55 protein-coding genes and 1 tRNA gene (2 of these 56 only partly in view) are annotated in these 57,334 nt (G+C 53.4%); 21 read left to right on the top strand and 35 right to left on the bottom strand.

Translation table 11 applies throughout. The features are described 5' to 3' along the window. From H8B15_RS15580 to H8B15_RS15565, 4 genes are all read right to left on the bottom strand, one after another. Positions 1-418, bottom strand: partial view of a CHU_0125 family OmpA-like outer membrane integrity protein gene (locus H8B15_RS15580; RefSeq protein WP_187320590.1) — the 5' end (the start) only. 1,520 nt of this gene lie to the left of the window's left edge; 418 of the gene's 1,938 nt are visible here — the first part of the coding sequence; its start codon is at positions 416-418; its stop codon lies beyond the left edge, outside the window. A gap of 128 nt (positions 419-546) precedes the next feature. Then, on the bottom strand, positions 547-1,065 hold the full coding sequence (locus H8B15_RS15575; RefSeq protein ID WP_246455526.1) for a hypothetical protein: 519 nt from the start codon (positions 1,063-1,065) through the stop codon (positions 547-549). A 96-nt stretch (positions 1,066-1,161) separates the two neighbouring features. Next, positions 1,162-2,022, bottom strand: coding sequence for a (Fe-S)-binding protein (locus tag H8B15_RS15570; protein WP_187320589.1), 861 nt, complete (start codon positions 2,020-2,022; stop codon positions 1,162-1,164). Positions 2,023-2,177: 155 nt separating this feature from the next. After that, complete coding sequence (locus H8B15_RS15565; protein ID WP_246455525.1) at positions 2,178-3,446, bottom strand: 4Fe-4S dicluster domain-containing protein; 1,269 nt, start codon at positions 3,444-3,446, stop codon at positions 2,178-2,180. A 15-nt stretch (positions 3,447-3,461) separates the two neighbouring features. Here H8B15_RS15565 and H8B15_RS15560 point away from each other — a divergent pair, with 15 nt between their 5' ends. Next, positions 3,462-3,788, top strand: a complete 327-nt coding sequence (locus H8B15_RS15560) for a hypothetical protein (RefSeq protein ID WP_187320630.1) — start codon at positions 3,462-3,464, stop codon at positions 3,786-3,788. After that, a tRNA-Phe gene (locus H8B15_RS15555) sits at positions 3,779-3,851 on the top strand. Before H8B15_RS15560 ends, H8B15_RS15555 begins: the two co-directional genes overlap by 10 nt. 57 nt (positions 3,852-3,908) lie before the next feature. On the opposite strand, the gene H8B15_RS15550 is transcribed toward H8B15_RS15555, so the two are convergent. Further along, positions 3,909-5,045: a J domain-containing protein gene (locus H8B15_RS15550; protein WP_187320588.1), complete on the bottom strand. Its 1,137-nt coding sequence runs from the start codon at positions 5,043-5,045 to the stop codon at positions 3,909-3,911. 151 nt (positions 5,046-5,196) lie between these two features. Here H8B15_RS15550 and H8B15_RS15545 point away from each other — a divergent pair, with 151 nt between their 5' ends. Genes H8B15_RS15545 through H8B15_RS15535 form a run of 3 tightly spaced genes read left to right on the top strand, consistent with a single transcriptional unit; the run spans position 5,197 to position 7,029 of the window. Further along, positions 5,197-5,571, top strand: a complete 375-nt coding sequence (locus tag H8B15_RS15545; protein WP_187320587.1) for a phage holin family protein — start codon at positions 5,197-5,199, stop codon at positions 5,569-5,571. 5 nt (positions 5,572-5,576) lie between these two features. After that, entirely contained in the window at positions 5,577-6,287 is a 711-nt protein-coding gene (locus tag H8B15_RS15540; RefSeq protein WP_187320586.1) for a hypothetical protein, read from the top strand. Beyond that, positions 6,265-7,029, top strand: a complete 765-nt coding sequence (locus H8B15_RS15535) for a geranylgeranylglyceryl/heptaprenylglyceryl phosphate synthase (protein WP_187320625.1) — start codon at positions 6,265-6,267, stop codon at positions 7,027-7,029. Before H8B15_RS15540 ends, H8B15_RS15535 begins: the two co-directional genes overlap by 23 nt. 120 nt (positions 7,030-7,149) lie before the next feature. Here H8B15_RS15535 and H8B15_RS15530 read toward each other — a convergent pair whose 3' ends face one another. The 7 genes from H8B15_RS15530 to panC all read right to left on the bottom strand — a co-directional run bounded on the left by H8B15_RS15530 (position 7,150) and on the right by panC (position 13,430). Then, positions 7,150-8,073 carry a helix-turn-helix domain-containing protein gene (locus H8B15_RS15530; protein ID WP_185281889.1) on the bottom strand — a complete coding sequence of 308 codons (924 nt, stop codon included), beginning with the start codon at positions 8,071-8,073 and terminating at the stop codon, positions 7,150-7,152. A 157-nt stretch (positions 8,074-8,230) separates the two neighbouring features. Further along, positions 8,231-9,370 (bottom strand): acyl-CoA dehydrogenase, encoded by a 1,140-nt coding sequence (locus H8B15_RS15525; protein ID WP_187320585.1) that lies wholly within the window; start codon positions 9,368-9,370, stop codon positions 8,231-8,233. A gap of 189 nt (positions 9,371-9,559) precedes the next feature. Next, on the bottom strand, positions 9,560-10,255 hold the full coding sequence (locus H8B15_RS15520) for a zinc metallopeptidase (protein ID WP_246455523.1): 696 nt from the start codon (positions 10,253-10,255) through the stop codon (positions 9,560-9,562). A 15-nt stretch (positions 10,256-10,270) separates the two neighbouring features. Further along, positions 10,271-10,759 (bottom strand): D-glycero-beta-D-manno-heptose 1-phosphate adenylyltransferase, encoded by a 489-nt coding sequence (gene rfaE2, locus H8B15_RS15515; RefSeq protein WP_187320584.1) that lies wholly within the window; start codon positions 10,757-10,759, stop codon positions 10,271-10,273. Continuing rightward, positions 10,746-11,798: a lysylphosphatidylglycerol synthase transmembrane domain-containing protein gene (locus H8B15_RS15510; RefSeq protein WP_187320583.1), complete on the bottom strand. Its 1,053-nt coding sequence runs from the start codon at positions 11,796-11,798 to the stop codon at positions 10,746-10,748. Before H8B15_RS15510 ends, rfaE2 begins: the two co-directional genes overlap by 14 nt. A 192-nt stretch (positions 11,799-11,990) precedes the next feature. Continuing rightward, a complete protein-coding gene (panD, locus tag H8B15_RS15505) occupies positions 11,991-12,338 on the bottom strand; it encodes an aspartate 1-decarboxylase (protein WP_185281884.1) in 348 nt (115 codons plus the stop codon). Between the two features lie 240 nt (positions 12,339-12,578). Then, the gene (panC, locus tag H8B15_RS15500) at positions 12,579-13,430 is read right to left on the bottom strand and encodes a pantoate--beta-alanine ligase (RefSeq protein ID WP_187320582.1); all 852 of its coding nucleotides are present in this window, start codon (positions 13,428-13,430) and stop codon (positions 12,579-12,581) included. Between the two features lie 118 nt (positions 13,431-13,548). Between panC and H8B15_RS15495 the strand changes: the two genes are divergently transcribed. From H8B15_RS15495 to H8B15_RS15455, 9 genes are all read left to right on the top strand, one after another. Further along, positions 13,549-14,361, top strand: a complete 813-nt coding sequence (locus H8B15_RS15495; RefSeq protein ID WP_185281882.1) for a glycogen/starch synthase — start codon at positions 13,549-13,551, stop codon at positions 14,359-14,361. Then, a complete protein-coding gene (locus H8B15_RS15490) occupies positions 14,345-15,868 on the top strand; it encodes a DUF4270 family protein (protein WP_187320581.1) in 1,524 nt (507 codons plus the stop codon). The genes H8B15_RS15495 and H8B15_RS15490 overlap by 17 nt, the downstream gene beginning before the upstream one ends. An 85-nt stretch (positions 15,869-15,953) precedes the next feature. After that, positions 15,954-17,789: a glutamine--fructose-6-phosphate transaminase (isomerizing) gene (gene glmS, locus H8B15_RS15485; RefSeq protein WP_187320580.1), complete on the top strand. Its 1,836-nt coding sequence runs from the start codon at positions 15,954-15,956 to the stop codon at positions 17,787-17,789. A gap of 99 nt (positions 17,790-17,888) precedes the next feature. Next, positions 17,889-18,272 carry a RidA family protein gene (locus H8B15_RS15480; protein WP_187320579.1) on the top strand — a complete coding sequence of 128 codons (384 nt, stop codon included), beginning with the start codon at positions 17,889-17,891 and terminating at the stop codon, positions 18,270-18,272. A 546-nt stretch (positions 18,273-18,818) separates the two neighbouring features. Further along, on the top strand, positions 18,819-20,318 hold the full coding sequence (locus H8B15_RS15475; RefSeq protein WP_187320578.1) for a T9SS type A sorting domain-containing protein: 1,500 nt from the start codon (positions 18,819-18,821) through the stop codon (positions 20,316-20,318). Positions 20,319-20,416: 98 nt separating this feature from the next. After that, entirely contained in the window at positions 20,417-20,602 is a 186-nt protein-coding gene (locus H8B15_RS15470; RefSeq protein WP_187320577.1) for a hypothetical protein, read from the top strand. 160 nt (positions 20,603-20,762) lie between these two features. After that, positions 20,763-22,316 (top strand): glutamate--tRNA ligase, encoded by a 1,554-nt coding sequence (gltX, locus tag H8B15_RS15465; protein WP_187320576.1) that lies wholly within the window; start codon positions 20,763-20,765, stop codon positions 22,314-22,316. A 107-nt stretch (positions 22,317-22,423) separates the two neighbouring features. Beyond that, the gene (locus H8B15_RS15460; RefSeq protein ID WP_187320575.1) at positions 22,424-22,801 is read left to right on the top strand and encodes a hypothetical protein; all 378 of its coding nucleotides are present in this window, start codon (positions 22,424-22,426) and stop codon (positions 22,799-22,801) included. Between the two features lie 70 nt (positions 22,802-22,871). Next, positions 22,872-23,642: a TIGR00266 family protein gene (locus H8B15_RS15455; RefSeq protein WP_187320574.1), complete on the top strand. Its 771-nt coding sequence runs from the start codon at positions 22,872-22,874 to the stop codon at positions 23,640-23,642. Positions 23,643-24,011: 369 nt separating this feature from the next. Here the strand turns inward: H8B15_RS15455 and H8B15_RS15450 are convergent, their stop codons facing one another. From H8B15_RS15450 to H8B15_RS15430, 5 genes are all read right to left on the bottom strand, one after another. Then, positions 24,012-24,449, bottom strand: a complete 438-nt coding sequence (locus H8B15_RS15450) for a toxin-antitoxin system YwqK family antitoxin (RefSeq protein WP_187320573.1) — start codon at positions 24,447-24,449, stop codon at positions 24,012-24,014. Positions 24,450-24,545: 96 nt separating this feature from the next. After that, a complete protein-coding gene (locus H8B15_RS15445; RefSeq protein ID WP_484496852.1) occupies positions 24,546-26,087 on the bottom strand; it encodes a GH3 auxin-responsive promoter family protein in 1,542 nt (513 codons plus the stop codon). 142 nt (positions 26,088-26,229) lie between these two features. Further along, complete coding sequence (locus H8B15_RS21080; protein ID WP_343069170.1) at positions 26,230-26,310, bottom strand: GxxExxY protein; 81 nt, start codon at positions 26,308-26,310, stop codon at positions 26,230-26,232. Positions 26,311-26,625: 315 nt separating this feature from the next. Beyond that, positions 26,626-27,357, bottom strand: a complete 732-nt coding sequence (lptB, locus tag H8B15_RS15435; protein WP_187320572.1) for an LPS export ABC transporter ATP-binding protein — start codon at positions 27,355-27,357, stop codon at positions 26,626-26,628. 17 nt (positions 27,358-27,374) lie between these two features. After that, a complete protein-coding gene (locus tag H8B15_RS15430; protein ID WP_187320571.1) occupies positions 27,375-29,222 on the bottom strand; it encodes a M61 family metallopeptidase in 1,848 nt (615 codons plus the stop codon). Positions 29,223-29,260: 38 nt separating this feature from the next. Between H8B15_RS15430 and H8B15_RS15425 the strand changes: the two genes are divergently transcribed. From H8B15_RS15425 to H8B15_RS15415, 3 genes are all read left to right on the top strand, one after another. Then, a complete protein-coding gene (locus H8B15_RS15425) occupies positions 29,261-29,740 on the top strand; it encodes a DoxX family protein (protein WP_343069168.1) in 480 nt (159 codons plus the stop codon). 36 nt (positions 29,741-29,776) lie between these two features. Further along, positions 29,777-30,184 (top strand): DoxX family protein, encoded by a 408-nt coding sequence (locus H8B15_RS15420; protein WP_187320570.1) that lies wholly within the window; start codon positions 29,777-29,779, stop codon positions 30,182-30,184. 77 nt (positions 30,185-30,261) lie between these two features. Then, entirely contained in the window at positions 30,262-30,774 is a 513-nt protein-coding gene (locus H8B15_RS15415) for a hypothetical protein (protein WP_187320569.1), read from the top strand. Between the two features lie 6 nt (positions 30,775-30,780). Here H8B15_RS15415 and recJ read toward each other — a convergent pair whose 3' ends face one another. The 13 genes from recJ to pdhA form a co-directional block, all read right to left on the bottom strand. Next, entirely contained in the window at positions 30,781-32,499 is a 1,719-nt protein-coding gene (recJ, locus tag H8B15_RS15410; protein ID WP_187320568.1) for a single-stranded-DNA-specific exonuclease RecJ, read from the bottom strand. Between the two features lie 261 nt (positions 32,500-32,760). Then, positions 32,761-33,759, bottom strand: a complete 999-nt coding sequence (locus H8B15_RS15405; RefSeq protein ID WP_187320567.1) for a glycosyltransferase family 4 protein — start codon at positions 33,757-33,759, stop codon at positions 32,761-32,763. 58 nt (positions 33,760-33,817) lie between these two features. Further along, entirely contained in the window at positions 33,818-35,635 is a 1,818-nt protein-coding gene (locus tag H8B15_RS15400) for a tetratricopeptide repeat protein (RefSeq protein WP_187320566.1), read from the bottom strand. Positions 35,636-35,849: 214 nt separating this feature from the next. Continuing rightward, positions 35,850-37,979, bottom strand: coding sequence for a peptidylprolyl isomerase (locus H8B15_RS15395; RefSeq protein ID WP_187320565.1), 2,130 nt, complete (start codon positions 37,977-37,979; stop codon positions 35,850-35,852). A gap of 161 nt (positions 37,980-38,140) precedes the next feature. Further along, the gene (locus tag H8B15_RS15390; RefSeq protein WP_187320564.1) at positions 38,141-38,419 is read right to left on the bottom strand and encodes a hypothetical protein; all 279 of its coding nucleotides are present in this window, start codon (positions 38,417-38,419) and stop codon (positions 38,141-38,143) included. 3 nt (positions 38,420-38,422) lie between these two features. Further along, complete coding sequence (lptC, locus tag H8B15_RS15385) at positions 38,423-38,974, bottom strand: LPS export ABC transporter periplasmic protein LptC (RefSeq protein WP_187320563.1); 552 nt, start codon at positions 38,972-38,974, stop codon at positions 38,423-38,425. Between the two features lie 20 nt (positions 38,975-38,994). Further along, positions 38,995-40,338, bottom strand: a complete 1,344-nt coding sequence (bamG, locus tag H8B15_RS15380) for a BamG family beta-barrel-assembly machinery protein (RefSeq protein ID WP_187320562.1) — start codon at positions 40,336-40,338, stop codon at positions 38,995-38,997. Then, positions 40,325-41,068, bottom strand: coding sequence for a type III pantothenate kinase (locus H8B15_RS15375; RefSeq protein WP_187320561.1), 744 nt, complete (start codon positions 41,066-41,068; stop codon positions 40,325-40,327). The genes bamG and H8B15_RS15375 overlap by 14 nt, the downstream gene beginning before the upstream one ends. Before the next feature lie 158 nt (positions 41,069-41,226). Further along, positions 41,227-43,041 (bottom strand): pseudouridine synthase, encoded by a 1,815-nt coding sequence (locus H8B15_RS15370; protein WP_187320560.1) that lies wholly within the window; start codon positions 43,039-43,041, stop codon positions 41,227-41,229. Between the two features lie 170 nt (positions 43,042-43,211). Beyond that, the gene (locus H8B15_RS15365) at positions 43,212-43,595 is read right to left on the bottom strand and encodes a TraR/DksA family transcriptional regulator (protein WP_185281860.1); all 384 of its coding nucleotides are present in this window, start codon (positions 43,593-43,595) and stop codon (positions 43,212-43,214) included. Between the two features lie 248 nt (positions 43,596-43,843). Next, positions 43,844-44,320 (bottom strand): 6,7-dimethyl-8-ribityllumazine synthase, encoded by a 477-nt coding sequence (ribH, locus tag H8B15_RS15360; RefSeq protein WP_187320559.1) that lies wholly within the window; start codon positions 44,318-44,320, stop codon positions 43,844-43,846. Between the two features lie 144 nt (positions 44,321-44,464). Then, complete coding sequence (locus H8B15_RS15355) at positions 44,465-45,244, bottom strand: tetratricopeptide repeat protein (RefSeq protein WP_246455521.1); 780 nt, start codon at positions 45,242-45,244, stop codon at positions 44,465-44,467. Positions 45,245-45,295: 51 nt separating this feature from the next. After that, positions 45,296-46,501: a pyruvate dehydrogenase (acetyl-transferring) E1 component subunit alpha gene (gene pdhA / locus H8B15_RS15350; protein WP_246455519.1), complete on the bottom strand. Its 1,206-nt coding sequence runs from the start codon at positions 46,499-46,501 to the stop codon at positions 45,296-45,298. Between the two features lie 65 nt (positions 46,502-46,566). Between pdhA and recF the strand changes: the two genes are divergently transcribed. Both recF and H8B15_RS15340 read left to right on the top strand, forming a co-directional pair. After that, on the top strand, positions 46,567-47,676 hold the full coding sequence (recF, locus tag H8B15_RS15345; RefSeq protein WP_187320558.1) for a DNA replication/repair protein RecF: 1,110 nt from the start codon (positions 46,567-46,569) through the stop codon (positions 47,674-47,676). A gap of 69 nt (positions 47,677-47,745) precedes the next feature. Further along, complete coding sequence (locus H8B15_RS15340) at positions 47,746-48,063, top strand: DciA family protein (RefSeq protein WP_258048950.1); 318 nt, start codon at positions 47,746-47,748, stop codon at positions 48,061-48,063. A gap of 676 nt (positions 48,064-48,739) precedes the next feature. On the opposite strand, the gene H8B15_RS15335 is transcribed toward H8B15_RS15340, so the two are convergent. Further along, complete coding sequence (locus H8B15_RS15335) at positions 48,740-49,126, bottom strand: helix-turn-helix domain-containing protein (protein ID WP_187320557.1); 387 nt, start codon at positions 49,124-49,126, stop codon at positions 48,740-48,742. Between the two features lie 617 nt (positions 49,127-49,743). Here H8B15_RS15335 and H8B15_RS15330 point away from each other — a divergent pair. Both H8B15_RS15330 and H8B15_RS15325 read left to right on the top strand, forming a co-directional pair. Then, positions 49,744-49,893: a hypothetical protein gene (locus tag H8B15_RS15330; protein WP_187320556.1), complete on the top strand. Its 150-nt coding sequence runs from the start codon at positions 49,744-49,746 to the stop codon at positions 49,891-49,893. A gap of 315 nt (positions 49,894-50,208) precedes the next feature. Continuing rightward, positions 50,209-50,832 (top strand): hypothetical protein, encoded by a 624-nt coding sequence (locus H8B15_RS15325; RefSeq protein ID WP_187320555.1) that lies wholly within the window; start codon positions 50,209-50,211, stop codon positions 50,830-50,832. A gap of 141 nt (positions 50,833-50,973) precedes the next feature. On the opposite strand, the gene H8B15_RS15320 is transcribed toward H8B15_RS15325, so the two are convergent. The 4 genes from H8B15_RS15320 to H8B15_RS15305 all read right to left on the bottom strand — a co-directional run. Further along, positions 50,974-51,597, bottom strand: coding sequence for a rhomboid family intramembrane serine protease (locus H8B15_RS15320; protein ID WP_187320554.1), 624 nt, complete (start codon positions 51,595-51,597; stop codon positions 50,974-50,976). Between the two features lie 29 nt (positions 51,598-51,626). Next, positions 51,627-52,598 carry a polyprenyl synthetase family protein gene (locus H8B15_RS15315; RefSeq protein WP_187320553.1) on the bottom strand — a complete coding sequence of 324 codons (972 nt, stop codon included), beginning with the start codon at positions 52,596-52,598 and terminating at the stop codon, positions 51,627-51,629. Positions 52,599-52,792: 194 nt separating this feature from the next. Further along, positions 52,793-55,408, bottom strand: a complete 2,616-nt coding sequence (gene rnr, locus H8B15_RS15310) for a ribonuclease R (RefSeq protein WP_187320552.1) — start codon at positions 55,406-55,408, stop codon at positions 52,793-52,795. 386 nt (positions 55,409-55,794) lie between these two features. Then, positions 55,795-57,334, bottom strand: the 3' portion of a protein-coding gene (locus H8B15_RS15305; RefSeq protein ID WP_187320551.1) for a dipeptide ABC transporter ATP-binding protein. Its footprint extends 491 nt past the window's final position; the window shows 1,540 of its 2,031 coding nt (coding positions 492-2,031); its start codon lies beyond the right edge, outside the window — the gene reads right to left on this strand; its stop codon occupies positions 55,795-55,797.

The following is a 57,334-nucleotide window of genomic DNA, read 5'->3' as shown; positions in this document are numbered from 1 at the left end:
GGCTCAGCTTACTATTCTTGGCTTCTAGCTCGGCGCGAGCTACCAATGTGCGGTTGCTGCCATTTTCAGCGTAGGCCGCGAAGCGTTGCGCGGCTTCGTCGTAGTTGCCATTGGTTTTCAGGGCCAATGCGTAATAAAATGGCGCATCGGCACTACGCACTTTGGCATCGAGGGCAGCTTTATAGTACGGCTCTGCTTCGCCTATGCGGTTTGAGAGGCGGTACGACTCGGCAATGCGCAGATTGGCATACCCTGCGTTGCGCCCTTTTGCCAAGTCCTTCTTGTATAGCTCAATAGCCGGCTCGTATTCGCCGCGCGTAAAACGCTTATCAGCCTTGCTCCCACCGCCCGCCGTAGCGCAGCCACCCAGTAATCCCGCCGAACCGGCTACAGCACACAAGTAAATAAGTTTTCGCATGGATAGATTGCCGGTAGGCAAGAAATAAGAGAGGAAAGCCGACTGATTAGCGCGGCTTAGACAAGTATACTAGGTTTTGGGAGAAATAGCGCGGACATAACCCAGCACCTGACTGCTTTACTTTCGCATTATTTCTCCGCAAAATACCGCGCTAGCCATGTTTCGGCAGCCGGCGCGGGCCATGCTTGTGCCAGCTGCGCGTGCCGGGCAATGGTATTGTCGAAGTAAGGCGTATCGGGACGGAGCTGGCCTTCAGCCACAGCCGTACGTAGCTCACGCCGATCAAGCAAGCGCACCTCGCCATCGACTAGAAACGCCAGCCGCGACTTTTCCAGCAACTCTACGCCTAAAGCGGCTTCCAGCTCACGCACAAACCGCACGGAGGCATCAATGGAGCACCCGCTGGCATCGGCCACGGCTTCGTCTAGACCAATAACCAGAAACTGGTGGTGCAAAATGGCAGCTGAGGCATGCAAGGTGCGGCCGTGGCTGGTCCAGGCGGTGGCAAACTGCGCCAGAGCGGGCTGCACACGCAGTAGCTCGGCATCAGTCAGAGGTCGGTTGGCCTGGTATATCCAGATGCGCGCCTCGGGCGGCAGTTGGTCGAAGGAAACGTACATAAGCGAAGTAGCAAAAGCGGTGCTCATATAACGTACACCGCTCGTTTTTATTGACAAAGTAACAGCCCCGGCGGGAAGTTCCGTCGGGGCTGTGTAGATGGGGATTTTTAGGCGGTATATAGCCTATGCGTTCAGGCCTTCGGCCGAGGCCACTAGCTCGGCCAGATCAAATACCTGCACGTTGTTTTCGCGCTCTTTGTTTTTCACGCCATCGGCCATCATGGTCATACAAAACGGGCAACCTACGGCAATGATACTACCCTGATTATTCTGTTTGGGTGCAGGGGTAGCGCCTTCGTTCCCGCTTTCTTTGCCTTGGATATGTGCCAGTGCTTCGGCGTTGCCATCGAGGGTCGCAAGTGCCTCCTCCGTCCGCTCAACGTTGACATCTTTTTTGCCGGGCTCTGGTTCTTTCCACATCTGGGCACCACCGGCACCGCAGCATAACCCATTGGCTTTGCTGCGCTTCATTTCTACCAAGTCGGCATCTAGGGCTTCGAGCACAGCGCGGGGTGCTTCGTAGATATTGTTGGCGCGGCCCAGGTAGCAGGAATCGTGGAAGGTGATGCGCCGGCCTTTATATGCCTCGCCGCCTTCCAGCTTCACCCTACCCCCATCAATGAGCTGCTGCAAGAAGGTGCTGTGGTGAATCACCTCGTAGTTGCCGCCCAACGCCGGGTACTCATTTTTGATGGTGTTGAAGCAGTGCGGGCATGCCGTCACAATCTTCTTCACGTTGTAGCCCTCAAACGTGGTGATGTTCTGCATAGCCTGCATCTGAAACAGAAACTCGTTGCCGGCTCGTTTGGCAGGGTCGCCAGTGCAGGTTTCTTCCATGCCCAGCACGGCGTATTTCACGCCCACGTGCTCCAGAATGCGCACAAAGGCACGGGTTACACGCTTGTACCGGTCGTCGAACGCGCCGGCGCAGCCTACCCAGAACAGTACTTCGGGCTCCTCGCCACGGGCGGCGAAGTCAGACATCAAAGGAACAGCTATTTGACGCTTGGCAGTTTGTTCAGCCATTATAGTTGGTTGACAGTTGTCAGTTTTAATTAGTGAGACGTTATGCTGAGCTTGCTGAAGCATCTCTACCGCTTCGTTAGATTACGCTTCGCCAAGCTCAGCATGACGTTCTTTTATGCCTTCTCGGCCACGTACAGTTCGTCGGCCCAGTTGAAGCGGTCGGAGGGCGAGAAGGCCCAGGGGGCGCCATTGTTCTCAATATTCGAGAACATCACGTTCAGCGAGTTGGGCGCCGCCGACTCTTCCAACACCAGAAAGCGGCGCATTTCGATAATGCTTTCCAGCGGATTGATGTTCACTGGGCAGGCCTCTACGCAAGCATTACAGGTAGTGCAGGCCCACAGCTCCTCAGGCGTCACGTAGCCGCGCAGCAGCGTGTGATTTTCCTTATCGAGCTGTTCCTGCGGTTCGTGTTTGGCAGCGGGGCCATAGAGCGCCGGGTCAAAAATTAGAGGAGAGTTGTATTTCTCCTCCATCCGGTCGCGCGTATCCATGATGATTTTACGCGGTGAAAGCAGCTTGCCCGTCAGGTTGGCTGGGCACACCGAAGTGCAGCGGCCACACTCTGTGCAGGAGTAGGCATTCAGAAGGTTAGTCCAAGCTAGGTCGTTCACGTCCTTCGCCCCGAAGGTGGTAGGGGCAGCTTCGGCACCCTCCGAAGCCGGGGGAGTAGGCACTTGGTAGGTAGGGTCCATCATGGCCTTCACCTCGTGCGTGATACTATCCACATTCGAGAACTGCCCCTGCGGCATTAGCCGTGAGAAGTACACGTTCGGGAAAGCCATGATGATGTGGAAGTGCTTGCTGCTCGGCAAGTAATTCAGGAACAATAGTATGCCCACAATATGCGCCCACCAGCCCACGCGCTCCAGCACGTGTAGCGTAGTCGCATTATCCGGTAAGAAGCCAGCTAACCAGCTACCAATCGGGAACGCACCGGGTAAGGTAGCACCCTCTACTTGGTGCAGTTTCAGGTCTGCGGCGTTCATCACAAACAGCGCTACCATCAATACCACCTCAACATACAGAATGATGTTGGCATCGAGTTTGGGCCAGGCGCGCATTTCAGTACCTCGGAAGCGCCGAACCGGCTCAGCCCGATTGCGGCGCCACCAGAATGCAGCTACTGCAACAATAACCAATGCGCCCAGCACCTCATTGGTAGCTGTGAGGGCGCTGTAGAAACCACCGGCAAAACCCAGCACCCGATGTGTTCCAAAAAGTCCGTCAATCAGAATCTCGATTACTTCAATATTGATGACGATAAAGCCTACATATACTACCAAGTGTAATAGTGCCGGCGTGATGCGCTTAAACATCTTCTGTTGCCCGAAGGCCACAAGCAGGGTTTTCTTAAGTCGCTCGCCTACGTCGCCGGACATGTCCCGGTCGCGACCATGAGAGATATTGGCGCGAATCTTTCGTACCTGCCACGCAAACAGCCCAAAGCCGGCGAGGACAACGAGAAGAAAAATAATGTTCTGGATGGTCACGGGATGGAGTGGAATTGGTGGGACCGAAAAATACTCGTTATGCCTAACAAATTTACCCTTTTTGCCGGAAAGATTTTTCGGCCGGATGATGTCAGTGATTTTAGAGTACGCAAACTTGCCCACGAAAAACACCCCAGCATATTTTTTTTATCAGCGCTTGCATTCCTCAATCTCTTTACTACTTTTGTGCCTCCCAAGGCGCTCAGCGCTGCCGGAAAGCTGGTAACATAGCTCAGTTGGTAGAGCACAGCACTGAAAATGCTGGTGTCGTTGGTTCGATTCCAACTGTTACCACACCGAAAAAGGCCTCTTTGCTTAGCAGAGAGGCCTTTTTTTGTTAACGCTGGTTTGTTACTGGCACTCCTGTACTGCCTCCGAAGCATAGAGATACCCCAGACGCACGGCCCGACGAAAAAACTCACAGGCAGCCCCGGTATTGCCTTCCTGTTGCGCCAACCGGCCTAGTAAGAAATGTACTTGTCCATTCTGCGGGGTAAGAAGCAGCACTCGCCGATAGTCGGTGCGGGCAGCAGCGTAATTACCTTGCTTGTAGTAAGCCAATCCGCGATAGGTTAGCGGCTTCACGTCTACTGACCAGCCCGCGGCGGTTCGTTGCCGCAAGCCGGTAGAGAAATCCCGGATGGCGCCTGCAAACTGCCGCTGTTCAAACAGTCGGATTTCGCCCCGTAGCAGGTAAGCATCGCTCAGTAAAGAGTCTTGTTGCAGCGCGCGGGTAAGGCTGGTAGCGGCCACCTGCGAAAGTCCTAGCTGCGCTTCACACTGCCCCAGCCGTAGCCACAAAGCCGCTGCACCTTGCCCTATTGGTTCCTCTGCCAGTGCTACCTGATAGTCGGCCCGAGCGGCGGTGTAGTTGTGGTTGATGTAGTGCTCAATCTCGCCCCGGCGCCGGTGTGCCGCGGCATAGGTAGGGCGGAAGGCAATGGCACTTGAGAAATAGCTGCGCGCCATATTCCATTGCCGATTGGTGTAGGCGCGCAGCCCGTAGCGGTAGTTACGGGTAGCCGACACATAATCCAGCGTTACTTTCACTGACACGCAAAACAGCACGAGCCCTACGATGAAACCAGCCAAGAGCCACCAGTCGCGGCGAGTAAAGCGGCGGCGCTTAGGAATGGGGCGGTAGTACCGCTCAGCGGAGCCAGCGGGTGGACGGGTGCGCAGGGGTGCGGGCGGCGGCATGGGTACGCCGTACACATGCTGGCTGTGTGCCCGGTAGTGCTGGGTACGGCGCTGCTCCTCGGCCCGGCGTACGACCATCCGTAATTGGTGGTCGTAGGTAGCACGGCGGCCGGGGTCCGATAGCACCTGGTAAGCAGCCGCTACAGCCTTAAACTCTTCCTCAAACTGTGCACTCCCGCCGTGCATATCCGGATGGTACCGCACTGCCAGGCGCTTATACGCTGCTTTTATTTCCTGGGGCGTGGCAGTGGCCGCTACACCCAGTACGTGATAGTGATTCTGACTCAAAGTGCGGGAGTTATCAGTAAAAATAACGCAAAATTCAGACGTGATAGTTGCTTTTGCGTATGACAAACCATTTGGCTGATCCGCTTTCCTAACGGCCAAATCAGCGTTCTGCTGCTAGCTTTATCTATCTGCCATCTTTTTTTTCCGCCGTATGGCCTTCAACAACGACGCTAAAACACCCCACAACGATAGCCTTTTCGGCAATCTGAAAGGCTACCTCGATACACGTATCGATATCCTTCGGCTGGAAGCCCAAGAGAAAGCAAAGACGGCCTTTGTGGGGGCGGCACATGGCATCACTATGGCCGTAATCGGTTTGTTTTTCCTCATCTTCGTGAGCGTTTTTGCAGGCCTGGCGCTCAACTCGGCGCTCGATAGTCCGTTTTGGGGTTTCGGCATCGTAGCAGGTTTCTACCTATTGCTGCTCATCATCTTTTTGGTCGGCGTCGATAAAAAAGTGTTTCAGGGAGTAGCCGATAGGCTGCTGGACAACACGATCTATAAATCTGATAAGCGTCAAGCATAACGCGCATGGCTGAGCTACATAATCCGTTGTTTGAGAACGAAAGAGAATTTCTGGAGCGTCAGAAATTGGAATACGAACGCGCCCTGATGGGTGACGTGGAAGAAATCAAAGAGAAAACCCGGAAGGTAGGTAAGATTGCGCTTGTTGGGGCAGGAGTAGCCAGCGGCGTATGGCTGCTGAGCAAGGTATTTGGTAGCAGCAAGTCATCGGCCAAAAAGCTGTCTGCTGGCTCCAAAGGCCGGAAGAAAAAGAAGCGCCTGAAATCCGGCGCTCCGCTAGGGGTAGGCGCCGTAACGGACGACCTGGGCTTTGGTAGCGCACCGCTCACCGCCTCACATAGCCACGGCCGACCGGCCCAACTGGCCCCCGATGTATACCACACCGACGCGCCTGAGGCCGACCCGTTTCCCCCGCTTCCGCCGCAGCCCAATCGCTTCTCCGCACCTCACTACCAGGCAGCGGAGCCAGACGACGAAGGCTCCGGCTTCTCGTCTATCCTCGCCGACGGCGTGCAGGCTTTCCTGAAGTCGGATACGGGTAAGATGCTGATGGCGCAAGCTACGGCCGTAGTGATGGCCTACGCTGCGAAAAAGGTAGGAGAATATTTGCCTCTGGTCAAAAATCCCGACCTTGCCACTCCTCCCGAGCCGGAAACCCGGGATATTGATTTTACTTACCACCACGACGACGCGCATGCGCCTCGACCCGCTGTATGATACGTTTGTAACCCGTCGCTTGCGCGGCCAGAAGGCGCTGGCCGTTCTCCTCGACCCCGACCAGCTAGACCAAGCCGGTTGCGAGCAGTTGCTGACGCTAAGTGAACAACATCCAATAGATTACTTTTTTGTGGGCGGTAGCTTGGTGACAACAACGCACCAGGCTACCCTCATTCGTTTTATAAAACACCGTAGTTCGGTGCCGGTGGTGCTATTTCCAAGCCATAGCCTGCACCTAGATGCGCAGGCCGACGGCATTCTGCTACTGTCTTTGATTTCGGGTCGCAATCCGGAGTTTCTGATCGGGCAACATGTTATTGCAGCACCCGCGCTCCGACAAAGCGGCTTACAAATACTGCCTACTGGCTATATGTTGGTAGATACGGGTAGACAGACCACAGCCAGCTATATGAGCGGCACCACTCCCCTACCCTACGACAAACCCGCTATTGCTGCCTGCACCGCCATGGCTGGCGAACAGCTAGGCCTTCGCCTGATTTTCCTGGATGGCGGCAGTGGCGCTCTTTACCCCATCACACCGGCCATGATTAGCGCCGTGCGAGCCGCCGTGGAGGTTCCACTTATTGTGGGCGGGGGCATCAACACCACTGAGAAAGCCCATGCCGCCTTCAGCGCCGGCGCCGACGTGCTGGTGGTTGGCAATCAGATCGAAAAAGACCCCGGCTTTCTGGCTGAAATGGCGCAACTCGTACATAGCTTTAATGCTACTCTTACGGAATAACGTCAGCCAATTCCTACCCCAGTAACGCAACAACGCCCGGCCTAAGGCCGGGCGTTCTTATTTGCATCATAATCGTCCACAAAATCCGCGGAATCCGAAAAACCCGACCAAATCCGTGATTTAGATGTTCATAGCCGACTCGCGACGGCGCATCTTACCGGCAGGAATACCGAACATCATCTTGAAACGACGGCAGAAATACGCGGTATCCTTGTAGCCTACCTCTTTGCCGATGTCGCGGATGCTCTTCTTAGTAGTACGTAGCAAGAACACAGCACGCTCCATGCGCTGGTATTCGATGTAGTCCTGCGGATTAATGCCGGTCAGCATTTTGAAATATTGCCCCACATAATCTTCGCTCACGTTTGCTACGCCCGACAGTACTTTGTTGGACAGGTCGCCGCCGATGTTCTCCTTGATGTAGTTGAACAGGTCGATGAGGCGCGGGTCCTTGAAGTAGGTGCTGTTGGTAGCGAGCTGCTCTACGAACATCTTGTTTTTCAAGATGTAACGTACAATTTCCACCACAATATTCTCGGTGTAAATCGTAATCAGTCGCTCGCGGCCGGGGAGGTCCTGTAGGCTTTCCTCTACTACCTTAATGACCAGGTTAGCCAGCTTGGAGTTATTGGAGATAACGAAAGCCGGCACATCCAGCGAAGAGAAAAAGTTAACCGAGTCAAACACCTTGGCTTCGAAGCTCACGAAGCTATGGCTTTCCTCAGCGTCACCAATCAGGTCGAGGTCGGAATTGGAGTGAAAGAACTTGTCTTTGTTGGTAATCAGGTCGTCGTTGCTGATGAGCTTACCGCCGCTTTGGCCGTAGCTCACGCGTGTAGCGCGGCCACCTGGGATAAACAACATTTCGCCTTCTTCTATCACTTGTTCCTCATCCCCGAAAGCGATGCGGCCCTTATGTAATAGAATAAGGTTGTTCCCCATATCGTAAGAATTACGAACAGTGAAGGGCTGCTGCAATACCAGATTTTTCGCTTTGATGTAACGAACTCCCAGTGATTCAATCACTTTATTGTAATCTTCCATTTCTTAGGGGAGGTGGTATATTGTGTTAATGCCAGACGTAACTAGGTCTTTTTCTAGACAATGCAAATAAACATATAAAAATTCACAAAAACGAAAACAAAAACTAATTACCACTAAGTTTTGTACAATAAATCCCGAAATTAGACAATATATATTATTATTTTAATAGTTCGCGTGAGATTACAATTTTCTGTATCTCGGAAGTACCCTCGTAAATCTGCGTGATTTTCGCGTCTCGCATCATGCGTTCTACGTGATATTCCTTCACAAAGCCATATCCTCCATGAATTTGCACTGCTTCTACTGCCGTATCCATGGCCGTTTTGGAGGCAAAGAGCTTGGCCATAGCGCCCGATTTGGCGTAATCTAGCCCATTATCCTTATCACTAGCAGCTTGCAAGCAGAGCAGACGAGCCGCATCTATGTTGGTAGCCATATCCGCCAGCTTGAATTGAATGGCTTGGTGCTTGGAGATTTCAACGCCAAATGCTTTTCGCTCCTGCGCGTACTTCAGCGACAGTTCTAGTGCGCCAGATGCAATGCCGAGTGCCTGTGCGGCAATACCAATGCGTCCGCCTGCCAGCACTTGCATAGCAAACTTGAACCCGAAGCCATCCTCGCCAATCCGGTTCTCCTTAGGTACGCGCACGTCCGTGAACATCAGGGAGTGCGTATCGGAACCACGAATACCTAGCTTGTTCTCCTTCAAGCCAATTACAAAACCCGGCGTATCTTTCTCTACAATAAAAGCATTGATGCCTCGGTGCTTCAACTCTGGATTGGTTTGGGCAATAACCAAGTATACAGAGGCCGACGACCCATTAGTAATCCAGTTTTTGGTACCATTTAATAGGTAGTGGTCTCCTTTATCCTCGGCCGTGGTGCGCTGCATAGTAGCGTCGGAACCAGCTTCGGGCTCGGATAGGCAGAAGGCGCCTATCTGCTCGCCGGAGGCCAGCTTGGTGAGGTATTTCTGTTTCTGCTCCTCGGTGCCATACTTCTCCAAGCCCCAGCATACCAGTGAGTTGTTCACTGACATAATGACGGAGCAGGAAGCATCAACTTTCGAGATTTCCTCCATAGCCAGCACATACGACACTGTATCGAGGCCACTGCCACCGTACTCGGGGCTTACCATCATGCCCATAAAGCCCAATTCGCCCATCTTGCGAACCTGCTCCGTGGGAAACTTCTGGTGCTCATCACGCTCAATCACGCCCGACCATAACTCGCTCTGGGCAAAATCGCGGGCGGCAGCTTGTACGGCTAATTGTTCTTCAGTCAGTTGAAAATTCATACTCTAGTAATGTGGGTGGGGTGGAATTCAGAAGTCAAATTTACTCCGCAAACGTTAGCGATACGGTCAATGACCTAATTTTTCTCCTATTTGTGCTTCTTTATAGCAGATCGATGGGTACTAAAAAACCCTCCGCCTATGGCGGAGGGTTCCCTTATCTTATAGTATAGTGCGGAGTTGCGTACTACCTTAACGCCGGTCGCGGCCACCCATGGCAATACTCACATAATAGAGCAGCGTAGCTAGCGAAGCCAGTGCAGCTACTACGTATGTCATGGCGGCCCACCAGAGAGCGTCTTTTGCCATAGCGTGTTCTTGCTGCGTCACAATGCCCCGGCGGTCTATCCACGCCAAGGCACGGCGTGAGGCGTCGAACTCTACGGGTAGGGTTACAAAGCTAAACAGGGTAGTGAGCGAGAACAGCGCAATACCAATCCAGAGTGGTATGGCTGTGGTTTGGAGCATGAAAATGCCCGCTAGCAGAATCCAAGTCATGTACTTGGAAACGGAGCTGAGCACCGGCACCATGGCCGACCGAAATTGCAACGCGGCGTATGCGGTGGCGTGCTGCACGGCGTGGCCGCACTCATGGGCTGCTACGGCAGCAGCGGCGGCGCTACGCTCCTCATACACGGCTTCGCTTAGGTTCACCGTCTTGTCGGTGGGGTTGTAGTGGTCGGAGAGTTTGCCGGGGGTAGAGATAACGCGAACATCAGTAATGCCATGGTCTTGCAGCATCAGCTCGGCAATTTGCCGCCCCGATAAATTAGATTGCAGGCCTACCTGCGCATATTTGGCAAATTTGCTGCGCAAGCGCCACTGAATCAGACCACTCACAATCATGGCCAGAATAATCAGGAAATACATGGGCGTTATGTGGTACATCGTACAGGAGAGTCGTTAGGGTTGAAACTGTTGGCGGATACGCTCGACAATGCGGGTAGTGCTGTAGCCGTCTACCAACGGTACGGTGCGCACCTCGCCACCGTTTTGTAACACCGTTTCGTGGCCCACAATTCCACTGATTGCATAGTCGTCGCCTTTCACCAGAATGTCGGGTTGTAGCTGCTCAATCAGGGTCAGCGGGGTAGGCTCGTCGAATAGCACCACAGCATCCACAAACAAAAGGGAAGCCAGGATACGGGCGCGTGCCATTTCGTCTTGCAGCGGCCGGCCGGGCTTCAGATTGCCCACCGAGCGGTCGGTGTTGAGACCCACCATCAACACATCGCCCAAGTGCCGGGCCTTTTCCAAGTAGTCGACGTGGCCCAGGTGCAGCAAATCGAAGCAGCCATTGGTGAACACTACGCGGCGGTTGCTGGTACGCCACACGGCGCGTTGGGCTACGGCTGCCTCCAGACTCAAAATCTTGTCTTTACTCCACAACATGCGCGGGGGATCTTGCGGCCAGCGGTTTCGCGGATACTTGGCGGCCCGCCCGGCTTGATTGTACCATACTCAGGGCAAAGCTGATGCCGCCCATCAGCACTACTAATAGCGTTTGCGAGCCGTGCACTACCAAGGCGTATACGATGCCATCTTCCTTTGAAATACCGTACACCAGCAATGTGCTCTGCACCAGCACGTGGTATACACCAAAGCCGCCCTGTACCGGAGCCGCCATCCCAAACGTACCAAAGGTGAGCACTGCCAACGCCGCTACTAGCCCCAGGTGCTGAGTGGCCGGAAAGGCAAAAAACGCCAGGTAACCCATCAAAAAATACACCACCCAGGTGAAGATGGTATGCAGCAGAAAGGTGCCTTTATGGGGCATCCGGCGGATGCTGAAAACACCCGCTAGCATTCCTTTCACAAAGCTGAGCACTTTGCCAAACACCCGGTGCTGCCGCAACCGCTCCAGGTTTCGCCACAGCAGGTACACAGATACAACGCCGAGGCCTAAGCCAATAACAGCCAGCGCAATAAGCGTTTGCTTGCTCTGCCCTAGCGTATCGTACTTGTCGGTTACGAGTCCTGTGGCAAAGCTCCAGAACTTGTTGAACGCCAAGAGCAACGTGGCGCCCAGAATCAGCCCTAGCACTATCACATCAATGATACGTTCCGTAATCATAGTGCCTACCCCTACCTGCACCGGCACCCCACTGGTGCGGCGCAGCACCGAGCAGCGCAGCACTTCGCCCAGGCGGGGCAGCACCAGGTTGGCCAGATAGCCAACCATCATGGCGTGGTATACTTCCCAATAGGATGGGTGGTAGCCGGTGGCATCAATCTGCATTTTCCAGCGGTAGGCCCGACTAAAATAGCCCAGCGCCGATAAGAGCAGCGTCAGGCCCAGCCACCAGTAATTGGCTTGCAGAATAGATTCGCCTACCCTACTCAAGTTCAATCCACGCACGGCGTACCACATCATGGCCACCGAAAAAGCCAGCAGCAGCGCGTATTTGAGAACATTGAGTAATTTCTTCATCAAGTCGGGTCCTTTTAGAAGTTGCGAGTTACTAATAATCAGAAAAAAAGAATGTCATCCTGCGTTTACGAGGGACCTTGTTGAAGTAGAGCGAGTCGTTGTTACACTTGTCGTTCTGGCCTCATAAGGTCCTTCGCTGCGCTCAGGATGACAATCATACAGCACCGGCACGGCGGCTTGGCTGGCAACCACTCAGCTCAGCCGGTTATGCTGATCGGGGAAAACGAGGGTAGGCTTGTGGGCGCGGGCTTCTGCGAAATCAATGAGGGCGTAAGAGAAGATAATCACGATGTCGCCCACGGCCACGCGGCGGGCGGCCGGGCCATTTAGGCAGATCATGCCCGAGCCCCGCTCCCCACGAATGGTATAGGTTTCAAAACGCTCCCCGTTGTTCACGTTCACGATGGTCACCTTCTCATTTTCTACCATGTTGGCCGCGTCCAGCAAGTCCTCGTCAATGGTGATGCTACCTACATAATGTAGCTCCGCCTGCGTGACTTTGGCGCGGTGAATTTTCGACTTCAGAACCTCGATATGCATGAGTGAAAAAGCGGGTGGAATATATCCCGCAAAGATACAGAGGGGAAAGCAGTGAGATGGTGCAAGGGTGAAGATGTGCGTTTGTGAAGTTGTGAATGTGACAGCATCTGTCATCCTGAGCGCAGCGTAAGGACCTTATGCTTGCAGAACGAGTCGTTGTGACGCTCGTCGCTCTATCGTGAGAAGGTCCTTCGCTGCGCTCAGGATGACAGACGCTGTCACATTCACAACTTCACAAACTCACAACTTCACCACTATATTATCAATCAGGCGCACGCTACCGAGGTGCGCCGCTAAGCACAGCGCCACAGCGTCCTGCTGTTGCCAGGACCCCGGCAAGGGTTGTAGCGTTTGCGCGTCGGCCACCTCTATATACTCCAGTGAAATAGCAGGGGTAGCAGCCAGATACTCAGCTACTGCGGCCTGCACGGCAGCAGGCGCGGCACCGGCCTGCACCAGATCGGCAGCCTGACGTAGTGCCTCGTACAGGCGCGGCGCTACGGCCCGCTCGTCCGGCGTGAGCCGCCGGTTGCGCGACGACATCGCCAGTCCGTCTTCTTCTCGTACGGTAGGGAACACCACCAATTCCAGCGCAAACGACAAGTCAGCTACCAGCTGCCGGATGATGGCAACCTGTTGTAAGTCCTTCTGCCCGAAGTAAGCGCGGTGCGGTTGGCACAAGTGAAACAGCTTGCTTACCACCGTGGCTACCCCATTGAAGTGGCCTGGCCGGTGGGCGCCTTCCATCACTCGCTCTAGCGACCCAAAATCAAACCGCAACACGGTGGGCGTTGGGTACATCTCCTCCACGGAGGGTAGGAACAGTGCCGTGCAGCCTGCCGGGCCCAGCAGGGCAGCGTCGGCCTCGGGCAGACGGGGGTAGAGCCGGAAGTCGTCGGGGTTGTTGAACTGGGTAGGGTTGACGAAGATGCTCACCACTACCACATCGTTGGCCGCCGCTGCGGCGCGCACCAATTGCAGGTGGCCTTCGTGCAGGGCGCCCATGGTAGGCACCAGCCCAATGCGCTTGCCCGCCTGCCGCCACTGCTCCACATGGGTGAGTAGGGAGGCCGCCGTGTAAAGTATGTTCATGAAACAAAAAGCCCGCTATTTACGATGCCCAGGCCGGATTAGTTGAAATTTTGCTTAAAAATGTTTAATTTTGTGCATCCCAAAGTGTTGCCCTTTCCCAATCACCAACATAACCACTATGTCTAAGTTGAGAATACTCTATGCTGCCACGGAAATCAATCCGTTTCTGCAAACGACCAAGGTAGCGGAGTTTCTGCGCATGTTGCCGCAGGGAATGCAAGAGATGGGGATGGAAATCCGCATTTTTGTACCCCGTTTCGGCATTATCAATGAGCGTAAAAACCGCTTGCATGAGGTGGTTCGGTTGTCCGGCATCAACATCGCCGTGGGAGAAGAGGAAAAGCCGCTGGTAATTAAAGTAGCGTCGATTCCGAACGCGAAGTTGCAGGTATATTTCATCGATAACGAGGATTATTTTCACCGCAAATCGGTATTGGTCGACAAGAACGATAAGTTTCACGCCGATAATGACGAGCGGGCTATCTTCTTCTGCAAAGGCGTGCTGGAAACGGTAAAGAAATTGGGTTGGGCGCCGGATATCGTGCATTGCAACGACTGGATGACGGGCCTTATTCCGATGTACCTGAAAACGACCTATAAGAAGGATCCGATTTTCAAGGATGCCAAATCGGTGTTTACCATCTACAACAATGAGTTCAAGCACAAGTTTGGACAAGACATCATTGAGAAAGCTAAAATGCTGGACATTGATGACGAGATGCTGGCCGCGCTAAAATCGGCTGACTTTGGCGGCTTTATCAAGGTAGGAATGGAGTACGCCGATTCGGTGGTGAAATCGGACGAGGATTTCAGCGACAATCTGAATGCGCTGTTCACCGAATACTCGCAGAAATGCCGCATCGGGCAGATGGGTGCCGACCAGGATTTGCTGACTTCTTACTACGATCTATATAATGAACTGGCCAACTAAGGCCCTGCGCCGCTGGTCGGCGTGCCTGCTTTCCGCACCGGCTCTGTTGATGGCAACTGGCTGCGAAGATCCCAACAACATCAGCGTGGAGCTGCCCGGCAGCGCTAGCACTACTACCGAGTACCGCGACTTGCCCGTGATGGCGTATACCGTACGCCGGGACTCCCTGCCTACCCTCAATGCAAGCCAAATGCTATTGGGTAGGGTGCGCGACAATAATACCGGCATCGTGACGGCGGCGCGAGTGTATACCAATTTGCAAGTCACTACCGATCCGCTGCCCGCTACGTTTGCGGGAGCACAGCTCGACTCGGTTACGCTTATCATGGCGTATACCCGCGCCTACGGCACCACTGCTCAGCCAGGCCGGTTCAATGTGTTTGGTTTACAGCAGAAGTTGGATGAGCGCGTAGCCTATAACTCCAGCACTAGTGCAAGTGTGGGCACGCCATTACTGAGCAACGTGACTATTCCATATAGTCCGGAGCGGCGGGAACGCCAGCCATCCTCCCCATCCAGCACCACCGATACCGTTACGACAGTAGCAACCGTTCCCCAGGCGCTGAACTTCCGGATTGCTAAGTCTGCTTCCTTTAGTACGGGCTTGTTTGCTTTGCTGCAAAAAACGGATTTCACGCAGGCCCAACTCGACGCGTACGTCGCCGGCTTAGCCGTAGCACCAGCAGATGATTATGTAGGTGCTGTTGCCAGTATCAATCCTTCGTATACGATACTGGCATTCTATTACCACGACCCAGCTCGCCCTTCCATCCGGCGTGTGTACCGGATGGCCAGCAATGTGAACAATGATGCCCGTTACTTCACGCAAATCACACCCGATTTCAGTGCAGCTGGCCCTTTAGCAGCAGTAGCAGACAAAAAGCAATCGGTACCTGCTGCCGTCACTAATGAAGTAACTTATATTCAGGATGGTGTTGGATTAGCTACGAAGCTGGTTATTCCTGGTTTAGAGGAACTACGTAAGCAATCCGGTATATCAATCAACCGCGCCGAGCTATTGGTACCTGTTAAGCCATTTAGTAACAGTGTATTTCCCTACCCTGGTTATCAGTCGTTGAATAATCCAACGAGGGACGCAGCTGTTACCAAGACGTATCTCTACGAGGCTAACAACGAAAACAACCGGATACTACAGCGCACGATTCTATCGAATCCCATTAATCGTTTAGTACAGGCAGATCAGGCCAATCAGCAAAGCCAATCGTACCAGGGAGCCTCCAATTCTTCTCCGGCAGCGGGCTCACAGGCTGAAGGTACGTTATACAGCGTAGATGCCTCTACGTTGTATTATAGCATCCTGATGACCAGCTACACGCAGGCCTACCTGCTGAATCAGCTAGGTGGCGAACTGCCTTCTGCCTTTTTGTTTTCACCTACCCTAGCCTTACCGAAAGCCTATCAGCCCACCGTCAACGTATCGCTGAATCGGGCAGTGCTGGACGCTAATAATATCAAGCTACGCGTGTACTTCTCTAATCGGCAGTAGGCAAACTCCACACCCGCTACCGGTTTTCGGCACGCACTTTGCCGGCCGGCTACCCTTTCCATCTATCGGCTTTTTTCTGAACGCTATGTGCGGAATTGTTGCATACATTGGGCACCGTGAGGCTTGTCCTATTATTCTAAAAGGATTGCACCGGCTTGAATACCGGGGGTATGATTCGGCAGGTGTGGCTCTGCTAAATGGCACGCTGAGCGTGTACAAGAAGAAGGGCAAGGTAAATGACCTTGAAAAATTTATTGCGGGTAAAGATTTACACGCCCAGATAGGTATGGGCCATACCCGCTGGGCTACCCACGGTGAGCCCAACGATGTAAACGCCCACCCACACTACTCTACCTCCGAACGCATTGCCATCATCCACAATGGCATCATTGAAAACTACGCGTCGCTAAAAACGCACTTGCAGCAGCAGGGCCACGTATTTCACTCCGATACGGATACAGAGGTTTTCGTTAATCTAATTGAAGAAATCCAGAGCAAAAATAGCTGCTCGCTGGAAGAAGCAGTGCGCCTAGCCCTGCATGAGGTAGTAGGTGCCTACGCCATTGTAGTGCTAAGCAAAGATGCTCCTAACCAACTGATTGCTGCTCGTAAAGGCTCACCACTGGTTATTGGTGTGGGTCAGAACGAGTTTTTCCTGGCTTCGGATGCCACTCCCATCATTGAATATACCAACGAAGTAGTATATGTGAATGACTACGAAATTGTGGTTATTCGAGACGGCAGGCTGGATATTCAATCTAAAGAAGCCGTGCAGCAAACGCCTTATATTCAGAAGCTGGAATTGGCACTGGATAGCATCGAAAAAGGCGGTTACGAGCACTTCATGCTGAAGGAAATTTTCGAGCAGCCTCGTTCTATCCTAGACTCTATGCGCGGGCGCCTGGAGTTGAAATCCGGCCACCTAAACATGGCGGGTGCGCGGGCCTATGAGCAGAAGTTTATTCATGCACAGCGCATTATTATCGTGGCTTGTGGCACCTCCTGGCACGCAGGTTTGGTAGCCGAGTATCTGCTGGAAGACTTGGCACGCATTCCTGTAGAAGTAGAGTACGCCTCTGAGTTCCGCTACCGCAACCCAGTACTTTCCGAACGCGATATTGTAATTGCTATTTCGCAATCGGGTGAGACAGCCGACACGCTGGCAGCCATTGAACTAGCTAAATCGAAAGGCGCTACCATTTTCGGTATCTGCAACGTGGTAGGCAGCAGTATTGCCCGCGCTACAGATGCTGGTGCTTATACCCACGCTGGACCCGAAATTGGGGTAGCTTCTACCAAAGCCTTCACCGCTCAGGTAACGGTGCTCACGCTGCTGGCCATGATTGTGGGGAGCAAGCGCGGCACCCTCACCGACACCAAGCTGCGTGAGCTAATGGTGGAGCTGGATATGATTCCATCTAAGGTAGAAAAGGCGCTTCAGCTAGATACGGAGATCAAGCAGATTTCTGAAATCTTCAAAGATGCCAGCAACTTCCTCTACCTGGGTCGGGGCTACAACTTCCCGGTAGCGCTAGAAGGCGCCCTTAAGCTTAAGGAAATTAGCTACATTCATGCTGAGGGCTACCCTGCGGCGGAGATGAAGCACGGCCCTATTGCTCTGATCGACGAGAACATGCCGGTGGTCGTTATTGCTACCAAAGATCAGTCATACGAGAAGGTGGTTTCCAACATCCAGGAGGTGAAGGCGCGCAAAGGTCGCATTATTGCCGTGGTAACCGAAGGTGACGAGGTAATTCCTAAAATGGCGGAGTTTGTCATTGAAGTACCTGCAACGTCCGACGTGCTGATGCCATTGGTATCGGTAGTGCCGTTGCAACTACTCTCATACTACATTGCCGTGATGCGCGGCTGCAACGTAGATCAGCCCCGCAACCTAGCTAAGTCTGTGACAGTGGAATAATTTCCTCTACCCTTAAAAAGCCGCTCCGGATACCGGAGCGGCTTTTCTGCTTTACATTTAACCCATTGAAACCCGTGTTCCTTAAAATCTCATTTTGCTATGGCTCATTCCGTCATTTTTTCGCCCGATGCTCCTGCGCCTATCGGGCCATATAGTCAAGCCGTGCAGGCTGGCAACACTGTGTACGTTTCGGGGCAAATTCCGCTGGATGCAACAGGCCAAATGATAGGCGACGGCGATGTAGTCGCCGAAACGCACCAGGTAATGCGCAATCTGCAAGCCGTGTTAGGTGCTGCTGGTCTCACGCTGGCCAACGTAGTGAAGTGCAGCATTTTTGTGAAAGACCTGCATAATTTCGGCCGCATCAATGAGGTATATGGCAGCTACTTTGAGGAAGGCTATGCTCCTGCCCGCGAAACGGTGGAGGTAGCACGTTTACCGAAGGATGTGCAGGTAGAGATATCCTGTATTGCTGTTCAGTAAGGGTAGCCATTTCACTAACAAAAGAACTCAGCTTTTACCTCGGTAGCCGCTAAATCCCTACTGAGATACACAAGAACGCCCCTGGTCTTACAAGACCAGGGGCGTTCTTGTTTTAATACCAAAATTTTTTCTTTTATCAACAACATGCTATTAAAATTTTGTACAAATCTTACATCAATTGCTATGGTATTTATAAAGTACAATTATGGCATCAATATTGAAATAAAAAGTACAAATTACTGGTTTGTAGATAGTTTTATTTGCTTTTAAGACTAGCATAGATACATAATTATAAAAGCCAAATTTATTAATACAATACAAAATCAAGACTATAAGACCTAGCAGATTTTAAACAGCTCTTCTTGCTTCAAGACCATTTAATAGCACTGTATGAGACTTCTTTATTGCCTTCTGCTTTGCCTACTATCTTTTCTTAGCGCTTATGCGCAAACTGTACCGGCGGTTACGTACACAGAGCCTATTGTGATAACACGCGGCGGCACGTACACAGGCAACTACCGCAGTCTGGACTCTAAGGTGCCGTGCGTGATTGTATCTACCTCCGAGCCTGTAACCCTCATAGATTGCACGCTGGTAGGTGCCGGTGACCTAATCAAAACTGGGGGCGGCGTAGATTTGACGGTGCGCAACTGCCGCGGCTACGGCCTGACGCCTACCGTTGACAATCGTACGCGTGGACGGTTTCTGGATGCATACCAAGCTAAACAGCTAATTATTGAGCACAATTACATGGAGCACACAGCCGGTATGGTTGTGAACCGTTGGAGCGGTAATGGTTCAGCTCAACAGACCCTGACGGTACGTTACAACCAAGGCCTGAACTGCGACGGCCGCTACCGCAATGGCGGCAAAGAAACCCGCAGCTTTGTGCAGCTCAACACGGTGCAACAGCTGGCAGGCATTGAAATCAGCTACAACGAGTTCCGCAACGAACCCAATGAGAGTGCTGTGGAAGACAATATCAACTTCTACAACTCGTCGGGCACGGCACAAAGTCCTGTTAAAGTGCACGACAACTACGTGCAAGGGGCCTACCCCTACCCTGCTACTGAACCGTCTTTCCATGGCACTGGCCTTACAACTGATGGCGACGGCAGCACTCCTACCACCACGGCTGCTTACATTGAAGCTTATCAGAATCAGTTTGTGAGCACCTGCAACGCGGCCATGAATATTGCCGCTGGCCATCACATTCACTTCTACAACAACCGCATGGTGACGGACGGCTTGCTACCGGACGGCACGAAACTGAAGGCAACGTATGCTGCCACGGCCGTCTTCAATTACTATAAAAAAGACGCCGCTACGTTTAACAACAACACCATCAGCAACAATACTATCGGGTACGTAAAATGGGGCTATAATAGCCCCTACAAAGACCGCCAGGATCTGAGCGCCGGTAACTGTGCTACTTGTAGTGAAACAACGCACCTACCCAATCCCATTACCCCAGCCATGGAGCAAGACGAATGGTCGCTCTGGCAGCAGAAGCTACAGCAGCAGCAGGTGTCTGTAGGCGTGTTGCGTACTGCTGGTAGTGGCGGTGGCACGATATTACCCGTTGCATTGGCCCGATTTGAATCTAAATATGTAGGTGCCCGTCTGCTAGCTACCTGGACTACCGCGCAGGAACTTAATAGCAGCTACTTTGAAGTACAACAAAGCACTACAGGCCTAGAGTTTTCCTTGGCGGGCCGTGTGCAGGCCGCCGGCAACAGCACCAGTGCCCGCACCTACTCATTAGGGTTGCCACCCTTAACGGAGCGGGTGTATCTACGGCTGAAAATGGTAGACACTGATAGCAGTGTTCGGTACAGCGAAGTGATTAGCTGCCAATCTTTCGCTGGGACCACAACGATTCGAGCCTCTGAGCACACACTGTATAGCCTAACAGGCGAGCAACTATGGCGGCAGCCAGCCTCGGAAAACGGCCCCGACTTACGCAACCTACGCCCTGGCATCTACGTGCTTCGAACCCGCCAGACTGATGGCAGCCAGGTAAGCGAAAAAATACTTATTCAATAGGAAAATCTATTCAGCAGCACGCGCTGAGAATCATAATAAATTTGTATAATTATCTATTAATAAACCACATACATATTTACTGCCTTCTCTCTTTTCGTATGAAAGAACTTGGTTTGGGTTTATTTCTGATTGGGCTGGTTTCATTGGTGCTCCCATTGCTGGGCCTGAAACTCGTTTTTCTGACTTGGATTGAGCAATGGGGGCCTACCGTATCCTGGCTTATTCGGGGCGGCCTTACGCTGCTAGGGCTTATCCTCTACCTCAGCACTCGTAACCGGGATTAGAAGGCGAAATGGTGAGATGGTGAAATAGTGAGTCTGACGTTTTATCCTCGCCGCTTGCGCAGGTAGGACGTCAAACTCACTATTTCACTATCTCACCATTTCACCGTTCGTATCTTTGCGTAGTGCTGCTGTCTGGCGGCACTACGAACTGTTGTTTCTTATGGAAAGAGAAGTACGGGTACGCTTTGCCCCTAGCCCTACCGGTCCGCTGCACATCGGCGGCGTGCGCACTGCGCTGTATAATTATTTGCTGGCCCGCAAGCTGGGCGGCAAGATGCTGCTCCGCATCGAGGATACGGACCAGAACCGCTTCGTGCCCGGTGCCGAGCAGTACATTCAGGATTCGCTGGCGTGGTGTGGTATCGAGCTGGACGAAAGCCCCTGGAAAGGTGGCCCGCATGCGCCCTACCGCCAGAGCGAGCGGAAGCCTATGTACATGCAGTACGCCTTGCAGCTCATCGATTCGGGTCACGCCTACTACGCTTTTGATACGCCCGAAGAGCTGGATGCCATGCGCGCCCGCCTGACGGCCGCCAAGGTGCCCAATCCGCAGTATAACGCCATCACGCGTAGCCAGATGCGCAACTCCACTACCCTACCCGAGGATGAGGTGAAGCAGTTGCTGGACGCGGGCACACCCTACGTGATTCGATTGAAAGTGCCACGCAAGGAGGAAATCCGCTTCAACGACCTGATTCGCGGCTGGGTAGTGGTGCACTCCTCGGCTGTGGATGATAAGGTACTGATGAAATCGGATGGCATGCCTACCTACCACTTGGCCAACATCGTGGACGACCACCTGATGGAAATCACGCACGTGATTCGGGGGGAAGAATGGTTGCCCTCGGCCCCGCTACACGTGCTGCTGTACCGCTACCTGGGCTGGGAAAGCACTATGCCGCAGTTTGCCCACCTGCCGCTGCTACTCAAGCCCGACGGCACCGGCAAGCTCAGCAAGCGCGACGGTGACCGGCTGGGTTTCCCAGTATTCCCCTTGGAGTGGCACGGCACGGATGCCGAAACCGGTGCGCCTACCGTGAGCAGCGGCTACCGCGAAAGCGGCTACCTACCCGATGCGTTCATCAACTTCCTGGCCTTTCTGGGCTGGAACCCCGGCACGCAGCAGGAACTGTTTTCGATGGACGAGCTGATTGAGGCGTTTTCCATTGACCGCGTGAGCAAGTCGCCGGCCCGTTTCGACCAGCACAAGGTGCGCTGGTACAACGAGCAGTACCTGCGCGCCAAGCCCAACGCTGAGCTGGCGCAGTACCTGCTCGACGCCCTGCACGAGCACGGCGTGGATTGCACCCGTGAGAAGGCCGAGCAGATTGCCAGCGTGATGAAAGAGCGCGTGACCTTCCCGCAAGATTTCTGGCAGGAAGCGCAATACTTCTTCCAGGCCCCGGAAAGCTACGACGAGCAAGTAATTAGCAAAAAGTGGAACGCCGCTACTGCCAACGCATTGGCCGCTTTTGCCCGAGAGCTACCCACCGCCGCGCCTTCTACTCCCGACGAAATCAAGGCGTTGCTGACGCAGGTGCTAGAGCGTGAGGGCGTGAAGCTAGGCCAGGTGATGCAAGCCTTGCGCGTAGCTATAACGGGCGCCGCTGCTGGCCCCGATCTAATGGAAACCATGCATATTCTGGGCAATGAGGACATCAGCCAACGCATTCTGACGGCAGTAGAGCGTCTAAGCACCCGCGCTACTGCCTAGTCTCGCCATCGTAGGGCATCCTGAACAAGGGCCGCTTCGTACTAGCTACGGGGCGGCCTTTTGCATTGATGTAGCTTGCCCCTACCTCTTTACGAAGCAATACGACAATGGCTAAGAAACCTGTCAATAAGAAAAAAGCAGATCCCGATAAGAAAGCACGGGTGCACAAAGAATTGGAAGGGTTTGAAATCAAAGTGAACCCGCTGGGCGAAATCACTTCCAATTATTCCATCGAGGACATCAACAAGTTCCTGAACCGCCATGTGCGCGACAAGAAGCTGGTGAACCGCGACGGCCAGTTTGGCGGCAACGACGAGGACGACCTCTACCCCGTGGAAGAAGGCAGCCCCGAGGTGGAAGAATCGGAAGAGGATTTTATGGCGCGCACCAGCAAGCCCGCGCCCAAGAAGCCTACTCGTAAGGGCAAGCCTGCCACCGAGGAGGACGATGAGGAGTTCGAAACCGGCCGCGAGGACGACGAATAGCAGCAACAGGATCGGTTGATTTAATCGGCTGATGTACTATACTTGCGCTCGTTCTTTTCTTCCTACCACCATGCATTCACACGACGTCGACTACCGCATTCTTGGCCACGATATTCAGGTTCTGGAAATAGAGCTGGACCCGAATGAAACCGTTATTGCCGAGGCCGGTGCCATGGTGTATATGGAAGAGAGCATTGCTTTCGAAACCAAAATGGGTGATGGGTCGGCCCCCGACCAGAGCGTGCTGGGTAAGCTGTTTTCGGCGGGCACGCGCTTGCTCACGGGCGAGTCGCTGTTTATGACGCACTTCACCCATCGGGGTAGCTATGGCAAAAGCAAAGTTGCCTTCTCAGCACCCTACCCCGGCACCATTATCCCCGTTGATCTTGGTACCCTGCCGCAGGGACTGATTGTGCAGAAAGATGGCTTTCTGGCAGCGGCGCGGGGCACCAAGATCAGCATTCATTTCAATCAGAAACTGGGAGCAGGTTTTTTCGGCGGCGAAGGATTTATTCTGCAAAAGCTAACCGGTGACGGCAAAGCCTTTGTGCATGCTGGTGGCACTATCATCGAAAAACGCCTCAACAACGAACTGCTGCGCGTAGACACAGGCTGCGTGGTGGCTTTTGAACCAGGTATCGATTTCAGCATTACACGGGCTGGTGGCCTGCGCTCCATGATATTTGGAGGCGAAGGGCTGTTGCTGGCCACGCTGCGCGGCACTGGCCGCGTATGGCTGCAATCGATGCCCGTGAAGAAACTGATTCAGGCGCTGGCACCAGCTGGCAGCAATGCCACCAAAGAAAGCGGTGGCCTGTTTGGTAGCTTGCTGGATGAATAGCTTTGCTGGTGGTTTAGCCCAATAAATTCACTACAATAACCAATAAACTTACCACAAAAGCGGCTCCCAGCGCCCCCAAAACGCCCAATATGGCTTTGTTGCCTAACCGTGGCAATAAAGAGAAAGCCCGACGACGCTTGCGGCGGGTATATACACCCCGTTGACGGGAGCGGGACGATGAGGACGCAGAATCAGCGGAACTGAGGGTAGCGGACATGGGCGGGTGAGGTTAGTGCGTAGTACTCCTAATGTGTATTTTATTCTAAAAAGTTTCTTCGTGAAATCGACTAACATACGCTTCCTACCGACGAGTTGGATTGCCTGCACGATATTCACTGTTAAGTAATTATGCAAAAGCGGGGCCACACCTTACTTCTCGGCTGTTGAGTCGCTGCTAATCCGGTTACCGCCTTCGTACGTTTCTATTTTTACCATCTTGCCCTGCACGTTAAAATAGTGCCACGGACCAAACCAATAGAAATGTGGTCCGTCGGGCTCGTTGACGTAGCGCGCCTGCCCCTGCCGTTGGAGCTTACCCGTTAAATCGTAATGGCGGATGGAGATTAAGCCACTGGGCTTGCGGTGATATAGCTCCCATTTTTCCCGTTGCCCATTAAAACTATAATAGCGCCAGCGCCCCCGCTCGTAGTTGTGCCGAAAGCGGCCTTTGGCAGCCAGATGCCGCTCGGTTTCATCATAGTAGATGCGCCAGGGCCCCTGCCGCTCCAGTTTTGCGTTATACTGGTTGCGCGACCAAAAGCCAATGGGTTTGCGTGCCGACGTGCAAGCTGACAAGCTTAGACCCATCAACAAAAGAAGGCTGAAACAAGACGTGTAACGCATGGTGTGTAAGTAAATAGAGTGACTGATAATGACTCTGTTAACTTACAACTAAATTATTAGTTATACTATTTCTTTCGGTAGCAGCCGCAGTATTTCTTCTAGCAGTTCGCGGGAGTTGCTGAGACGCGGTACTTTATGCTGACCACCCAACTTGCCTTTGCCAGCTAGCCACTGCTCAAATGTGCCGGGTGGCGCTACCGTGACCACAGGGCGCACCAAGGCCAAGTCGCGGTGACGCTTGGCATCGTAGTCGGAGTTGAGGTGGCGGAGCGTATCATCCAACACGGCCACAAATCGCTCTGGATTTGTGGGTTGTACGTTGAACTCTACCAGCCACTGGTGGCCACCCCGCGAGGTATCGGTGTTGCTGAAATAAATGGGCGCGGCCGTGAAATCGCGCACAGTGGCGCCCGTAGCCTGGCAGGCGGCCGCAATAGCCGCATCGGCGTTTTCTATTACTACCTCTTCGCCAAAGGCATTGAGGAAGTGCTTGGTGCGGCCCGTAATACGAATACGGTAGGGCGCCAAGCTGGTAAAGCGCACCGTATCGCCAATGTTGTAGCGCCACAGGCCCGCGTTGGTGCTAATAATCAGCGCGTAGCGCGGCCCGATTTCCACCTCGGCCAATGTGCAGGCTTGCGGATGCTGCTGCCCCAACTGATCGAGGGGTAGAAACTCGTAGTAGATACCGTGGTCGAGCAGGAGCAGGAGGTCTTCCGAATTGGGCTCGTCCTGCAACGCCAGGTAGCCTTCGGAGGCATTGTAGATTTCGAGGTAGTGCATCCGTTCCCGCGGAATCAACTGCCGAAACAGCTCGCGGTAAGGCCCAAAGGCCACTGCGCCGTGCAGAAACAAACTCAGGTTGGGCCATACCTCTGTGATGTTAGCTGCGCCGGCCAATTCCACTACCCGGCGCAGCAGCACAATCATCCAAGTAGGTACCCCGGCCAACACGGTTACGTCCTGGGTGAGCACGTGGCGGGCAATACGCTCTATTTTCTCTTCCCATTCGTCCAGCAAGGCCAACTCCAGCGGCGGCGTCCGGATATATTCGGCCCAGGCAGGCAGGTTCTGCATAATCACCGCCGATACGTCGCCAACACGTGAGTCGGGCTCAGCAGGGCGAAACGGATTGGGGGCGTGCGTACCACCCAACGACAGCGTCTTGCCACCTAACACCTTATGCTCGGGGTAGTGGTAGGTAGCCAGTGCCGTCATGTCGCGGCCGGCGCGGTAGTGGCCCTCGTGCAACGACTCCCGGGTGACGGGAATATACTTGCTGCGGGCGTTGGTGGTACCGCTGCTCTTGGCAAACCACTGCACGCGGCCGGGCCACAGTACATCGGCCTCCCCTTGCAACACGCGCTCTAGCGCCGGATAAAGTTCCTCGTAGGTGCTGATAGGCACCCGCTGCGCAAAGTCAGCGGCCGTTAGTCCATCGCCGAAGCCGTATTGCCTACCCCATTCCGTATCGCGGGCCGTGTGCAGGAGCGTACGCAACACCTGCGCCTGGGCCTCGTGCGGGTGGTTCCGGAATTGCGCAATATCGCCCAAACGCCGTTGCACGGCCCACGACAGAATCGCAGATGTTGCAGATTGGATGGATTTCACAGATTCGAAATACGCAATTTTGCTGTACAGAAGCTATGATTACACACAGGTTGAATGTTCAGCAGGACCTGATAAAGCGTTTGAACATGAGGCTGCCAGAACCAAAATTCAAAAGCAAGCCTACTTCTAGTTGCTACGCATTCAGGTAGTTGATAATCTGCGTGTGATGAATTGGTAGAATTTCGGTTACAGCTTTTCGCTCCAAAAGCAACACTTCTTCGACCAAAAAACCAACGCGGCGGCTTCCTACCTACTCATTATGGTAATATAGCGGCAATACCAATTTGCGTTGAAAACCGACGCTTGCCGCTTGCATCTCTAATGCCAAGCTACGCTCCTGCCTCCGGAAACCCAGCCCCTAATGTCTGGGGCACCTGCATCGCATACCCAATGACACGCCCCGTAAGGGTCTGGTATTTATACTCTTCCATAAGAAATAGCACTCAAAAATCAATAATTATCTTACTATAAACGCCTTATAAAAATCAAACGAATTCCTATAATCCTTTTTAATCTGCAAAATCTGCGATTATATTTTACGCTTCAACTCGAAATGCTTGCCCAGGTACACCCGGCGCACCATTTCGTCGGCGGCTAGCTCCTCGGCGGTACCAGCTTTTAGGAGCTTGCCCTCGAAGAGCAGGTAGGCGCGGTCGACGATGCTGAGCGTCTCATTTACGTTGTGGTCGGTGATGAGGATACCAATGTTCTTGTGCTTGAGCTTGGCCACGATGCCTTGGATTTCCTCTACGGCAATGGGGTCGACGCCGGCGAAGGGCTCGTCCAGCAGCACAAATTTGGGGTCGACGGCCAGGGCGCGGGCAATTTCGGTGCGCCGCCGCTCGCCGCCGCTCAGCACGCGGCCCAGGTTTTTGCGCACGTGCGTGAGGCTGAACTCATTCAGCAGTTCCTCTACCTTGTCGCGCTGGGCCTGCTTCGGCTGGCCGGTCATTTCCAGCACCGACAGGATGTTTTCTTCCACCGACAAATCCCGGAACACCGAGGCCTCCTGCGCCAAATAGCCAATGCCCCGGCGGGCGCGCTGATAGATGGGCAGCTTGGTGATATCCTCATCGTCCAGAAACACCTTGCCGGCATTGGGCTTCACCATGCCTACCGTCATGTAGAACGAGGTGGTTTTGCCAGCCCCGTTTGGTCCCAGCAGACCCACAATCTCCCCCTGCTCCACGTGCAACGACATATCGTTGACTACAGTGCGGGCTTTGTATTTCTTGAATAAGTGCTCAGCGCGAAGAATCATACGGCAAAAATGGTGATTTACTGGCTCAGTGGCTTCAGTACTTGCGCGCGCAGGGCCAACTGCACGGGCGTAGCGGCGGGATCTACTCGTAGCACATTGTGCAGCTTTACGTTGAAGGTGCGGGGCGTGGCCGTGCGCTCTTTGGGCTTGGCAGCACCTGATGCCTGAAAACGTACGGTAACGGGCTCGGCGGAGGTAGGCTCCACCAACGGCCGGAGCAGCTGCTCGGCGTTGGCCATGGTCACCGACTGATTGTTCACAGCCACGATGATGTCACCTTCTCCTAAGCCAAAAGGGTTTTCAGTGGCTTTGGTTTGTGCGGCTTTAAATTGCTCCCGGGCGCTGTCGTAGCTGAAGCCGATGTTGCCGAAAGCCAGCATTTTGCCTTCCTCATTGGGCGCGTAGTACCAGCCTATTTTTTGGAAATATTCGACGTAAGGTAGCGGCTCGTTGCCGATGATGTAGCGGTCGAAGAACTCCTGCATCTGCGGGTTGGTGAGAGCCACAAACTCCGGAATTAGGTCCTTGTCCTCGAAGGAGTGGGTAGGGCCATACTTTTGGCGCAGCGTCAGAAGCACGTCGCGCAGGCTCTGGCGACCCTGGCTCAGCTCCTGCAACCGGATATCGAGCAAAAAGCCCATGAGCGCACCCTTCTCGTACACGTTCTGGTACATGTCCTTATAAGGCTTATCCAGAATCTGCCGGCTCATGGTCGTGAACGACACGTTGGGGTACTTCTCCGCGTTGTCGATTTTCTGCTTGATGTGCTGGCGAAATTCATCCGGCGTGTTTAGGCCGCCGCGCACCTGCACCAGCTGGGCAATGTACTCGGTTACGCCCTCGTAGAGCCACAGGTGCTGCGACATTTGCGGGTCTCGGAAATCGAACTCGCCAATTTCACGGCTGTGGATGTTCAGCGGGGCCAGCATGTGCAGAAACTCGTGCGAGGCCACTTCCTGCACCATGCTTTTCACACGGTCTGGGTCAGGAATTTCGGGTAGGAAATAGACGGAGGAGTAGGAATGCTCCATGGCCCCATATCCACCGTTTTTGCTGTTCAGCGGCGAATTCAGGCCTGGAAAATACAGGAGAAATTCGTAGTGCTCTACGGGCATCTGTCCACCAAAATACTGCGCTAGCGCCTCGGCCATAGGCCGCATTATCTCCTGGATTTGCGCGGCCTTCACCACCCCGCTCTCCGATACCACCGACACCCCAATGCGCGCGCCGCCCGCCGCAAAGCTGGTGGTATCGGGCTGGCTATAGAGAATAGGCCCATCGGAAAGCGTGACGTAGCTGGGGGCCGTGTACACATCCTCGGTGGTTGAGGGGCTTTGCTTGGGTAGGGCAGTGGCGCCGTAGAGGTCGGCGGGTTTGCGGACGGTGAGCTGGTAGGGCATCATCTTCTGCCCATCGAAGTAGCCATAGAGGCCGTAGTGGTTGAGCACAAAGTTGCGGCCGGCCTCGAAGTTGGTGCCGCCGGGCTGGAAGATGAAGTTATCGTCCTGGCGAGCATCCCAGGTGTCGTCTACGTAGTATTCGAGGCGGGCCAACGTACGGGCGTTGTCGATGACGAACAGGTTGGGCGAGGGGTGTTTCACCTTCAGCTTGCGCCCCTTCGCATCCAACGCCGTGAAACCGGACACGAAGCGGCCGTAGTCCTTGCGCGAGTACGACCCTGGTATAACCGAGGGCATGATGTACGTAGCCTGGTTTTCGGTGAGGGTAGGCGGCTGCACTACCACCTTTATTCGGTCGTTGGCCACTTGTTGCAAATCGAGGGTAATCTGGTAGCCAGCAGTCTGTTGAGCAAAAGCGGCACCCGTGGTCAGCCCCGTTAACAAGGCCAGAGAAGTAAATTTCATAAAGAAGGAAGAAGATAGAGCACGCGCACAGGCAACGAATGAGCCAAGGTACACATTGCCCTACCCAAAACCTGGCTGGGCTGCCCTGCGTTCCTACCCTACCCTCCTACCTGTTTTGTATGTCGCGCCGTAGTCGTACCCTGAGCTTTTCCCTGATGGCCCTGCTCTACGTGGGGGCCGGCGTGATGCACTTTGTGAAGCCCAAAGTATACGCGAAGATTGTTCCGCCTTACCTGCCCGCGCCGCTCACGCTGGTATACGTGAGCGGCGTGGCCGAGCTAGCAGGTGGCCTGGGCCTCTTGCTACCTGCCACGCGCCGCCCAGCAGCCTGGGGACTTATTCTGCTGCTGCTAGCCGTATTTCCGGCCAACGTGTATATGGCTCGCCACAACGACGAACTATTTCGGCTACCTACCTGGATGGTGTGGGCACGCCTACCCTTGCAATTGGTGCTCATCGGGTGGGCGTGGCGGTTTGCCCGAACGCCGCCGCGTCTGGCTAGCAACGTTGTGAACTAACGTGCGTTACTGCTTCTTTCATTCATCCCTTTTCATATGGCAACTACCCCTACTTACTCTGTTACCTGGATGCCCCGCTTACTGAGCATTCTGCGTATCGTAGCAGGCTTTATGTTTATGCTGCACGGTACGCAGAAGCTGTTCAACTTTCCGGCCGGTGAGCACGGGGCTGCCGAGCTTTTCTCGCTTATGGGACTGGCTGGTGTGTTGGAAGCACTAGGCGGTTTGCTGCTCATCCTGGGTTTATTTACGCGTCCTGTGGCCTTCATTTCATCGGGCCTGATGGCTGTGGCCTATTTTATGGCCCACGCGCCGCAAGCGCCCCTACCTATCCAGAACCAAGGCGAGTTGGCAGTGCTCTACTGCTTCGTATTCCTGTTTTTAGCCGTTGCAGGTGCTGGTGAGTGGAGCCTGGATGCCTGGCGGCAGCGCGTTACCCGATAACCACCGCAACACTGTCGTAGGATAAGTGAAAAGGTGCCCCTACTTTCGGGCACCTTTTCATGTATAGCCTCTATTCTATGTTTTTTACCCGTTATTGCCTTGGGGCCGCAGTTGGTCTATTTTTTTCAGCCGTCACCGCTCGAGCGCAACTAATTACCGATCCTACCCAAGCCACTGCCGCCCGCGATACGCTGTTTCAGCAGGCAGATATGCTACGGGAACGAGTGCAGCAGACTACCCCTAAGTTTACTGTTAGTCGAAAAGGACTAGCTCAACAGCGACACGTTGTGAAAGGTCGTACAGGGGAACTTACTAGCAACGTTGCAAGCACAACTCCACTTTCAGTAGCTGCAAAATCGAGTAAATGGCGCCACAGAACCATTCATTGGTATAATGGGACAACGGAGGAGCGCTTTAAACTAAAACAAGCAGGCCGTACTGTATTGCGCGAAAAACGGATAAATGGCGTAGTCACATGGCTGCAACTACAGCCACTACTTTACAAGAAATCTCATTCTGGTTCCTACCTAAGGGAAGGCTATTTAGTACTTGACGGCAAGTTCTACCTTCTTCCTAAAGTTCCTCAGTAGCAGTCCTTATTCCCATCGAATATCCTTCAGGCGCAATTGCAACGTGCGGGTACCCCGATACTCGTTCATTTCCACGTTGTAGCACACGCTAAACGGTTCGCCCTGTTGCATTTGCTCGTAGTATTCGCCCAGCCCGAACCCAATGGCATCCACCACATGGTAGCCATCCTGGGTAAGGGCAACCTTGAGGTGGGAGTTGCCCACAATACGGGCTGAGTCTGGGGCAGCATATACACCCCGCGACTCAAACACGGGATTGGGGTTGCCGGGGCCAAACGGCTCCATCTGACTCAGCAGCCGGTAGAAGCCGTTGGTAATATCCGTCAGTTGCAACTCGCTATCGATTTCAACTGGCGGAATCAACTGCTCTGGCAGGATGCGGCTGGCTACTACCTGCTCAAACTTTTTCTGAAACGCAGGCACGTTTTCTACGGCTAGCGTGAGCCCGGCCGCATACATGTGGCCGCCAAACTGATCCAATAAATCGGCGCACTCTTCTATGGCCTGGTGCACATCGAACCCCGCCACAGAGCGGGCCGAGCCGGTGGCCTTGCCATTGCTTTGGGTGAGAATGATGGTAGGGCGGTAGTATTTATCCAGGCAGCGCGAGGCCACAATGCCTACCACCCCCTTGTGCCAGTCTTCCTTATATAGCACCGTGGAGCGAGCATTCAGCAAGCGACTGTCGTTTTCAATCATCTCCAGCGCCTCCTTGGTGATGCTGGTATCGAAGCCGCGGCGCTCCTGGTTGGTTTTGTCGACTACACCGGCGCGGGCAATGGCGTCTTCCTTGGTTTCGGCTAGTAGCATGGCCACCGAGCGTTTAGCGTCACCCATGCGCCCAGCCGCGTTGATGCGTGGCGCAAAGCCAAAAACCAGACTACTGATATTCAGCCCAAAGCGCAAGCCAGCCAGCTCCCGCAAGGCATCGAGGCCGGGGCGTTGGGGCCGCTCAGGGTCGTTGAGCAAACGTAACCCGTGATAAGCCAGAATCCGGTTTTCGCCGTAAATAGGCACAATATCGGCCGCAATACTCACAGCTACCAGGTCCAGCAACTCATGCAGCGGTGCCTCATCCAGGCCCTGGTCCTGGGCAAAGGCCTGCATCAGCTTAAACCCTACCCCACATCCCGACAGTTCCTTGAAGGGGTAGGGACAATCGGCGCGCTTGGGGTCCAGCACAGCTACAGCTTGCGGCAGCGACTCGCCAGGCAAGTGGTGGTCGCAGATAATGAAATCGACGCCTTTGGCTGTGGCATCACCTACTTTTTCCACGGCCTTCACGCCGCAGTCGAGGGCAATAATTAGGGCATAACCGTGTTCAGCGGCGTAGTCAATACCGGCGTCGGACACGCCATAGCCTTCTTTGTAGCGGTCGGGAATGTAGTAATCGATACGCTCAGGCCCGAAAAACTGCCGTAGATAAGAATACACTACAGCTACGGAGGTAGTACCATCTACGTCGTAGTCGCCAAACACCAGCACTTTCTCACCCGCGTGCAGGGCCTGCGTAAGGCGTTGCACGGCGCGGTCCATATCGCGCATAAGCAGCGGGTTGGGCAGATCAGCCAGCGAAGGACGGAAATAGGCTTTGGCTTCCTCAAACGTGCACACGCCCCGCTGGCACAGCAGGCTGATAATGGCTTCGTTGACGCGCAGGGCATCCGCCAACTGCCGAACGTTGGTGGGGTCTGGCAAAGACTTACGAATCCATCTTTTTTCCATGCTGGGCGGGGTTGACGGCAGAGGGCAGTATCTTCAAAAGTAAGAAGAAAACCGCTCCTATCCTGCTTTTATCCCCCTACTACCACCTAACGTAGCCTTTTCTTCTTGACACTCAGACCGACTGGCTAGAAGAGTAACGATAGTAATTCCGGTAAAGCTCAATTCATTGCATATAGCCACGTATTCGGGACAGAAGCTCTGAGCGATGCAGCATACAATGCAGCTCTCTCTTGCAAACCGGCTACCTCTATACGAGCGCAGTTATGCTGTTTTTGAGGCAATTTCAGTATATAGATTATGATACATTTCGCCAATCCTGGCTATTTCATATCTCTTAATATTGTTGAATCCCTTCTCAATTAAATTTTCTCTAAATATATCATCATGAATTAGCCTCAAAATACCATCACGAATATCTTCTGCAGAATAAGGATCAACTAACAATGCAGAATCACCTGCTACCTCCGGCATAGACGAAATATTGCTTGTAATTACTGCTCTTCCTACAGCTTGTGCTTCTAAAATAGGCATACCAAATCCTTCGGCAGTAGACACGAAACACATTATATCACTTCGCTGATATTGCTCCCGCACTTCAGCATCCGTTAGGTTTTGTTTCCATTCGTAATTTATTTTTTTCGTGCGTAGTAGCTCCTCTATAGCCTTATTGTGTCGTCCTATTATTACAAACAGGCTAGGAATGCCATCTATAGCTTCAATCAGTCTCTCTAAGTTCTTATTTGCGCTGGTACCTATTTGTAAGAGTACAGGCTTTTCTTTATTGAATGGCTTTTCAAAAGGTTTATATGCAGGGTCATAGAAATTAGGTACTACCCTTATTTTATGCTTAAAAAAGGGAACATACTTAATCACTTCTTTTTTTGTTTGCTCAGAAACCACCGTAACTATTTTGGCTTTAGCTATCGGGATAAAAAGAGAAAAAATATACGGTTCAATTAGTCTTAAATAATTCCTCCTTTTCATAAAATTAACATCATGAATAGTTAGCACTGTAGTAGCGCTATCTAAACCCAATGCTAAATAATGAATATCACCTGTAATATGGTTTATACGCCCGTTATTTTCTCTCGCCCATAAGATATTCTTATACTTATTTTTTGGCCTATCACAAAAAAATGGCACTTCCTTTCTTTCTACTTCTATCTGCTTTTGCAAATAGCTGCTCATTGCATCAAAAATTCTTTCAATACTAAAATGAAAATGAGGTATTGGTTTGCGGTAGAAGTAAGAAACCTTCATGCTATGGTATTCCTGAAACAGTTTGCAAATTACAAGTAGCGCTTACGCAGAAATCTATCTAAGCGCCATCTCCACGGAGCGCGCGGAAGCGTTTGCGGGCTTCCGCTACGTAAATACTACCCGGATATTTCACCAGCAACTGGTTATACAGCTCTTTGGCTTTGTCGTGTTCTTTGAGGTTTTCCTCATAGATACTAGCCATCAGAAACATGGCATCGTCACTGAGCACGTCGTATTTGGGGTTAGACGTGATTTTGGCGAGCGTAGCCACGGCAGCCGGGTAGTCGCCCATGCGGCGCTGGAGTTGGCCTTGTAGGTACCATGCCTCATCTGTGAGTGCATGGCCAGGGTACTTGGCCACCAGTGCCGAAAGGCCACGGCTGGCTTCCGCCAACTTATTCTGAAATACCAATAGCTCAATGGCTGCATAGTCGCGCAGGGCTATGCCCGCGGTATCCATGGCGGTATTATCGGAGATGAGTAGGCTAAGTTGCATGGCATCGTTGGCAATTTCGCGGCTGGTGGCCTGCTTAAGAATGTCCAGATGGCTCTGGGACAGCTTGAAGTCGCCGGCGTAGTAGCTGAGGCGGGCGTTGCGAAGCTTGGCCTCGTAACCAATCGGCGAATCCTTATGGTCCTTCTCTACCTGAGAGTAAAGCAGCGTGGCCTCCCACGGCTCGCCGCGCAGCAAGTAAATATCGGCCAGCGTAATTTTGGCATCAGCCACCGTGGTAGGATTGGCGCGAGGCATGGCAATAACCTCCTGCAATAGCTGGATAGCCCGCGGCTTATCGTCGAGCTGAAAAGCATACAGCTCAGCCATATTTGTTAGAATAGAAGCCGTTTCGGACGTGCGACCGAGCTCCTGCAGCACTTGCTCATACTCGGCTATCAGCCCCTGAATCTTGGCTGGCTCCACAGGGTAGGTGGTGCGCACTTGCTCCTCGCGGGCTTCTACCAGCCGCTGCCGCGAAATAGCGTAGAGCGGGCCACCTTTGTACTCGCGTAGCACGTACTGGTAGCCGGCAATGGCGCTTTCGTAATCGTGGTTGTGCTGGGCAATGGCGGCTACCTCCAGCACGCGGCTGCCGTTGGTCCGCTCCCGGCGGTCGAGGGCCTTGGCCTGCACCAGCGCCCCCACAAAATCGTGGCGCTGCACCTGTAGCCACAACAGCAGCTCGCTGTATACGGGCTGGTCTGGGTACTTCTGCACATTGCTGAGTAGCTGCTTTTCGAGGGCTTCGAAGTCCTTTTCTTCCCGTAGCGAGTTTTGCAGCATGTTGCGCACAAAGGGCAATTGTCGTTCGTCTTGCTGCACTAGGCGCAACGTTTCAGCCATTAGCTGCTCCGTTTGGCCAGCTTGGGTGTAAAGCTGAATCAACTGAGGCGCAAACTCCGCATCATTCTTTGCTAGCTCCCTACCTCGTAGATAGGTCTTCTCGGCCCACTCTGGCTGTTGACGGCGCATAAACTCCGTTGCAACGGGTATAATTTGCTCGCTGGTCAGGCGCGCTAGAGCTTGCTCGTACTGCTTAGTAGCAGCGGTTTGGTCGCCCGCAGCGGTATATACTTCTCCTAGCAATACTGTATACACTGGTTCGGCAGCGTGCTGCTTGGCCGCTTTGCGGGCCACTTTCTCCGCCTCTTTGTAGTTGTGTAGTGCCTGAAGCGTATTTAGGTAGTCAGGTAATACCTCGGGGCGCTGCTGCTCGGCTGTGGGTAGGCGTCCAAATAGAAAGGCAGCCTTCTCGTTTTCGCCTTTGCGTGCGTATTCTTTCGCTAATGCTACATCACCACCCAACATAGTCTGGGCCATTAGCGGAGTCACGGGCAGCAACGAAATCAGAATGGGCAGCAAACGACGAGAGAAGCGCATACGAGCGTAGTTGTGAGTTGCGAGTTGTGAGTTACTGGTTATCAGCCTACAGGCTAATACCTCCTACCCATACCTCAACTTTCTGAACGGCTCATCGCTCAGAATCATTTCAAGATAGCTACAAAAACCCGTTGACTACCATCTGCCTACAAATGAAAAGGCCACTCTGCAAGAGTGGCCTTTTCTATGATAGAAGCCTGTACGGAGGTAGGGCCTACAGGCTAGGGAACTTCACCCGCTCGTCTTTCACGTTGGCGTTGGCTTTCACGGCCTCGTAAAGCAGCCCATCGGCGCGGGCGGTGCGCTGCTCGGTGAGCTGCTTGCGGGTAGCGGCCACATCGCCGGTGGCAGTAGGCGCGTTAATGGCGGTAGGCTCCACAATAAGTACACCCTGTTCGCCCTGAATAGGTGTCGATTTCTGACCGACTTTTAGGCCGAAGATCGTACCAACTGCCACTGGCTCGGCGCCCAGGCCAGGCAGCACACCCGAACCCAGCACCACGTTATCGGCAGTTTTCACCTGGGCCGAAGGACCATAGGCAGCAGCCAGTTGCTCCAGCGTACCGGTCTTGCCTTTCAGCTTGTTGATGATCTGCTCCGCTTTCATATCGTTGCGTACCTGCGCCGTTAGCTCGGGACGGATGCTGGCAATATCGGCGGTGCCTTTGCTGCGGGTGCCGGTGAGTACGGCAATAACGTACTGGTCACCGATGTCGAATACTTCCGACACATCGCCTACCTTGGTTTCTTTGCCGTTATTGCCATAGTAGGCCCAACGCACCAGCTCGCGGGCGTTTTGCAGGTTATTCACGTTGCGGTCGGCGGTGCCGATGCCTTGTGCTTCTTGCTTCTGCAACGACTTATCGGCGGCCACAGCCTTACGGAACGACTCTACGTCCGTAATCTGACCTTTCAGATCCTGGGCGCGCTGGTAGGCGGCGTCGCGGGTAGCATCGGTGGGCACAATGGCTTTTTGCACGGCTGCTACCTGGTAGGTCTGGTAGGTTTTGGGTTGGGTGATTTTGATGATGTGGTAGCCGAACGACGTTTCCACCGGAGTTGGCAGCAATCCTTTTGAGTTGGCACCAAATACAGCCTTCTCAAATTCGGGTACCATACGACCCTGCGAGAACCAGCCTAGGTCGCCGCCGGTGGCGGTGGTACCATCGGTGCCGTACTGGCGGGCCATGGCGGCAAAATCAGCACCGCCTTTGATTTTGTTGAGGATATCTTGGGCCTTAGCCTTGGCAGCAGCTTTGGCCTCAGGGGTAGTGCCTTCGGGCTTGATGAGGATGTGGCTAGCACGGGCCGCAGCCTGCTCGCTTTTCTTCTCGCCTGTTACTTTGAACAGCGAATACACGCCATTTTCAGCGTAGGGACCATATACTTGGCCAACGGTCAGGGGCAGGTTTTCGCGCAGCTTCTCGGGCAGATCGGCTGGCGAGAGGTAGGCGCCGTTGTAGGGCTGGTCAGAGTTCAACTTCACAAACAACGAGTCGTTGGGCGCACTCTGGAACTGGGTAGCCAACTGGTCGATAGTGCTGCGCACGGCGGCGCTGTCCTCCACCGAAGCAGCTACCGGGATGGTCACATACTCGATGCTACGGCCTTGCTCCACTTTGTAGCGGCTCTTGTGCTTGTCGAGGTAGGCCTGCAACTCAGCATCCGTCACCTTCACCGACGAATCTGATACCGTGTAGTAGGGCACCAGTAGATAGCGGGCGTTAGCGGTAGTAGCCTGGTTGGTGAGGTAGTTTTTGGCCTCCGCGCTGGTCACGTAGGTCGAGAGCTTCATCAGGTTGTTGTACTTGTTGGCCATGCGCTCAATGGGCAGGTTGGCTTCAAAGTTCTCGAAGGCAGCGCGGGCCTGCGGGGGCAGCTTGTCGAGGTTGCGCAGGTAGTCGAGCAGCTTGGCGCGGTCGAACTGGCCGGTTTGCGGATTAGTGAAGGCTTGGCGGATGCTGGGGCTGATGTTTTTGCCCTGCACCATATCCACTACTTCGTCATCAGACACTTTCAGGCCCAGCTTTTCAAACTCCTTTTGGAAAGCGATGCGGTAAATGGTCAGGTTCCAGGCTTGGTCGCGCAGGTAACCCATCACTTGCTCGTCGGGCTGGCGGCCTTGCTGGGCGGCAAAGGCTTCTTTCTGCTGCTCTAGTGTATTCTGAAACTCAGCCAGGTCTACTTTTTCGCCGGCTACTTCGCCTACGGTTGTATCGTTGCCACCGAACAGTTTGCTCCGGCCGCCTACCAGGTCACCGCCCACGATGAAGAGCAGCATACCGATGGCTACCGTGCCAACGGCCCAGCCGGATTTTTCCCGAATCGTGTTAATTAAAGCCATTTACTTGAAAAAAAGCACCGTATAAAGAGGAGAAAGAGGCGCAAAATAACCAGAATCCGCCCGACATTCAAAGCTACCCGCCAATGGCAGGGTAGGAAAGGCGCATTTCTGTGACATTCAGCACCGTAAATGCCGTATTTGCTGGTAAAAAAGAAGCTACGCTATTTGCGTCGTTTGCCTTTTGGCCGGCTTGCCGTCGGTTTGGCTCCGGCTTTAGGCGCAGCAGCAGCATGGGGTGCCGGCGTGTCCTTGGCAGCGGCTTTGTCGTCCAGGCCTAGGTAGCGGAACCACATCACGCATACAAACGAAACCATGTACCACGTGTAGTTTTTGCCGATGCTGTTTTGCAGAATAGTCTGGTACACGGCAATGATGAACGATACCACGGCCACCGAAAACAGTACCGTCCGTCCCAGCGACTTATCGAATCGAAAGGCCATAGCTTAGGGAGTAGTCGTTTCGGTGACGTTGCTGAATTTACCCGTTACTTTTTTCAGCTTATAAGTCGTAAAGTTCTGGTCGGCCTCCAGGCCGTAGCCGTCCGCTGTATCCGTCGGCGTTTCGATGTGCACGAACATCTCGGGTTTCGTATAGATCAGCATCCGTTGCTGGTCATAAAACAGCTCCTCGGTTTGTAGGGTCTTCTGCTCAGGCTCGTTTTTCACCCGCACGTGGCCGCGTAGGGAATATAGGCTCTTGCTCTTTTCCTGCTTACCATAGTCGCCGCTAATGGTATTCACTACCGTTTGGCCATCCTTGCTGTAGAACAGCAGTTTCACGCTTTTGGGATACACCACGTCACCCGACTCAAACTGCTGCTGGAGTGGCGCCGTCAGCTTCACCTGAAGCTTAGCTGAGTCGCTCACGAAGGTTAGCACGTTGGTGGTTTCCATCATCGGACCTTCGTACTTCACTTGCTTCGTTGGGTCAGCCTCTTGCTTCTGACAACCCATCAAAGCCAGACCTACCCCTATCCAGATACGGGACTCTCGCATGATCTTACCCTCTCGCTGCACTACTCAATGCGCCGCTTAATGAACCAGCGGTTGTTGAGCGAAACCCCTACCTGCATCCGGATGTAATTTTCCTTTACGTTGCCGCTGGGGCTGTCAATGGTTACGTTGTTGTTGCCGCGCTGCCCGTAGGTGAAGGCCAAGCTAAGCGTAGTGGCATCTAGCGGCGTAGCACCGGGTATTGGGAAGCCAAATCCCCAGCTCACAGCTCGGTCGTACAGACGTTGTCCGCCGGGACGGTAGGGAACCTCGGCCAGGCTGATGCCTGCCCGGTACACCACGCGCTTGAAGTAGTTGTCGACACTGGTTGGATCTGGGGCCCATTCGCCACCTAGCCCTACCCGGTAGGTATCATTCAGAGGCACGTTGGCGGCGCTGGTTACGCCAGCCAGCACTGGTACTTGAAAGCGCGACCATTGCTGCCGGGCCAGGTCCAAGCTGGTGCTCCAGTTACGGTTGTTATCAAGGCTTATTCCGAACTGTGCCAGGGTAGGCACGCGGGCTTCGCCCTTCTGGCCACTCACCAACACAATGCTGGTATTGGCAATGGGTGCCCCCGCCAATGTGCGCTGCTCCTGCGTCACATCATACGTACCGTTCAGGTTAGATTGGAAGCCGTATACGGCTGCTAGGTTGTAATTGAGCTTCTCTGTTAGCTTGCCGCGGTAGTGTGCGCCGGCCCTGAAAATAAAATCTGAATAACGCACGTGCTCCAGACGCACGGTGCTTTGCGCATTGGAGTTGTCGCCGGAGGTTATAACTGTGGTGCCAGAGGTTGCGTCAATAGTACCAAATACATAAGAAGCGGTGCCGCCTACCGTCAGACCTTTTGCCACGCGGAAGGCATGCACCATGTATGCTTCCGACAGCCCACCATCGCCTGTAAAGCGGTTGATAGATTGTGCGTTGGGGTCGCCCGTTACGCTGCTGCTCGTTGTACTTTCGTAATCGACAGCCGTGTAGGGCCGCAGGCCGGCCGCCGCCGCCCACCGTTTGGAGATGGGAAAAGCCAAGGCCAAGTAACCCAGCGTACCGCTACCATCGCGCTGCGAATTGGTGCGGTTGCTAATGGTTTTAAACTGTCCCGTTACAGCTACCTCGTAGGTGGTGCGAGAAGTGTAGTACACCAGTGCCGGGTTCAGCTCATTCACGTTGGTGCCATTGGGGGCGGCTAGCCCTACCCCACCCATTGCCATTTGCCGGACACCACCCGTGTTAATATAGGCGTCGCCCAGGCCCAGGCGCGAATAAGGCGAGTTTCCGAGGCCCTGTGCCTGCGTTTGCGCAGCGTTCAGCCACCCTAGCAGCGACAACCCGGCCAGGCCGGCAAATTTAGTTTTCAACATTATGCACTAATATTCGATGGAGCCCAAGTAGCACAAGCTCCGGAATGGCAAAGATATAGCCTTTCAGCCGTGGTTGAAAAAAACCGGCGTCACCGCCTGTTAACAGCACTGCCAGCTCAGGATACTGCACCCGGTAAGTGTCTATCAGACCATTTACCTCAGCAGCGGCCCCGTTTAGCACGCCACTTCGGATGGCAGATTGCGTATCATCTCCTATCAGGGGCACAGCCACTGAGGGAGCATTTGGCACTTCTAATAACGGCAAACGGCCCGTAAACGTATGCAACGCCTGAAACCGCAGCCGCAGCCCTGGCCCAATGCTCCCGCCCCGAAAGGTGTGGCCCCCTTCTATAAAGTCGCATTTAATTGCCGTACCGGCATCAATCACGAGCACATCCTGGTTGGGGTGCAGCCACGCCGCCCCTACTGCTGCGGCCAGTCGGTCGGCGCCTAGCGTGTGGGGAGTAGCGTAGCCATTGCGCAGGGGGAGCCGCGTGGTAGCGGGTGCCAGTTCCAAAACCTGACCCGGCATCAGCGGCCGGAGTGCGGCTGCCCAGTCCGTAGTGGGCTCTGCCACCGACCCTACAATAGCATGAGTAGGCTGATGCAATTGCACCAATGCTAGCACTTCCGCCAGCGTTTGCCCCGTTGCCCGATACCGTAACTCGTTGCCTTCGAAGTACCCGTACTTCACGGCCGTGTTGCCAATATCGAGAGTAGCGGTACGCATAATGGTGAAATGGTGAAATGGTGAGTAGTGAGGTGGTAAGTTGATGTTCCTTATAGTGGTACGAGTCGCACAAGCGGTACCAGCAGAACATCAAACTCACCATTTCACCATCTCACAGCTCACCTCTAAGAGCCCCAATGTTGCTAGGGGGTTGCGTACTACATAAAGTATTTCAGCCGAATAACTTCTTTTTCTGTCAGGAAGCGCCACTTGCTGCGGGGCAGGTCCTTTTTAGTGAGGCCGGCGTACTGCACGCGGTCCAGCGTTACTACCTCGTAGCCTAGGTGCTCAAAGATGCGGCGTACAATGCGGTTACGTCCCGTGTGCAGCTCAATGCCCACAAAGTGCGCGTTGCCAGCTACCACGGCCACATCGTCTACCTCTGCCTTGCCGTCTTCCAAATCCAGGCCCTCCGAGATGCTGCGCAGGTCGGCTTCCGTTAGGGGCTTGTCCAGCTCTACCTGGTAGATCTTCTTGTTCTTATTAGAAGGGTGCGAAAGCTTCTGTGCTACTTCGCCGTCGTTAGTAAAGAGCAACAGACCCGTCGTATTGCGGTCAAGGCGACCTACTGGGAAGATACGCTCCTTGGAAGCACCTGCCACCAAGTCCATTACCGTTTTGCGGCCTTCTGGGTCATCGGTAGTCGTGATGAAGTCCTTGGGCTTGTTCAGCAGCACATACACCAGCTTCTCGCGGTTGAGGTTGGTTTTGCCGTACTGCACCGTATCCGATGGCTGCACTTGATAGCCCATTTCGGTTACTACCTCACCATTTACCCGAATTTCACCGGCCGCAATCAGCGCATCGGCTTCCCGACGCGAGCAAATGCCCGCGTTAGCGATGTAGCGGTTCAGGCGGATTACTTCCGTCCCAAATTCTTCTTCATTACGACGACGCTTGTTGCCGCGGTTCGGGTCTTGCTCGTAATGCTTTAGGTTTTTGTAGTCGGGTGCCTGGCCAGCCACTTCGCCACGCTTCAGCTTACCGGCGCGGTGAGCATTGGCATCAGGTGCCAATTTCTTGTCCGTAGTAGTACCACTCCGACGCTCCCGTGTCTCATACGCCCGGCTTGCCCGTAGCTCGCTGAAGCTGCGACTACCGCCCCCAAAGTTGCGCTCCTGTCGGTCACCGTACGACGGACGGCCTTCGCGCTGCCCGCCAAAGTCGCGCTTCCCGAAACCGCCCGCTGTCTTCCGGTCGCCGTAGCTACCTCGGTTGTCGCGACGGTCTTCGTTGCCGCGCTCAAACGTACGGGCCGGCCGCTCGCTGCCCGTGTTGCCTTCCTCAGGCTTACCGCGGTAGTCGAACGGGCGTGCGGCCCGGATAGGACGGTCAGTTCCCGTCGCTTCGTTACGCTCGGGGCGGGTAGGCGCTTCCGGCTGTGGTCGGAAAGACGGAACGTCCGCATTTGGATTCGCCTTCTGAAACTTTCGGTTTCGCTCACCTGGTGCACCGCGTGGCACGGTTGGCTTACCCTCCTGGCGGTAAGGCTGGCCGCTCCAGGTTTCTCTCGATTCGTAAGCACGCACCGGGCGGTTGTTGGACTGCTCCCGCTGACCGTAGCCATCATTGCGGCTACCACCCGTACGACGGTCAGAGCCACCGAAGTCTCGACCTCCACCTGCGCGACGGTCGTTGCCGCCAAACTCCCTACCCCCACTCGGGCGCCGGTCGTTGCTACCAAAGCTGCGGCCATCGCTGTTACGGTCTTCTCCGAAGCTTCGGTTGCCGAAATCACGGTTGCCACCAGGGCGGCTACCCTGTCCCTGCGGCCGGCCAAATGATGGACGCGACGAAAAACCTTCACCCCGGCGGTCATTGTCGCGTTCGAACCGGCCATTACCCGAACGGTCGCTACCAGCGCCGCCACTGCGGTAGGGCTTGGCGCCTCGCTTGTCGGGAGCGTTTTTGTCATTGAAAGAAGTGCGACCACGACGGCCGGCAGATTCATCGGAGAAGTGTTTCTTGCCCATAATTGCAAGGGTTAGCGCCGTATCGCTACGGTGCAAAATGAAAAATCAATGGTTGATTGTGAACTGAGACTCCCAACACTCAGCCTCAGAAAACAGTGCCCGGACCGGCGGCTAGGTACTTTGCAGCTTCCAACCAACCCGTCCGGGCACATTAAGATAGCAACCTACCGCTAGTCGCGGCGGGCCATTTTCGCTTCAATCGAGTGCTGCGTATGCGGCACAGCGCGTAGGCGCTCTTTCGGAATTAGCTTACCCGTGCCGATGCACACACCGTAGGTACCGTTTTTGATACGAATCAGCGCATTTTCCAGCTGTTGGATAAACTTCATTTGGCGCGAGGCCAACTGGTTCAGGCTTTCTTTCTCGGCAGTATCAGCGCCGTCTTCCAATACCTTCGACGATGACGCCGTGTTATCGGTACCCGAATCGTTGCGCCGGCTCAGGGTTTCCTTGATGAAGCTCACTTCTTTCCGGGCAGCGGTTAGCTTGTCCTGAATAATCTGCTCGAACTCAGCTAGCTCTTCCCTGGAATAGCGTAGGTTGTCGTCACTCATGTTGGGCAGGGAAAATATGATAAAGGGGTGATTGATTGCCTACCAGCATAGCTCTATTAACTATTTGCCGGAATAGCCACTCAACAGTAGCTTCTATAAATAAGTTTATACGGTACTGCCTGGGTCATATTCCGCCAATCAGCTAACGCTGCGCAAGGCTTTTCGGCCGCAAAGCTACGTCTTTGTCAACTAATTAGCTAACGCCGCTTTTTCATTCCTACCCTTCTATGTACTGCATCTTTCAGAACTCAGAAGCCCAGCATATGAATGGCAGCCACTGCACCCTCCACTCCCTTGTTGCCATGCTTGCCGCCAGCCCGGTCCCAGGCTTGCTCCAGGGTGTTGGTGGTAACCAACCCAAAAATGACGGGCTTATTAAATTTCAGTCCCACGTTGGTGATGCCTTGGGCTACGGCGTGACAGATGTAATCATCGTGTTTTGTCTCGCCTTTGATAACCACCCCCAGGCAAATTACAGCATCTATCTCCTCGTGCTGAGCCAGCAGTTGGGCACCCAACGTCAGCTCGAAACTGCCCGGCACAGTATTGCGGTAAATATTTTCTTCTTTCGCGCCGTGCTTAAGTAGCGTTTCGTACGCGCCCTGCGCCAGCGTATCCGTGATTTCGCGATTCCACTCGGCCACTACCAGGCCAAAGCGCTTGTCGCTGATGTCAATGAAATGGTCGGAGGTGTAGTCGCTGAGGTTTTTGAGAGCAGTTGCCATGTAGCGCAGGTTGTGCAAATGTGGATGATTTCGCGGATGTGGTAAATAACTTATACCAGTTGCTACCCGCCTTTATAAAAAAAGGACGGTACTGGACCGTCCTTCTTATAGTAGTTGCTAGAACAGCAAAACTGCCATCGGGTTTTACTTGCCAGCTAGTGCTTCGGCGCGGGCTTTCATCTGGCGCGCTTCGTTTACCTGCTGAGCGCTTTGATAATCGTTAATGATTTTATCGTAGGTTTCTACTGCTCCGCTGTAGTCCTTCGCCATTTCCTGGGCCGTTGCTTTCTTCATCAGGTACTCTGGCGAGAAGTATTCGTTGGCTTTGTAGTTCGCTGCCTTGTCGTAGAAATCGGCGGCTTCCTTGTACTTGTTCAGCTCCATATTGGCATCACCTATCAAGGAGTAGGCCCGGGCCTGTACTAGCAGATCATCGGAGCTAAAGTCCTCCAAGTAGTCAATGGCCGCCTGGAATTTGCCCTGCTTTAGCGCGGCTACACCAGCATAGAAACTGGCCAAGTTGCCAGCCTTCGTATTGCCGTACTCTGAGGCAATCGTAGTTAAGCCATCGTATTGCCCATCGCCTTGCATGGCTTTGCTTAGCGAATCGGCTTCCCAATAGTTGACGGCCTGGAACATGGCAGTCTGCGCTTTCTCATCCTGCGACGAGCGCCACATATAGTAGCCAATAGCGCCTACTATAGCTAACACCACTACAGTCAGCAAACCTAGCAATAGGTTTTTGTTACGACGCACAAAGTCTTCCGATTCGGCCAACCGGATGGCTAGAGCATCCGGATCTTCTAACAACGGGTGTTCTGCATTGCCAAATTCGCCCTCATGTGTTGCGGGCTGCAATGGGTCAGTAGACACGCGTTGCGGGCGATTCTGTGGGCTGTTACGCGTATAAGGAATCTTGGACATACTACGAATGGCTCAGGAGAGCCGCAAAGATGCTTGTCAAAAAAAGCGATGCTATTCGCGGATGAAAGGATAGTCTTCCTCTACATATACATCGCGGTAGAGTTCTTCCGGATCGGGGAAAGCAGAATTTTCAGCGAAGTCAACTGACTCTTGCACCTGTCCTTTGATTCTCTCGTCGATGGCGTTCAACTCTTCTTCCGATGCCATGTTGTGCGTTAGAATGGTATGGCGCACTGCTTCGATGGTATCGCGCGAGCGGAAGTCTTCCAACTCCTCTTTGGTACGGTACTTCGCCGGGTCGCTCATCGAGTGACCTTTGTAGCGGTAGGTTTTGAACTCCAGCAGGGTAGGACCTTCGCCGGCGCGGGCGCGCTCAGCAGCGCGGGCTACAGCTTCGTGCACGTCCTCCACGTTCATCGCATTCACCGGCTCCGAAGGCATGTCGTACGACAGACCCAGCTTATACAGCTCGGTTACGTTGGAAGTACGCTGCACCGAAGTACCCATGGCGTAGCCGTTGTTTTCGATAACGAAAATAACCGGCAGCTTCCACAGCATGGCCATGTTGAAGGCCTCGTGCAGCGCGCCCTGGCGTACGGCGCCGTCGCCCATGTAGCAAATGCACAGGTTACCGGTCTTGTTGTACTTCTCGGCAAAGGCAATACCAGCGCCCATCGGCACCTGAGCACCTACGATGCCGTGGCCACCCATAAAGTTTACCTCTTTGTCGAACATGTGCATCGAACCACCTTTGCCTTTTGAGCAGCCGGTTTCCTTTGCAAACAGCTCGGCCATGATGGCATTGGGCGACGTGCCTAGAGCCAATGGATGCGCGTGGTCACGATAGGCCGTAATCCACTTGTCATCCTTGGTCAAGGCCGATACGGCGCCGGCCACGCAAGCCTCCTGTCCTATATAGAGGTGGCAGAATCCTTTGATTTTTTGCTGACCATACAGCTGACCGGCTTTCTCTTCAAACTTGCGCATGAGCTGCATTTGCTCATACCAAGATAGGTATTGCTCTTTCGAAAACTCTGGGGTATCCGGCGTCGTAGCCTTAGGGGCGCCCGTAGCTTCTTTCGCTTCGGGGTTGGAGGCTGGTGCACCCGAATCGGGTTGTTGCACCGTATCCATCAACTCCGTTGCTTCTACCGCAGCTTCGGAAGGTGTGGCCTTACCGCTGGGGGCATTTTTCGTTTTAGCTGGCTTGCTCTCCTTGGAAGCTTTGGGGGCAGCCTTTACTTTCGTCTCCGCCATCGTGCTCTTGGTTGTTCGCGTTTGGGATGCGAAAGTACGTAAAAGGATTGCAATTCCGAACCCGAATGAATCTTGAAACTCTGCACCTTCTCTTCTTCAAAAACTATGAAGAAGTCAATCTACGCCTCTCACCACATATTAATTGCTTCATTGGTGATAATGGTAGTGGCAAAACCAATCTGTTGGATGCTATCCACTATTTGTCGATCACCAAAAGCGCTTTTAACGCCTCTGATACGCAGACAATTAAACACGGAGAAGAGTTCTTTGTGGTACGCGGTCGGTTTCACTCCCCTACCCCCGAGCCGTTAGACGAGGTTATCCAGTGTAGCTTACGGGTAGGCCAGAAGAAAACCGTCACGCACGACAAGCAGCCTTACGAACGTATATCCGATCATATCGGTCGTTACCCCGTGGTATTGATTTCTCCCTACGATACAGACCTCATCCGGCAGGGTAGCGAAGATAGGCGGCGATATTTCGATAGCCTCATGTCACAGCTCGACCATACCTATTTGGAGTTGTTAATTTCTTACTCCCACCTACTACGTCAGCGTAATGCGTTACTCAAAGCATCCAATGGTCAAGCATACGATCGGGATTATCTTTTAGTGTTAGATGAGCAGTTGGCTCCTCTTGGTGAGCAATTAGCTCAGCTCCGTCAGCAATTCTTAAATGAGTTCATCCCTATTTTTCAGCGGCATTATCAGCAGCTTTCTGATGATCGAGAGGAAGTAATGCTCACGTATAAAAGTCAGGTACCAGTTACTGATTTCTTGAAAGTGCTACGTCTCAATGAGCGCAAGGACTTACTACTCCAGCGTACACACGCTGGCCCACACCGCGACGATTTCGTTTTTCTTATGAACGACTTGCCCGTCAAAAATTACGGTTCGCAGGGTCAGCAGAAGTCATATGCCATTGCCCTGAAGCTCGCGCAGTTTGAGATATTATCAATTCGCAAACAGCAAAAACCCATCTTATTACTGGATGATATTTTTGACCGCCTAGACGAAAAACGTATCACCCAACTTATGCGCTTAGTTGCCGATCATACTTTTGGGCAAGTTTTCCTCACTGACACACACCTCGATCGAACTGATCAAGTCTTATCAGCTTTATCGGAGCAAATAAGTCGTTTTCGTGTCGAGAATGGTTCGGTTGTGCCGCTATAGGTAAGCTGTTGTGTACTTTTGTAGCCCCCTGTTGTTAGGGTATTGCTTTCGCTTCCTTACGTATTTTCGGTGAAAAAACATAAACCTTCAGACAATTACCGTCAGGCTGATATTATGCCATTGAAGGACGGTATTAAGGCTCTGCTGAAGGCTTACCGTATCCAAGGCAAGTTGAACGAGGTAGTAGTAGTGGCCAGTTGGGAACGCGTGATGGGTAAGGCCGTTGCGCTTAAAACCCAGGAGGTCTTTGTGAGCAAGGGGAAATTATTCGTACGCCTCACTTCTGCACCTCTCAAACACGAACTTGTGATGGCTAAAACACGAGTGCTGGAAATCATTAATGCAGAAGTCGGGGAGGAAGTAATTAAAGAGGTTGTCTTCTTATAACCCTTCTGCCTACCCCCTTTTTTATCCGCCTCGTTTTTAAGATAGCCATAGTAATACACTGTCGTTATACTAATGTAGTTTGGCTGTCAGCTATATATTAAGATAAAGCCGTCGAAGCTACTTTTGCTGAATTTCTTACACGCTCTAGTCTATACTCCGCTTCGTTTCAGAGAGTAATATTCGGCGATGCTGTAGAAAGATACTACTGCTAGTTTTCCTCAACGCGAAAGTTAGACAGTCGCTTTTCAATCCTCCTAGCAAACTTGTTCTCATCAAGATTTTTGAACGCTAGTCAAGAGGCAAGATGATTCAACAGCTACGGACTCTTATTACCCATCTGAGTTCGGCGACTTATAGAGAGCATGTGAACAGTAAAGGACACTTCTTTACTGTCAAATATTGTCTGTCTTCTCTGCTGATTGCATAACGCCTATTGAGCTGCAAAAAGGAGGGGGGCAGTCACTCAACGTATTGTACACCCTATACCACATCAGCATGCTTTGAAAGTACTCATCGACTACTGTGCTACGCTACTGCCTTCTGATCTGTTCTTTCATCTCTGCATTTAACGCGTTGACCTGCTTTAAAAGGGTAAACACTTCATACTTCAGCTTCAAGAATTATCTATTGTGTTATTGAACTATTTGACAAAAATGTTTCACGTGGAACATAGTTGTTATTTAGGCCCATACAATTTTATCAATAACTCGTTGTATGCTTCTAATAGAGCAATGTACTTCGTTTGGAGAGCTAAAAGCTGTTCTGTTTGATCCTGAGAGGGTGTTACAGCGGGAGTGTTACGCTGTAAAGCTGAAATACTGGACACTTTTGTAGGGGTGTTCGTTACAAATGACAAGACAGATTGTTGACTTTGTGTAAAGTCATGAGAAAAATCGTGTCCAATAATGTCACCTATTTTTTTTACAAAGTCGTAATCAAGTGTATCGTCCTTGAACTTACGATATATTGTAGGACGTGTAATACCTAGTTCGTCTACAATGCGCGTGATAGAAATACCACTATTCTTGATGGCATTTTGCAGTATTTCTCCTTGATGAGGCATATCGAGAGCATTGTAACTACTATTTGTAAAGTTGTAAATATTGATACAATTAAACAAAAACTGTTACAAATAATAACAACTAACTGTAAATACATCATACGTTACACACTATAGATAACAGAGGAAATGTTACAGTTACACTATGTGCGTTACAGCAAAACAACGCGTGTTACATTACAGATGTTAGATAGAGGAAATTAGCCGAAATGGCGCTTTAAGCTTGGGTAGAGCTATTTTACACAAGTACAAGTGTAAAATGCTTTACTATATATAGTGTACTCTTTTCTATGACTATTGCTCAAGATTATAAGTAGCATAAATAGACAGCATTAAGAGCTGGTCTACTATTCTGCTCGATAAGGGTGTGGGCGTTCATATACAAAATGAATGAAAGGCAGGCCTCGTTCATTTCAGAATTGAATGATACATCATCAGTTGCAGGATCAATTTTAAGATCAGTTGATGTAGAAGTCGCTATGAGAAACGTGTGTAGCTAATGATAGTCTCAATGGCTGACTAAGGTTGTGCAGGTAATGCTACTTAGAGAATAAGAATTACTCGAAAAGATATAAGCAGCTATGCGTGCTTTGTCATACCAAAGGAGTAAAGTTACCCTGATGCCTTTGTTTATGTTGAACTACCCTACCCTACCCTACCCTACCCTACCCTACCCTACCCTACCCTACCCTACCCTACCCTACCCTACCCTACCCTACCGTATTGAAGTACCGCAATGGCTAATGTCATCAGATAAGGTTAGGCAGTGAGCGGCTGCGACCTAGTGCTGTAGACTAACTTGGTCAGGCATTTGTAGAACTGCTTACACTTACTGAATTATAAAAAGTGTGACTGTTGTAGATAATCTACGGTTCCTTGTGGATGATGCTCCGAAGCAATTTGCAAGTCAGCGATAGACCGGCGCAGTAGTTGATATCTGAGCGTTGCGTGGTTCAAAACGCACAAGTCGAAAGGTTTTTGTAAGAGGCGATAGCGCATCTCAGACATTCACTCAAAGGCTAAGCGTTTTTAACTCTTCATTCTAATCAACACACTTTTCAATTTATCTTATACAACGCATCAACATGAAAAAAACACTTCTACTCGGTGTACTGCTCCTCTTACTGGCCGGAGGTTACTGGTATTATCGTAGCATTTCAACGGGGCCGCAATATTCTTTGCTGAAAGCAGCAGCAGCAGTACAGGCACACGACGTGGCAGCATTTGAGCAGTACGTAGATATAGAGAGCGTAGCAAGTGGTATGGTAGACCAGGTAACTACACAGAGCACTACACTGAAACTTCTGAATCCTGGTGGCGCGGCCTTTATGGGAAGTTTGCGCCTGCTAAAGCCGCAACTAGCTGCAGCAGCGCGTAAGGAAGTGCAGCGCTACATAGAGACGGGCTCTGTGGAAGCAGCCGTAGCAGCACAACCAAAGCGTGCTATTAATGTATCGATACTGGGATTGGTGGGTAAAGTAGTGAGCCCTGAAAGCCAATTTAAGGACGTGAAATACGTGAAAGAAGAAGACAATGGGCAAGCATTAGTTGGTCTGGAGTTCACGCAGCCGAAATATGATACCACGTTGGTTTTAGAGGTGAAAATGCTTGAGCGCGGCGGCCACTGGCAGGTAACACAGGTGACGAACACAGGAGAACTGATACGCCACATAGCACGATTGGAGAAGCAGCGGATGCTTGGCAAATAGACATTACCTACTGGCACCACGAGAAGCAAAAGGGCTCGGTTGCATATACAACCGAGCCCTTTTGCTTCTCGTGGTGCTACAAACAGCTTACACAAGCTCTATATGCAGCAAAAATTCTACATCTTATTGAAAATCAAATATTTAAAATAAATATTGTTGGATTTGCTGAATAAAGTACGGACCTATTTGAGGAATAAAGAACAACGTGAGCACTGCTCCATACAAAGCGCCATAGAAGTGCGCATCGTGATTGATATTATCACCCGAGCGGCGGCCCATATAGTAGGAATACCCCAGATAGAGGAAGCCAAATATGAAGCCGGGGATGCTAAAGGGAATCGGAAAGATGTGGATGCCGCCAATAGGCTGAAACAGGATGCCGGAGAAGATAACAGACGCTACCCCACCCGACGCACCCAGGCTGCGGTAGCCGGGGTCTTGGCGGTGTCGAAGGTAGGTGGGAATATCAGAAACGATGATGCCGCCTAGGTACAGCAGTAGGTAGCGCCACAGGCTGCCTTCAAATCCAAAAATCTGCTCGAAGCCACCTTGCACCAGCTGCCCGAAGGAGAAGAAGGCAAACATGTTGAAGAGCAAGTGCATCCAGTCGGCGTGCAGGAAGCCGGAGGTGAGGAAGCGGTAGTATTCTTGGCGCTTGGCTACTAGGAAGGGGCTTAGAATCCATTTGTCTAGGAAGGTCGGGTTCGACCAAGCGTAGACGGAAATAATGGCCGTCAGCACGACCAGAATCAGGGTAATATCCATAGGAAGAGTGAAGTCGAGTGGAAATGCGGCTACCTTTCACGTTCCATCAGCTGGAGCGCCAGTTGCCGCAAAGGTTCTTTGCGCGGCGCAGATACGGTTACCTGCTCCAAGTGTGCCAGCGCCGCCTCAAAATATTCGTTGATGATCACCTCCGTTTGGAAGCGAATATTGAGCTCATCGTACACGGCCGTGACGGCTTGTACCTTGTCCTCAGCATCAGCAACAGGATGCCCGATATACTGCTGCAATACCGCTTGCTGGGCAGCCGTAGCTTGCGCCTGAGCCGTAAGCAGCAGAAAGGTTTTCTTGTCTGATACGATGTCGCCCCCTACCCGCTTGCCGAAGGTAGCCGCGTCGCCGTACACATCCAGGAGGTCGTCGCGGAGCTGGAAGGCTATGCCGATGGCCGTCCCAAACTGCCGCAATTTGTCGGCCTCAGTGACGGATGCACCGCCGAGCAGGGCACCCAACTCCAACGCAAACCCAAGCAATACGGCCGTCTTCAGCCGGATCATATCGAGGTACTGCGCGATGCTTACTTCAGAGTCTGTTTCAAAATTCATGTCCCATTGCTGCCCTTCGCATACTTCGGCGGCCGTTTGGCTGAAGCGGCGCAGCACGGTAGATAGGAGCGCACTAGGCACATCAAAGAACAGCTCGTAGGCCCGCACCAGCATCACGTCGCCACTCAGAATGGCCACATTGGGGTTCCATTTTTCGTGCACAGTGGCCTGACCCCGGCGTAGGGGTGCCTGGTCCATCAGGTCGTCGTGCAGGAGCGTGAAGTTGTGAAATACCTCAGTGGCCAGCGCGGGCTTCAGAATAGGCGCTAGGTCTTTGGTGAAGAGCTGGGCGCCGAGAAGCGTGAGCAGTGGCCGGATACGCTTGCCGCCAAGGGCCATAATGTATCGAATGGGTTCGTACAGCGCCGTAGGTTGGTCGCCGTAAGACAGGAGGGCCAATTGGTCGTTGATCGTGCGTGTAAGGGCAGAAATATCCACAGAAGGCAGATGATGGGATGAGGCAAGCAAGGTACAACGGAAAGATGGGTAGGGCGAAAGCAACTACACGTGAAACAAAAGAACGTCATGCTGAACTGGCCGAGCATCTCGCATGCTGATGGTAGATAGTATCTACCATCAGCATGCGAGATGCTCGGCCAGTTCAGCATGACGTTCTTTCAAGCAACACGTTTCTACCGGCGGCGCTTGCTGCTGCCTTTGCCCGGTTTGCCGCCGCTGTCCTTGCCACCGCCGTGGCGGCTGCCCCCGCGGTTGCCGCGCTTCTCGTCTTTCTCACGGCGCTTCACAGCATCGGGCCGGCGGTCTACCAACTCAAAATCGATGGTACGGTCGAGCAGGTTGGCGGATTTCACCACTACTTGCAGCGGGTCGCCGAACTGAATGATGCGGTGAGTTTTCTTCCCTACCAAGCGGTAGTTGTCTTTGTCCAGCTCGAAGTAGTCACCGGGAATGTCGCTGATGCGGACCATACCTTCGCACTTGTTTTCCTGGATTTCGACATACACGCCCCACTCCGTCAGGCCCGACACCACGCCGGTAAACTCGGCCCCAATTTCATCGGCCATGTACTCTACCTGCTTGTATTTGATGCTGGCCCGCTCGGCGGTGGCGGCGCGCTTCTCGCGCTCCGAAGAGTGCTTGCACTCCTCTTCTACTGGCTCTGCGGGTACGTTCTTACCTCCTTCGAGATAATGCTCCAGCAGGCGGTGCACCATCATATCGGGGTAGCGGCGGATGGGCGAGGTGAAGTGCGTGTAGTGCTCGAAGGCCAGGCCGAAGTGCCCAATGGGCTCGGTGCTATAAATGGCCTTCGACATGGTACGGATAGCCAGCGTCTGAATCACGTTTTGCTCGGGCTTGCCCACTACCTCCTCCGACAAATCGTTCAGCTCGGTGCTGAGCTTTTTGGGGTTGGTAAGGTCTAGCGTGTGCCCGAACTTCTGGGCAAACAGAGCGAAGTTTTGCAAACGGTCAGGGTCGGGCGCTTCGTGAATGCGGTACACCATCGTCATGCGCGGCTTGCGCGCTTTGATTTTGTACACGTACTCGGCCACCTTGCGGTTGGCGAGTAGCATGAACTCCTCAATCATCTTGTGGGCATCCTTGCGCTCTTTCACATACACGCCCACCGGCTTGCCGTTCTCATCCAGCCGAAACTTCACCTCCTGTGTCTCGAAGCTGATAGCGCCTTTCTTGAAGCGCTGGGTGTTCAGCTTTTTGGCGATGTCGTTGAGCAGATTCACCTCGGTGGCGTAGTCGCCCTCTTTGGTTTCGATACGCTCCTGCGCTTCCTCATAAGCAAAGCGTCGGTCGGAGTGGATGATAGTTTTGCCGTACCACGCGTCGTAAAGCTTGCCCTTTTCGTCCAGTTCAAACACGGCCGAGAAGGTCAGCTTGTCCTCGTTGGGCCGCAGGGAGCACAGGCCATTCGAGAGGCGCTCGGGCAGCATCGGAATCACGCGGTCGACCAGGTACACGGAGGTAGCCCGGAACTCGGCCTCCTTTTCCAGGGCCGTATCGGGGCGCACGTAGTGGGTTACATCGGCAATGTGCACGCCTACCTCCCAGTGCCCGTTTTCCAGCTGGCGCAACGACAAGGCGTCGTCGAAGTCCTTGGCATCGGCCGGGTCGATGGTGAAGGTGGTCACGTCGCGGAAGTCGCGGCGGCGCTTGATTTCCTTCGCGGAGATGACGTCTGGAATGGCTTCTGACTCGGCTTCTACCTCGGCTGGAAATTCAAACGGCAGCCCAAACTCCGCCATGATGGCATTGATCTCGGCTTCGTTCTCACCGGCCTGGCCGAAGCTGCGTACCACCTCGCCTACGGGCTGGCGGCCGGGGTCCTCGGGCCACTCCGTGATTTTTACGAGCACCTTCTCGCCGTCGCGGGCTTCGTGCAGCCCATCAGTTGGCACAAACACGTCGAAGTAGAGCTTGCGGTAGTCGGGTTTCACGAAGCCAAAGCCGGCGTTCTGCGTCATCAGGCGACCTACTACGGTGTCCTTCTCGCGCTTCAGTATTTCTACCACGTCGCCTACCGGCCGGCCGTCGCGCTGACCGCGCAACCGCACGCGCACCGTGTCGCCGTCCATCGCAAACATGAGGCGGTCGGTGAACACGCGCACATCTTCCTCCGACTCTTCGCTCACTACAAAAGCAAACTTCTGGGTAGCCAGATCCACGCGGCCAGTGATGTACTCGCCGGGGCGCTCAGCATCTCGCTCGGCGCGGCGTTTCTTCTGGTGGCGCACGTCGCCGGCGTGGTCGAAGCCAGCCTCGCGGCGGCGGTGAATTACGGGGTCTTTGCCAAACTCAGCTTCTACCGGCCGGCCTTTTGCGGTCAATTGGTTCTCCTCCTCGGCAGCTTCTTGCGCGGGGATAGACGCCTCGGGTTGGCGCTGCTTGGCGGCCGCGTACTTCGATTTCTTGCTACCCTTAGCAGCCTCTGGGGTAGACTCTGCGGGAGCTACTTCGGGCGTAGCAACGGGTGCTGGTGCGGCCGGCTCGGCACCCGCTAACCGATACTCGTCGTTGCCAACCATCTCCAGCTGCCCGGTATCGCGCAGGGTGCGCAGGTGACCGAAGAGCACTTCGCGCTGTTCCTTGGTAGTCACGCCGAGGCGGCGCGCCAACTGGCGATAGGGAATAAGGGTTTCGTTGGAAGTGAAAAATTCGCGGGCTACCTGATTGATGGTAACCGCTGCGGTGGGAGCACCCGTTTCTTGCGGAGTGCGGGCAGCCTTCGCGCGGGAGGCGCGGGGAGCGGCGGAATCGTCTTTTCTTTTCATTAGAAAATAGGAGCCGCCAGTGGTTGTCTTTTTCGCAGGCGGCGGGTGTAAAATGGGACCGGGCGAAAGCGCCGCAGTCAAGGTAAAAGTAAATTGGGTGGCGCTACGAAAAGCTACCACGAAGCGGCTGAACAGCCAGGGTAGGAATAATACGGAATATATCGGCAAACAACTATGTGAGGTTGTCTGAACCACGGATTCGCTCGGATTTATCGGATGACGCGGATTTTGTGAATGGGCCTAGCTGTCATTCTTAACGCGGTGAGGAATCTCGCTCCGTTATATGGAATCAACGAAGCGAGCGAGATGCTTCGACAAGCTCAGCATGACAGCTAGGCCCATTCACAAAATCCGTGTCATCCGATAAATCCGAGCGAATCCGTGGTTCAGACAACCTCGCGGCGGGCCACGGCAGCCCAGATGTCAGCGGGCTCGTCTTTGGGGATGGCCGCCAGCAGCGTGCGAGTGTACTCGTTTTGCGGATTGGCGTAGACGTCGGCTGCGGGGCCGCTTTCCACAATCTTTCCCTTACTCATCACTAGCAGCCGGTCGCTCATGAAGCGGGCCACCGATAGGTCGTGGGTGATGAACAGGTAGGTGATGCCGAACTCGCGCTTGAGGTCGTTGAGCAGGTTGAGCACCTGCGCCTGCACCGACACGTCGAGGGCCGATACGGACTCGTCGCAGATGATACACTTGGGTTGCAGGGCCAAGGCCCGCGCAATACAAATGCGCTGGCGCTGGCCGCCGCTGAACTCGTGCGGGTAGCGCAGGAAGTGGTCTTCGCGCAACCCTACCGTGCGCAGCAGTTCCAGCACGCGGGCCTTTTGCTCGGCTTTGGTACCGCCTACCCCATGCACCCGCATAGGCTCTAGAATGGCTTCGCCCACCGTCATGGTGGGGTTGAGCGCAGCGTAGGGGTCCTGGAACACCATCTGAAACTCACGGCGACGACGACGCAGCTCCCCGGATGGGAGCGTTGCCAGATCTACCCCATCGAACAGGATACTGCCGCTGGTTGGTTCCACCAGGCGCAACAGGGTTCTACCCAAGGTGGTCTTGCCGCAACCCGACTCCCCTACCAGCCCTACCGTTTCGCCGGGATAAATCGTGAAGCTGACATCATCCACGGCTCGTACAAACTCGGTAGTGCGTCGAAAAAAGCCTTTTCGAATAGGAAAGTACACTTTCAGATTTTCGACGTGGAGAAGGGGGACCTGGGGTATTGGGGTCTTATGGTCTTGATTTGATGAAGTATCAAGGTTAGACGCTTGTGATACTGGGAGCGGTGCAGTTTCAGCACCCGATTGTTCTCGTGCGGTTACTGCTACGGGAGTATCTATGGGGGCTGCCAGGGCGTTGGACGTTGCCTCCGGTAGTAATTGCCCAGACTCTAATGGAGCTGTTTCTAGGTTGCCCACATCCGAAATAGAACGTGGAACACTATCATGTTCCACGGGGAACGTTTTGGTAAAGTTGTTTTCGTTCTGAGGGTATACACTGCTTTCGCCAGCAAGCAGTTGCACAGCGCCATTTGAAGTAGGAAGTATACTTCCATCGGGCATTTCCTGCATGAAATCGGCCACAACAGGAAGTTTTTTACGCCCAATGGAAAGTTTTGGGCGGCACGCTAGCAGGCCACGAGTGTATGGATGTTGCGGATTGGTGAATATATCGAGCACCCTACCCTGCTCCACTACCTTGCCCCGGTACATTACCATAATGCGGTCGGCAATTTCGGCCACCACGCCCAGGTCGTGGGTGATGAACAGGACGGCAGTGTTGTGCTCCCGGCGCAGGTCGTCGATGAGCTGGAGCATACGGGCTTGCACGGTCACGTCGAGGGCGGTGGTGGGCTCGTCGGCAATGAGGATGGCGGGGTTGCAGGCCATGGCCATGGCAATCATCACGCGCTGCTTCTGGCCG

This window comes from Hymenobacter citatus (assembly GCF_014333615.1).
Taxonomy (GTDB): Bacteria; Bacteroidota; Bacteroidia; order Cytophagales; family Hymenobacteraceae; genus Hymenobacter; species Hymenobacter citatus.
This window is presented reverse-complemented; position numbering and strand designations above follow the sequence as displayed.

Excerpts from the sequence above, each read along its gene's own strand:
- H8B15_RS15370 (WP_187320560.1), bottom strand. The coding sequence starts at position 43,041 with ATGGGCAAGAAACACTTCTCCGATGAATCTGCCGGCCGTCGTGGTCGC.
- H8B15_RS15425 (WP_343069168.1), top strand. The coding sequence starts at position 29,261 with ATGAGCCAAGGTACACATTGCCCTACCCAAAACCTGGCTGGGCTGCCC.
- rnr (WP_187320552.1), bottom strand. The coding sequence starts at position 55,408 with ATGAAAAGAAAAGACGATTCCGCCGCTCCCCGCGCCTCCCGCGCGAAG.
- H8B15_RS15560 (WP_187320630.1), top strand. The coding sequence starts at position 3,462 with ATGAGAGATATTGGCGCGAATCTTTCGTACCTGCCACGCAAACAGCCC.
- H8B15_RS15570 (WP_187320589.1), bottom strand. The coding sequence starts at position 2,022 with ATGTCTGACTTCGCCGCCCGTGGCGAGGAGCCCGAAGTACTGTTCTGG.
- lptB (WP_187320572.1), bottom strand. The coding sequence starts at position 27,357 with ATGATTCTTCGCGCTGAGCACTTATTCAAGAAATACAAAGCCCGCACT.
- H8B15_RS15455 (WP_187320574.1), top strand. The coding sequence starts at position 22,872 with ATGCATTCACACGACGTCGACTACCGCATTCTTGGCCACGATATTCAG.
- panD (WP_185281884.1), bottom strand. The coding sequence starts at position 12,338 with ATGCATATCGAGGTTCTGAAGTCGAAAATTCACCGCGCCAAAGTCACG.
- H8B15_RS15540 (WP_187320586.1), top strand. The coding sequence starts at position 5,577 with ATGGCTGAGCTACATAATCCGTTGTTTGAGAACGAAAGAGAATTTCTG.
- H8B15_RS15545 (WP_187320587.1), top strand. The coding sequence starts at position 5,197 with ATGGCCTTCAACAACGACGCTAAAACACCCCACAACGATAGCCTTTTC.
- H8B15_RS15405 (WP_187320567.1), bottom strand. The coding sequence starts at position 33,759 with ATGAAGGTTTCTTACTTCTACCGCAAACCAATACCTCATTTTCATTTT.
- ribH (WP_187320559.1), bottom strand. The coding sequence starts at position 44,320 with ATGGCAACTGCTCTCAAAAACCTCAGCGACTACACCTCCGACCATTTC.
- H8B15_RS15390 (WP_187320564.1), bottom strand. The coding sequence starts at position 38,419 with ATGGCCTTTCGATTCGATAAGTCGCTGGGACGGACGGTACTGTTTTCG.
- gltX (WP_187320576.1), top strand. The coding sequence starts at position 20,763 with ATGGAAAGAGAAGTACGGGTACGCTTTGCCCCTAGCCCTACCGGTCCG.
- H8B15_RS15330 (WP_187320556.1), top strand. The coding sequence starts at position 49,744 with ATGCCTTTGTTTATGTTGAACTACCCTACCCTACCCTACCCTACCCTA.
- H8B15_RS15480 (WP_187320579.1), top strand. The coding sequence starts at position 17,889 with ATGGCTCATTCCGTCATTTTTTCGCCCGATGCTCCTGCGCCTATCGGG.
- H8B15_RS15395 (WP_187320565.1), bottom strand. The coding sequence starts at position 37,979 with ATGGCTTTAATTAACACGATTCGGGAAAAATCCGGCTGGGCCGTTGGC.
- H8B15_RS15375 (WP_187320561.1), bottom strand. The coding sequence starts at position 41,068 with ATGCGTACCGCTACTCTCGATATTGGCAACACGGCCGTGAAGTACGGG.
- H8B15_RS15470 (WP_187320577.1), top strand. The coding sequence starts at position 20,417 with ATGAAAGAACTTGGTTTGGGTTTATTTCTGATTGGGCTGGTTTCATTG.
- H8B15_RS15355 (WP_246455521.1), bottom strand. The coding sequence starts at position 45,244 with ATGTCCAAGATTCCTTATACGCGTAACAGCCCACAGAATCGCCCGCAA.
- H8B15_RS15460 (WP_187320575.1), top strand. The coding sequence starts at position 22,424 with ATGGCTAAGAAACCTGTCAATAAGAAAAAAGCAGATCCCGATAAGAAA.
- H8B15_RS15325 (WP_187320555.1), top strand. The coding sequence starts at position 50,209 with ATGAAAAAAACACTTCTACTCGGTGTACTGCTCCTCTTACTGGCCGGA.
- H8B15_RS15365 (WP_185281860.1), bottom strand. The coding sequence starts at position 43,595 with ATGAGTGACGACAACCTACGCTATTCCAGGGAAGAGCTAGCTGAGTTC.
- H8B15_RS15450 (WP_187320573.1), bottom strand. The coding sequence starts at position 24,449 with ATGGGTCTAAGCTTGTCAGCTTGCACGTCGGCACGCAAACCCATTGGC.
- H8B15_RS15565 (WP_246455525.1), bottom strand. The coding sequence starts at position 3,446 with ATGTCCGGCGACGTAGGCGAGCGACTTAAGAAAACCCTGCTTGTGGCC.
- H8B15_RS15420 (WP_187320570.1), top strand. The coding sequence starts at position 29,777 with ATGGCAACTACCCCTACTTACTCTGTTACCTGGATGCCCCGCTTACTG.
- H8B15_RS15520 (WP_246455523.1), bottom strand. The coding sequence starts at position 10,255 with ATGTACCACATAACGCCCATGTATTTCCTGATTATTCTGGCCATGATT.
- recJ (WP_187320568.1), bottom strand. The coding sequence starts at position 32,499 with ATGGAAAAAAGATGGATTCGTAAGTCTTTGCCAGACCCCACCAACGTT.
- H8B15_RS15490 (WP_187320581.1), top strand. The coding sequence starts at position 14,345 with ATGAACTGGCCAACTAAGGCCCTGCGCCGCTGGTCGGCGTGCCTGCTT.
- bamG (WP_187320562.1), bottom strand. The coding sequence starts at position 40,338 with ATGTTGAAAACTAAATTTGCCGGCCTGGCCGGGTTGTCGCTGCTAGGG.
- rfaE2 (WP_187320584.1), bottom strand. The coding sequence starts at position 10,759 with ATGTTGTGGAGTAAAGACAAGATTTTGAGTCTGGAGGCAGCCGTAGCC.
- H8B15_RS15525 (WP_187320585.1), bottom strand. The coding sequence starts at position 9,370 with ATGAATTTTCAACTGACTGAAGAACAATTAGCCGTACAAGCTGCCGCC.
- H8B15_RS15320 (WP_187320554.1), bottom strand. The coding sequence starts at position 51,597 with ATGGATATTACCCTGATTCTGGTCGTGCTGACGGCCATTATTTCCGTC.
- H8B15_RS15415 (WP_187320569.1), top strand. The coding sequence starts at position 30,262 with ATGTTTTTTACCCGTTATTGCCTTGGGGCCGCAGTTGGTCTATTTTTT.
- H8B15_RS15510 (WP_187320583.1), bottom strand. The coding sequence starts at position 11,798 with ATGAAGAAATTACTCAATGTTCTCAAATACGCGCTGCTGCTGGCTTTT.
- lptC (WP_187320563.1), bottom strand. The coding sequence starts at position 38,974 with ATGCGAGAGTCCCGTATCTGGATAGGGGTAGGTCTGGCTTTGATGGGT.
- panC (WP_187320582.1), bottom strand. The coding sequence starts at position 13,430 with ATGAACATACTTTACACGGCGGCCTCCCTACTCACCCATGTGGAGCAG.
- H8B15_RS15400 (WP_187320566.1), bottom strand. The coding sequence starts at position 35,635 with ATGCGCTTCTCTCGTCGTTTGCTGCCCATTCTGATTTCGTTGCTGCCC.
- H8B15_RS15495 (WP_185281882.1), top strand. The coding sequence starts at position 13,549 with ATGTCTAAGTTGAGAATACTCTATGCTGCCACGGAAATCAATCCGTTT.
- H8B15_RS15530 (WP_185281889.1), bottom strand. The coding sequence starts at position 8,073 with ATGGAAGATTACAATAAAGTGATTGAATCACTGGGAGTTCGTTACATC.
- H8B15_RS15535 (WP_187320625.1), top strand. The coding sequence starts at position 6,265 with ATGCGCCTCGACCCGCTGTATGATACGTTTGTAACCCGTCGCTTGCGC.
- glmS (WP_187320580.1), top strand. The coding sequence starts at position 15,954 with ATGTGCGGAATTGTTGCATACATTGGGCACCGTGAGGCTTGTCCTATT.
- H8B15_RS15335 (WP_187320557.1), bottom strand. The coding sequence starts at position 49,126 with ATGCCTCATCAAGGAGAAATACTGCAAAATGCCATCAAGAATAGTGGT.
- recF (WP_187320558.1), top strand. The coding sequence starts at position 46,567 with ATGAATCTTGAAACTCTGCACCTTCTCTTCTTCAAAAACTATGAAGAA.
- H8B15_RS15575 (WP_246455526.1), bottom strand. The coding sequence starts at position 1,065 with ATGAGCACCGCTTTTGCTACTTCGCTTATGTACGTTTCCTTCGACCAA.
- pdhA (WP_246455519.1), bottom strand. The coding sequence starts at position 46,501 with ATGGCGGAGACGAAAGTAAAGGCTGCCCCCAAAGCTTCCAAGGAGAGC.
- H8B15_RS15430 (WP_187320571.1), bottom strand. The coding sequence starts at position 29,222 with ATGAAATTTACTTCTCTGGCCTTGTTAACGGGGCTGACCACGGGTGCC.